The organism is Actinomycetospora lemnae, assembly GCF_028737315.1.
GTDB lineage: Bacteria > Actinomycetota > Actinomycetes > Mycobacteriales > Pseudonocardiaceae > Actinomycetospora > Actinomycetospora lemnae.
Window position 1 is genome coordinate 227,476 of sequence record NZ_JAQZAO010000004.1, and the last position, 56,948, is coordinate 284,423.

General features: G+C 75.1%; 54 protein-coding genes (1 of these 54 running past the window's edge). 31 read left to right on the plus strand and 23 right to left on the minus strand.

The features are described 5' to 3' along the window. Positions 1-52, minus strand: the 5' portion of a protein-coding gene (gene glsA / locus PGB27_RS10595; protein ID WP_274200332.1) for a glutaminase A. It extends 959 nt beyond the left edge of the window; only the first 52 of its 1,011 coding nucleotides appear in the window; its start codon is at positions 50-52; its stop codon lies beyond the left edge, outside the window. A gap of 91 nt (positions 53-143) precedes the next feature. Here glsA and PGB27_RS10600 point away from each other — a divergent pair, with 91 nt between their 5' ends. Beyond that, complete coding sequence (locus PGB27_RS10600; RefSeq protein WP_274200333.1) at positions 144-452, plus strand: DUF3040 domain-containing protein; 309 nt, start codon at positions 144-146, stop codon at positions 450-452. Positions 453-484: 32 nt separating this feature from the next. Here PGB27_RS10600 and hrpA read toward each other — a convergent pair whose 3' ends face one another. Continuing rightward, the gene (gene hrpA, locus PGB27_RS10605) at positions 485-4,552 is read right to left on the minus strand and encodes an ATP-dependent RNA helicase HrpA (protein WP_274200334.1); all 4,068 of its coding nucleotides are present in this window, start codon (positions 4,550-4,552) and stop codon (positions 485-487) included. 296 nt (positions 4,553-4,848) lie between these two features. Between hrpA and PGB27_RS10610 the strand changes: the two genes are divergently transcribed. The 9 genes from PGB27_RS10610 (at position 4,849) to PGB27_RS10650 (ending at position 12,927) form a co-directional block, all read left to right on the plus strand. Beyond that, on the plus strand, positions 4,849-5,412 hold the full coding sequence (locus tag PGB27_RS10610; RefSeq protein WP_274200335.1) for an RNA polymerase sigma factor: 564 nt from the start codon (positions 4,849-4,851) through the stop codon (positions 5,410-5,412). Then, the gene (locus tag PGB27_RS10615; RefSeq protein ID WP_274200336.1) at positions 5,409-6,920 is read left to right on the plus strand and encodes a dynamin family protein; all 1,512 of its coding nucleotides are present in this window, start codon (positions 5,409-5,411) and stop codon (positions 6,918-6,920) included. The genes PGB27_RS10610 and PGB27_RS10615 overlap by 4 nt, the downstream gene beginning before the upstream one ends. Before the next feature lies 1 nt (position 6,921). Next, positions 6,922-7,770 (plus strand): serine/threonine-protein kinase, encoded by an 849-nt coding sequence (locus tag PGB27_RS10620; RefSeq protein WP_274200337.1) that lies wholly within the window; start codon positions 6,922-6,924, stop codon positions 7,768-7,770. A 107-nt stretch (positions 7,771-7,877) separates the two neighbouring features. After that, positions 7,878-8,219, plus strand: coding sequence for a hypothetical protein (locus PGB27_RS10625; protein ID WP_274200338.1), 342 nt, complete (start codon positions 7,878-7,880; stop codon positions 8,217-8,219). Between the two features lie 2 nt (positions 8,220-8,221). Next, positions 8,222-8,581: a nucleotide exchange factor GrpE gene (gene grpE, locus PGB27_RS10630; protein ID WP_274200339.1), complete on the plus strand. Its 360-nt coding sequence runs from the start codon at positions 8,222-8,224 to the stop codon at positions 8,579-8,581. Beyond that, positions 8,578-10,437 (plus strand): dynamin family protein, encoded by a 1,860-nt coding sequence (locus PGB27_RS10635; RefSeq protein WP_274200340.1) that lies wholly within the window; start codon positions 8,578-8,580, stop codon positions 10,435-10,437. Before grpE ends, PGB27_RS10635 begins: the two co-directional genes overlap by 4 nt. Beyond that, positions 10,434-10,841, plus strand: a complete 408-nt coding sequence (locus tag PGB27_RS10640; protein ID WP_274200341.1) for a hypothetical protein — start codon at positions 10,434-10,436, stop codon at positions 10,839-10,841. Before PGB27_RS10635 ends, PGB27_RS10640 begins: the two co-directional genes overlap by 4 nt. Next, complete coding sequence (locus tag PGB27_RS10645; RefSeq protein ID WP_274200342.1) at positions 10,838-12,445, plus strand: Hsp70 family protein; 1,608 nt, start codon at positions 10,838-10,840, stop codon at positions 12,443-12,445. Before PGB27_RS10640 ends, PGB27_RS10645 begins: the two co-directional genes overlap by 4 nt. 71 nt (positions 12,446-12,516) lie before the next feature. After that, complete coding sequence (locus PGB27_RS10650; protein WP_274200343.1) at positions 12,517-12,927, plus strand: hypothetical protein; 411 nt, start codon at positions 12,517-12,519, stop codon at positions 12,925-12,927. Positions 12,928-12,930: 3 nt separating this feature from the next. Here the strand turns inward: PGB27_RS10650 and PGB27_RS10655 are convergent, their stop codons facing one another. Together PGB27_RS10655 and PGB27_RS10660 are read right to left on the minus strand one after the other, a co-directional pair. Next, positions 12,931-13,401 carry a CoA-binding protein gene (locus PGB27_RS10655; protein ID WP_274200344.1) on the minus strand — a complete coding sequence of 157 codons (471 nt, stop codon included), beginning with the start codon at positions 13,399-13,401 and terminating at the stop codon, positions 12,931-12,933. Continuing rightward, positions 13,398-14,762, minus strand: coding sequence for an O-acetylhomoserine aminocarboxypropyltransferase/cysteine synthase family protein (locus tag PGB27_RS10660; protein WP_274200345.1), 1,365 nt, complete (start codon positions 14,760-14,762; stop codon positions 13,398-13,400). Before PGB27_RS10660 ends, PGB27_RS10655 begins: the two co-directional genes overlap by 4 nt. Before the next feature lie 123 nt (positions 14,763-14,885). On the opposite strand from PGB27_RS10660, the gene PGB27_RS10665 reads away from it, so the two are divergent. After that, positions 14,886-15,119: a hypothetical protein gene (locus tag PGB27_RS10665; RefSeq protein ID WP_274200608.1), complete on the plus strand. Its 234-nt coding sequence runs from the start codon at positions 14,886-14,888 to the stop codon at positions 15,117-15,119. Positions 15,120-15,127: 8 nt separating this feature from the next. On the opposite strand, the gene PGB27_RS10670 is transcribed toward PGB27_RS10665, so the two are convergent. The 10 genes from PGB27_RS10670 to PGB27_RS10715 form a co-directional block, all read right to left on the minus strand. After that, complete coding sequence (locus tag PGB27_RS10670) at positions 15,128-15,529, minus strand: hypothetical protein (protein ID WP_274200346.1); 402 nt, start codon at positions 15,527-15,529, stop codon at positions 15,128-15,130. Positions 15,530-15,538: 9 nt separating this feature from the next. After that, positions 15,539-16,042: a GNAT family N-acetyltransferase gene (locus PGB27_RS10675; protein WP_274200347.1), complete on the minus strand. Its 504-nt coding sequence runs from the start codon at positions 16,040-16,042 to the stop codon at positions 15,539-15,541. A gap of 70 nt (positions 16,043-16,112) precedes the next feature. After that, on the minus strand, positions 16,113-17,255 hold the full coding sequence (locus PGB27_RS10680) for an acyl-CoA dehydrogenase family protein (RefSeq protein ID WP_274200348.1): 1,143 nt from the start codon (positions 17,253-17,255) through the stop codon (positions 16,113-16,115). After that, entirely contained in the window at positions 17,255-18,271 is a 1,017-nt protein-coding gene (locus PGB27_RS10685) for a TIGR03617 family F420-dependent LLM class oxidoreductase (protein WP_274200349.1), read from the minus strand. Before PGB27_RS10685 ends, PGB27_RS10680 begins: the two co-directional genes overlap by 1 nt. Continuing rightward, a complete protein-coding gene (locus PGB27_RS10690; protein WP_274200350.1) occupies positions 18,271-20,010 on the minus strand; it encodes an acyclic terpene utilization AtuA family protein in 1,740 nt (579 codons plus the stop codon). Before PGB27_RS10690 ends, PGB27_RS10685 begins: the two co-directional genes overlap by 1 nt. Then, positions 20,007-22,046 carry an acetyl/propionyl/methylcrotonyl-CoA carboxylase subunit alpha gene (locus PGB27_RS10695; RefSeq protein WP_274200351.1) on the minus strand — a complete coding sequence of 680 codons (2,040 nt, stop codon included), beginning with the start codon at positions 22,044-22,046 and terminating at the stop codon, positions 20,007-20,009. The genes PGB27_RS10690 and PGB27_RS10695 overlap by 4 nt, the downstream gene beginning before the upstream one ends. Before the next feature lie 82 nt (positions 22,047-22,128). After that, a complete protein-coding gene (locus PGB27_RS10700) occupies positions 22,129-23,754 on the minus strand; it encodes an acyl-CoA carboxylase subunit beta (protein WP_274200352.1) in 1,626 nt (541 codons plus the stop codon). Continuing rightward, positions 23,751-24,536 (minus strand): TIGR03084 family metal-binding protein, encoded by a 786-nt coding sequence (locus PGB27_RS10705; RefSeq protein WP_274200353.1) that lies wholly within the window; start codon positions 24,534-24,536, stop codon positions 23,751-23,753. Before PGB27_RS10705 ends, PGB27_RS10700 begins: the two co-directional genes overlap by 4 nt. Continuing rightward, on the minus strand, positions 24,533-25,786 hold the full coding sequence (locus tag PGB27_RS10710; protein ID WP_408630050.1) for an acyl-CoA dehydrogenase family protein: 1,254 nt from the start codon (positions 25,784-25,786) through the stop codon (positions 24,533-24,535). The genes PGB27_RS10705 and PGB27_RS10710 overlap by 4 nt, the downstream gene beginning before the upstream one ends. Positions 25,787-25,797: 11 nt before the next feature. Then, entirely contained in the window at positions 25,798-27,300 is a 1,503-nt protein-coding gene (locus PGB27_RS10715; RefSeq protein WP_274200355.1) for an acyl-CoA synthetase, read from the minus strand. Between the two features lie 72 nt (positions 27,301-27,372). On the opposite strand from PGB27_RS10715, the gene PGB27_RS10720 reads away from it, so the two are divergent. Further along, positions 27,373-28,056, plus strand: a complete 684-nt coding sequence (locus tag PGB27_RS10720; RefSeq protein WP_274200356.1) for a TetR/AcrR family transcriptional regulator — start codon at positions 27,373-27,375, stop codon at positions 28,054-28,056. Positions 28,057-28,099: 43 nt separating this feature from the next. Here PGB27_RS10720 and PGB27_RS10725 read toward each other — a convergent pair whose 3' ends face one another. From PGB27_RS10725 to PGB27_RS10735, 3 genes are all read right to left on the minus strand, one after another. Continuing rightward, a complete protein-coding gene (locus tag PGB27_RS10725) occupies positions 28,100-28,687 on the minus strand; it encodes a dihydrofolate reductase family protein (protein WP_274200357.1) in 588 nt (195 codons plus the stop codon). A 31-nt stretch (positions 28,688-28,718) separates the two neighbouring features. Continuing rightward, on the minus strand, positions 28,719-29,144 hold the full coding sequence (locus tag PGB27_RS10730) for a DUF6069 family protein (protein WP_274200358.1): 426 nt from the start codon (positions 29,142-29,144) through the stop codon (positions 28,719-28,721). 84 nt (positions 29,145-29,228) lie between these two features. Then, positions 29,229-29,660 carry a nucleoside deaminase gene (locus tag PGB27_RS10735; protein ID WP_274200609.1) on the minus strand — a complete coding sequence of 144 codons (432 nt, stop codon included), beginning with the start codon at positions 29,658-29,660 and terminating at the stop codon, positions 29,229-29,231. A gap of 66 nt (positions 29,661-29,726) precedes the next feature. Here PGB27_RS10735 and PGB27_RS10740 point away from each other — a divergent pair, with 66 nt between their 5' ends. From PGB27_RS10740 to PGB27_RS10775, 8 genes are all read left to right on the plus strand, one after another. Continuing rightward, on the plus strand, positions 29,727-30,566 hold the full coding sequence (locus PGB27_RS10740) for an Fpg/Nei family DNA glycosylase (RefSeq protein WP_274200359.1): 840 nt from the start codon (positions 29,727-29,729) through the stop codon (positions 30,564-30,566). A 46-nt stretch (positions 30,567-30,612) separates the two neighbouring features. Continuing rightward, on the plus strand, positions 30,613-31,395 hold the full coding sequence (locus PGB27_RS10745) for a hypothetical protein (RefSeq protein ID WP_274200360.1): 783 nt from the start codon (positions 30,613-30,615) through the stop codon (positions 31,393-31,395). Beyond that, entirely contained in the window at positions 31,392-32,882 is a 1,491-nt protein-coding gene (locus PGB27_RS10750) for a glycosyltransferase (protein WP_274200361.1), read from the plus strand. The genes PGB27_RS10745 and PGB27_RS10750 overlap by 4 nt, the downstream gene beginning before the upstream one ends. Next, a complete protein-coding gene (locus PGB27_RS10755) occupies positions 32,879-34,585 on the plus strand; it encodes a hypothetical protein (protein ID WP_274200362.1) in 1,707 nt (568 codons plus the stop codon). Before PGB27_RS10750 ends, PGB27_RS10755 begins: the two co-directional genes overlap by 4 nt. An 83-nt stretch (positions 34,586-34,668) precedes the next feature. Beyond that, positions 34,669-36,027 carry an NADP-specific glutamate dehydrogenase gene (gdhA, locus tag PGB27_RS10760; RefSeq protein ID WP_408630041.1) on the plus strand — a complete coding sequence of 453 codons (1,359 nt, stop codon included), beginning with the start codon at positions 34,669-34,671 and terminating at the stop codon, positions 36,025-36,027. Between the two features lie 22 nt (positions 36,028-36,049). Beyond that, positions 36,050-37,618, plus strand: coding sequence for an acyl--CoA ligase family protein (locus tag PGB27_RS10765; RefSeq protein WP_274200363.1), 1,569 nt, complete (start codon positions 36,050-36,052; stop codon positions 37,616-37,618). Positions 37,619-37,639: 21 nt separating this feature from the next. Continuing rightward, positions 37,640-39,655, plus strand: coding sequence for a dipeptidyl-peptidase 5 (locus PGB27_RS10770; RefSeq protein ID WP_274200364.1), 2,016 nt, complete (start codon positions 37,640-37,642; stop codon positions 39,653-39,655). Between the two features lie 69 nt (positions 39,656-39,724). Further along, positions 39,725-40,120 carry a hypothetical protein gene (locus PGB27_RS10775; protein WP_274200365.1) on the plus strand — a complete coding sequence of 132 codons (396 nt, stop codon included), beginning with the start codon at positions 39,725-39,727 and terminating at the stop codon, positions 40,118-40,120. A gap of 1 nt (position 40,121) precedes the next feature. On the opposite strand, the gene PGB27_RS10780 is transcribed toward PGB27_RS10775, so the two are convergent. Next, complete coding sequence (locus PGB27_RS10780) at positions 40,122-40,556, minus strand: YbjQ family protein (RefSeq protein WP_274200366.1); 435 nt, start codon at positions 40,554-40,556, stop codon at positions 40,122-40,124. Between the two features lie 60 nt (positions 40,557-40,616). Beyond that, on the minus strand, positions 40,617-41,186 hold the full coding sequence (locus tag PGB27_RS10785; protein WP_274200367.1) for an SACE_7040 family transcriptional regulator: 570 nt from the start codon (positions 41,184-41,186) through the stop codon (positions 40,617-40,619). Between the two features lie 96 nt (positions 41,187-41,282). On the opposite strand from PGB27_RS10785, the gene PGB27_RS10790 reads away from it, so the two are divergent. The 3 genes from PGB27_RS10790 to PGB27_RS10800 are packed head-to-tail and all read left to right on the plus strand — an operon-like array spanning position 41,283 to position 46,062. Continuing rightward, positions 41,283-42,869 (plus strand): acyl-CoA carboxylase subunit beta, encoded by a 1,587-nt coding sequence (locus PGB27_RS10790; RefSeq protein WP_408630042.1) that lies wholly within the window; start codon positions 41,283-41,285, stop codon positions 42,867-42,869. 8 nt (positions 42,870-42,877) lie between these two features. Next, positions 42,878-44,917 carry an ATP-binding protein gene (locus PGB27_RS10795; RefSeq protein ID WP_274200368.1) on the plus strand — a complete coding sequence of 680 codons (2,040 nt, stop codon included), beginning with the start codon at positions 42,878-42,880 and terminating at the stop codon, positions 44,915-44,917. Continuing rightward, the gene (locus PGB27_RS10800; RefSeq protein ID WP_274200369.1) at positions 44,914-46,062 is read left to right on the plus strand and encodes an acyl-CoA dehydrogenase family protein; all 1,149 of its coding nucleotides are present in this window, start codon (positions 44,914-44,916) and stop codon (positions 46,060-46,062) included. Before PGB27_RS10795 ends, PGB27_RS10800 begins: the two co-directional genes overlap by 4 nt. On the opposite strand, the gene PGB27_RS10805 is transcribed toward PGB27_RS10800, so the two are convergent. Then, positions 46,037-46,402, minus strand: a complete 366-nt coding sequence (locus tag PGB27_RS10805; protein WP_274200370.1) for a DUF2834 domain-containing protein — start codon at positions 46,400-46,402, stop codon at positions 46,037-46,039. The genes PGB27_RS10800 and PGB27_RS10805 overlap by 26 nt on opposite strands. Further along, on the minus strand, positions 46,399-47,361 hold the full coding sequence (locus PGB27_RS10810) for a hypothetical protein (RefSeq protein WP_274200371.1): 963 nt from the start codon (positions 47,359-47,361) through the stop codon (positions 46,399-46,401). Before PGB27_RS10810 ends, PGB27_RS10805 begins: the two co-directional genes overlap by 4 nt. A 71-nt stretch (positions 47,362-47,432) precedes the next feature. Here PGB27_RS10810 and PGB27_RS10815 point away from each other — a divergent pair, with 71 nt between their 5' ends. After that, positions 47,433-48,086: a MerR family transcriptional regulator gene (locus tag PGB27_RS10815; RefSeq protein ID WP_274200372.1), complete on the plus strand. Its 654-nt coding sequence runs from the start codon at positions 47,433-47,435 to the stop codon at positions 48,084-48,086. Positions 48,087-48,097: 11 nt separating this feature from the next. Then, the gene (locus PGB27_RS10820; RefSeq protein WP_274200373.1) at positions 48,098-49,003 is read left to right on the plus strand and encodes an LLM class F420-dependent oxidoreductase; all 906 of its coding nucleotides are present in this window, start codon (positions 48,098-48,100) and stop codon (positions 49,001-49,003) included. Positions 49,004-49,031: 28 nt separating this feature from the next. On the opposite strand, the gene PGB27_RS10825 is transcribed toward PGB27_RS10820, so the two are convergent. Continuing rightward, a complete protein-coding gene (locus tag PGB27_RS10825; protein ID WP_274200374.1) occupies positions 49,032-49,442 on the minus strand; it encodes a VOC family protein in 411 nt (136 codons plus the stop codon). Between the two features lie 58 nt (positions 49,443-49,500). Here PGB27_RS10825 and PGB27_RS10830 point away from each other — a divergent pair, with 58 nt between their 5' ends. Beyond that, positions 49,501-51,291 carry an MFS transporter gene (locus PGB27_RS10830; RefSeq protein WP_274200375.1) on the plus strand — a complete coding sequence of 597 codons (1,791 nt, stop codon included), beginning with the start codon at positions 49,501-49,503 and terminating at the stop codon, positions 51,289-51,291. A gap of 69 nt (positions 51,292-51,360) precedes the next feature. Then, positions 51,361-51,534 (plus strand): CsbD family protein, encoded by a 174-nt coding sequence (locus PGB27_RS10835; RefSeq protein ID WP_274200376.1) that lies wholly within the window; start codon positions 51,361-51,363, stop codon positions 51,532-51,534. Between the two features lie 60 nt (positions 51,535-51,594). Here PGB27_RS10835 and PGB27_RS10840 read toward each other — a convergent pair whose 3' ends face one another. Next, the gene (locus PGB27_RS10840; protein WP_274200377.1) at positions 51,595-52,455 is read right to left on the minus strand and encodes a hypothetical protein; all 861 of its coding nucleotides are present in this window, start codon (positions 52,453-52,455) and stop codon (positions 51,595-51,597) included. A 75-nt stretch (positions 52,456-52,530) separates the two neighbouring features. On the opposite strand from PGB27_RS10840, the gene PGB27_RS10845 reads away from it, so the two are divergent. From PGB27_RS10845 to PGB27_RS10860, 4 genes are all read left to right on the plus strand, one after another. Continuing rightward, entirely contained in the window at positions 52,531-53,322 is a 792-nt protein-coding gene (locus PGB27_RS10845; protein WP_274200378.1) for a phosphatase PAP2 family protein, read from the plus strand. 110 nt (positions 53,323-53,432) lie between these two features. Then, positions 53,433-54,722: an FAD-dependent monooxygenase gene (locus tag PGB27_RS10850; protein WP_274200379.1), complete on the plus strand. Its 1,290-nt coding sequence runs from the start codon at positions 53,433-53,435 to the stop codon at positions 54,720-54,722. A gap of 53 nt (positions 54,723-54,775) precedes the next feature. Next, positions 54,776-55,654, plus strand: coding sequence for an alpha/beta fold hydrolase (locus PGB27_RS10855; RefSeq protein WP_274200380.1), 879 nt, complete (start codon positions 54,776-54,778; stop codon positions 55,652-55,654). Further along, entirely contained in the window at positions 55,642-56,895 is a 1,254-nt protein-coding gene (locus PGB27_RS10860; protein ID WP_274200381.1) for a serine hydrolase domain-containing protein, read from the plus strand. The genes PGB27_RS10855 and PGB27_RS10860 overlap by 13 nt, the downstream gene beginning before the upstream one ends. Positions 56,896-56,948: the final 53 nt, after the last annotated feature.

A 56,948-nucleotide genomic window follows, 5' to 3' on the forward strand; every position in this document is an offset into this window, starting at 1 on the left:
CGAGCTGCTCCTGGACCAGTGCCTCCTCGGCGTCGCTCACCACGGGGCGCATCCTGCCTCCCACCTGGTGGGTGCGCCCGAGGGGGGATCCGGGGCATGCTTCCCCAGGTCGACACCGCCGTCGTCCAGTCATCGAGGTCGCCGTGGAACGCCTGCCCGAGCCCCCGCACGGACCCCTGACCGAGCGCGAGCGGGCGGCGCTCGCCCGGCTCGCGGAGCACGAGGCGGCGGCCGACCCCCGCTTCGCGCGGCGGCTGGGTGGCCGCCCGACGCGGCGCGGCGGGGGCGTGCCGTGGCTCGTGGTCGGCGTCCTCGCCGTGGTCGGGATGGCGCTGCTCGTGGTGCCCGGGGTGTGGGTGCTCGCCGGCGTCGCGACGGCGATCATCGTCGTCGTCCCCGTGGCCCTCATCGCCTGGGCGCTGGAGCAGGGGGACCCGCCACCCCGTCCGTGAGCGGACTTTCCAGCCATGGCTCGAAGGTCTGCTCACGAGAGCTTGGCGAGCGCCTTCGTGATCCGCTGCTCCGACACCGGGCCCGGGGTGCCGATCTCCTGGGCGAACAGGCTCACGCGCAGCTCCTGGAGCATCCAGGCCACGGCGTCGAAGGCGTCGCGGTCGAAGCTGCGCGGCTCGGACGCGGCCCGCGCGCGCCGGGCGCGGTACTCGCCCTCGACGCGGTGCGCGGTCGCCATCGCCTCGGCGTCGCGGGCCGGCGCGGTCGGGAGCTTGTCGAGGCGGCGGCGCGCGGCCCGGAGGTAGCGCGCCACGTCGGGCAGGCGCGCCACCGGCGTGCGCGCGACGAACCGGTCGCCGACGAGCACGCGGACCTGCTCCCGGACGTCGTCGAGCGCGTCGGTGAGCAGGCCGCCGGGGCGGGCGGCGAGCTCGTCGAGCGCGAGCGCCACCTGCCCGGCCTCGCCGAGCACCGTCTCGGCGCGGGAGAGCACCTCGGCCGCCGCGGCCGGCAGGCGCGCGGCGACGTGGGCGCGCAGGGTCTCGAACGCCGCCGGGTCCCACGCCGGGCCGCCGCCCGTGGCCACCAGCGCGTCGATCGCCGCGTCCACGCAGTCCTCGGCCAGTTCGTCGACGTCGCGGTACTGCATCGACGGTCCGGCTCCGCTGCGCTTCGTGCCCACCGCGGTCATCGCGCCCCGCAACCGCAGCACCGCCCGGTTGTCCAGCGAGCGCACGAGCGAGCGCGCCGGGGACGCGATCGCGAGCCGCAGCAGGCGCCGGGTCCCGCCGCGCATGGCGTCGCGGGCCTCGAAGGCGGAGTCGAAGACGCGCACGTCCACGGCCCGGCCGGTGTCGACGAGCGCCAGGTGGGCGGTCACCGTGCCGCCGGACCGCTGCTGCTCGCGGGTGCGCGGCAGCTCGCCGACCTCGGCGAACGAGGTCAGCCCGCGGCGCTCGGCCCCGTCGGCGACCGCGGCCACGGCGCGGCGGGTCGCCTCGGCGTGCCGGCGGCGCAGCGCGCCCAGGTCCGGCCCCTCGGCCACCGTCGCGCCCTCGTCGTCGACCACCCGGAACGTCAGGCGCAGGTGCGCGGGGAGGCTCGCGACGTTCCACGCGTCGACGGGCACGTCGAGCCCCGACAGGCGCTTGACCGCCTCGGACAGCGCCGGCAGCAGCGGCTCGTCACCGCGCGGCCGGCCGTCGCGCGCGAGGCGCGCCAGCAGCGCCCGCGCGCTGTCGGGGGCGGGCACGAGCGAGCGGCGCAGGTTCTTGGGCAGCGAGCGCACGAGCGCGGTGAGCATCTCCTCGCGCAACCCCGGCACCTGCCACGCGAGGTCCTCGGCGCGCACCTGCCCGAGCACCGCCAGCGGCACCGTCACCGTGACGCCGTCGGTCTCGGCGCCCGGCTCGTAGGAGTAGGACAGCGGCAGTGTCAGGCCGCCCGAGGTCCAGGTGTCGGGGTACTGCTCGGCCGTCGGTGCCTCGCCCGCGAGCAGGGCCTGCGGGTCGAGGTCGAGCAGGTGCGGGTCCCGGCGCTGCGCCTTCTGCCACCAGCGGTCGAAGTGGCGCACGGACACGACGTCGTCGGGGATCCGCGCGTCGTAGAACCTGAAAGTCGTCTCGTCGTCGACGGCGAGCTCGCGGCGGGCGCGGCGCTCCATCTCCTCGACCTGCTCGAGCCGCTCGCGGTTGCGCGCGACGAAGGCGTGGCGGGTGTTCCACTCGCCCTGCACCAGCGCGTGACGCACGAAGATCTCGCGGGCCACCTCGGCGTCGATGCGGTGGTAGTCGACGGTGCGGTCGAGGGCGAGCGGGACGCCGAACAGCGACACCCGCTCGGTGGCGACCGCCGTCCCGCGCCGCTTCGACCAGTGCGGCTCGGAGTACGTCCGGGTGACGAGGTCCCCGGCGGCGGCCTCCACCCACGCGGGCTCGACGCCGGCCACCGTGCGCGCCCAGAGCCGGGAGGTCTCCACCAGCTCGGCGGCCATGACCATCGTCGGCGGGCGTTTCGCCAGCGTCGAGCCGGGCCAGATCGCGAACCGGGCGCCGCGGGAGCCCTCGTACTCGGTGATCGGCCGTCGCTTCGGCTTCGGCGCCCCCTGCTTGGGCCGGGGCGGCTCCTGCGCGAGCCCGATCTGCGAGAGCAGCCCGGTGAGCAGCGCCTGGTGGACGCGGTTGCCGAGATCCTTGGTGAGCTCCGCCGACGGCTCGTTGCGGGTGAGCCCGAGCTCGTCGCCGAGCTGGCGCAGCTGCGCCGCGAGGTCCTGCCACTCGCGGATGCGCAGGCCGTTGAGGAACTCCGCCTGGCAGCGCTTGCGGAACTGGTTCGACGACAGCTCCCGGCGCCCGGTGCGCACGTGCTCCCACAGGTGCACCCAGGACAGGAAGTCCGAGCGCGGGTCGGTGAAGCGGGCGTGCGCGGCGTCGGCCTCGTCGGCCTTGTCCGCCGGCCGCTCCCGCGGGTCCTGGGCGGACAGGCCCGCGGCGATGACCGTGACCTCGTGGAGGCAGCCCAGCTCGTCGGCCGCGAGCACCATGCGCGCGATCCGGGGGTCGACGGGCAGGCGTGCGAGCCGGCGGCCCGTGTCCGACAGCCGCGTCGCGTCCCCGTCGACCAGCGCGCCGAGCTCGGTGAGCAGCCGGACGCCGTCGCGGACCGCGAGCCGGTCGGGCGGGTCGACGAACGGGAACTCCTCGACGGGCCCGAGCTTGGCGCCCGCCATCTGCAGGATCACCGAGGCGAGGTTCGTGCGCTGGATCTCCGGGTCGGTGAACTCCGGGCGCGCGTCGAAGTCGTCCTCGGCGTAGAGGCGGATGCAGATGCCGTCCGCGACGCGGCCGCAGCGCCCGGCGCGCTGGGTGGCCGACGCCTGCGAGATGGGCTCGATCGGCAGGCGCTGCACCTTCGTGCGCCGCGAGTAGCGCGAGATGCGCGCGAGACCGGGGTCGATGACGTAGCGGATGCCGGGCACGGTCAGCGAGGTCTCGGCGACGTTGGTCGCCAGCACGATCCGCCGCCGCCCGCCCTGCGCGGGCTCGAAGACGCGGTGCTGTTCCGCGGCGGACAGCCGCGCGTAGAGCGGCAGGACGTCGAGGTCCTCGACGTGCGCCTGCTCGGCGTGCTCGCGCAGGGCGTCGGCCGCGTCGCGGATCTCCCGCTCGCCCGAGAGGAAGACGAGGACGTCCCCGTCCGGCCCCTCGCGGCGCAGCTCGTCGACGGCGTCGACGATGCCCTCGACCTGGTCGCGCTGCTGGGAGGGTGGGTCGGCAGCAGGATCGACCAGCGGCCGGTAGCGGATCTCGACGGGATAGGTCCGGCCGGACACCTCGATGATCGGGGCAGGCTCGCCGGAGGTGCCCCTGAAGTGCTCGGCGAAGCGCTCCGGGTCGATCGTCGCCGAGGTGATGATCACCTTGAGGTCGGGGCGGCGGGGCAGGAGCTGCGCGAGGTAGCCGAGCAGGAAGTCGATGTTGAGGCTGCGCTCGTGCGCCTCGTCGATGATCAGCGTGTCGTAGCGGCGCAGCAGCCGGTCCTGCTGGATCTCCGCGAGCAGGATGCCGTCGGTCATGAGCTTGACCAGCGTGTCCTCGCTCGCGCGGCTGGTGAAGCGGACCTGGTAACCGACGGTGTCGGTGCCCGTCGTGCCCAGCTCCTCGGCGACGCGCTCGGCGACGGTCCGCGCGGCGATGCGCCGCGGCTGGGTGTGGCCGATGGTGCCGAGCACCCCGCGCCCGAGCTCGAGCGCGATCTTCGGCAGCTGCGTCGTCTTGCCCGAGCCGGTCTCGCCCGCGACCACGACGACCTGGTGCGACGCCAGCGCCTCGCGGATCTCCCCGACGCGCTCGGTGATCGGGAGCGTCTCCGGGTAGGTGATCGCCGGGACCGACGCCCGGCGGCGCGCCACGCGCTTCTCGGCGGCGACGACGTCGCCGGCGATCTTCTCCAGCGTGCCCGTCCGCCGCCCGTCGTCGGTGATGCGCTGCGCGCCCGCGATCCGGCGCCGGAGGCGGTGCTCGTCGGCGGGACCGAGCGCGGCGACGCGGGTCGCGAGGTCGGTCCCGACATCGCTGCCGACGTCGATCGCGGCTGACACCGTGCGGACTCCTCCTGGGGCGGGGTGGGGGTCGGTCCGGGACCCGTGTCCCGGACGCGTCGTGACCCCGGCAGGACAGGAGTCACTGGGGCCGGCGGACGGCTCGACCCACCATTGTCAGCGTACGGGCGGCCCGCGCTGTTCCCGACCTGTCTGGTCACGCAGCGAAGCCGTCACTAAGCTGTACGAGTGAGTCACTTGGCCGTGGAGTCGACGGAACGTAACGTCTGGCCCGGCGGCTCGGCGTCGTCGTCACCGCGCGTGACGACGCGATCCAGGAACACGGAGGAGGGGTCGTGAGCGCAGCAGGCGTGACCGGCCAGCGGCCGGACACCGAGCTCGCCGTGCTCGCCGGCGGCGGCGACCAGGCCGCCTTCGCGGAGCTGATGACCCGTCACCGCCCCCGCCTCTACGCGGTCTGCCGGCGCATCACCACGAACGACCAGGACGCCCAGGAGGCGCTCCAGGAGACGATGATCATCGCCTGGAAGCGGCTCGGGGAGTTCGACGGCCGCTCCGCGGTCGGCACGTGGCTCTACCGCGTGGCCACCAACGCCGCGATCGACGAGGTCCGCCGCCGCAAGCGCGCCCCGGAGCCCGCGGAGGAGGTCCCCGAGCCCACGCCGGCCCGGGGCGCCGACGGCGGCGTCATCGCACGCATGGACGTCGACCGCGCGCTGGCCCAGCTGCCTCCGCAGTACCGCGCGGTGGTGGTGCTGCGCGAGATCTGCGACCTGTCCTATACGGAGATCGCCGAGCTGCGCGGCATTCCCGTCCAGACCGTCAAGTCCCAGCTCTCCCGCGGGCGCCAGGCCCTCGTCGAGCTGCTCACCGACCGTCCGGCCGTCCGCTCGGCATGACCGGTCCCGCCGGCCCGGTCGGCCCCGTCACCTCGCGGCTCGTCGCGCTCTGCACCGGCACCCGCGACCGGCTGCGCACCCCGGAGCTGCGCGAGCGCCTCGACGGGCTGGTGACGCGCCTGTCCGAGCCCCGCATCCGCGTGGCGGTCGGCGGGCGCATGAACGCCGGCAAGTCGACGCTCGCCAACGCGCTGCTCCAGGAACGCCTCGCGGCCACCGGGGCGACCGAGACGACGCGGCTGGTGACCTGGTTCCGCCACGGCCACCAGGCCCGCGTCCGCGTGCACCACCGCGACGGACGTGAGCGGGTCCTGCCGCTCGCCGCGACGGGCGGGGTCGGTGCGACCGTGACCGGGGCCGAGGCCGCGGAGGTCGGCCACCTCACCGTCGAGACCCCCAACGACGCGCTGACGCGGTACACGCTGATCGACACCCCGGGCATGGACTCGCTGTCGAAGCTGGACCCGGACTCGCTCGCGGCCCTGGGCGACGCCGACGCCGTCGTCTACCTCATGCCCCACCCCGGCGAGCGCGACGCCGAGGCCATCGAGGCGGTCCGCGGCTGGTCGGGCGGCCTGCGGCTGGGCGCCGCGAACATGATCGGCGTCCTGTCGCGCATCGACACGCTCTCCGACGAGGACGACCCGTGGCCGACGGCGCGGCGCGTCGCCGACCGCTACGCCCGCGAGCTGCGCGCCGTGCTCTCCGACGTCGTCCCGGTGGCCGGGCTGCTGGCCGAGACCGCCCGCGGCCCCGACTTCTCCGAGACCGACGCCCGCGCCCTGCGCACCCTCGCCGAGGCCGACCGGGGCGGCGTCGGCCGCAAGCTGCGCACGGTGCAGCGCTTCCGTGCCTGGGCGGACGCCCCGCTGCCGGCCGACGACCGCGAGCGCCTCCTCGACCTGCTCGGCCTGCACGGCATCCGGGTCGCCCTCGAGCTGCTCGACGAGGGCCGGCGCTCGACGCCCGCCCTGCTCGAGGGCCTCGCGCAGCGCTCGGGGGTCGCAGAGCTCATCGCGCGCATCGACACCGTCTTCGTCGCCGGCGCCGACCGGCTGCGCGCCAGCGCGGGGATCGCCGCGCTCGAGCACCTCGGGTGGGACGCGGCCGACGAGGTCGACCGGCGGGCCCTGCTCGCGCTGCAGTCCGAGCTCGACCGGCTGCGCCTCGAGCCGGCCCTGCGCCAGGTGGACCTCGCGTCGGCGCTGGTCGACCTCGAGGCCGGCCGGATGCGCCTCGGCGACGAGGACACCGCCCGTCTGCGCGACCTCGCCACGGGCCCGGACGACGCCCACCGCCTCGGGCTCCCCGCCGGCGCCGACCCCGCGACCATCGCCGCCGCGGCCGCCGCCCAGATCCCGCAGTGGCGCCGCCTCGAGGCCCGTCCGTCGCGGGTGCTGCAGCGCCACGTGCGCACCGCGCGGGAGCTGTGCGAGCACATGCTCTTCACGGAACGGCCCGCAGCGGACGCCGCCCCGAGCTGGCAGGCTCGGACACCGAGCCGATGACATGACCACGCTGTCGGGCAGCTCGCGCGGAGGGGAGGTCGCGGTGGGGGTGCCGCCCCGCGCCGGCCCGCCGCGGGCCGTCCTCGGGCCGTACGTGGTGCAGGACGTCGTCCACCGCGGGCGGTCCGGCGAGGTGCTGCGCGCGCACGACTCCGCCCACGACCGCGTCGTCGCCCTCAAGCTGCTCGCGCCCGAGGACACCGACCGCGAGTACCGCGCCCGCTTCGAGCGCTCGTGCGGCATCGCCCGCACGCTGGGCGAGCCGCACGTCCTCCCGGTGCTCGACTTCGGCGAGACCGGGGGGCGGCTGTTCGTCGCGACGCCGCTGCTCGGCGGGCCGGACCTCGGCGCGGTGCTGCACCGCGAGGAGGCGCTCGACCCGGCGCGCGCGGTGGCCGTCGTCGAGCAGGTCGCGCGGGCCCTGGCCGCCGCCCACGCCCGCGGGCTGGCGCACCGCAACATCAAGCCCGCCAACGTCATCTTCACCGACCCGGCGGCCGCCGAGGTGCGCGTCGGCGACTTCGGGCTGGTCTCGCGCAACGGGCTCTCGCTCGACCACACCGCGCCCGAGCGCTTCCGCGGCGGCGCGACCGACCACCGCGAGGACGTCTACGCGCTGGGCTGCGTGCTCTACACCTGCCTCACCGGCGCCCGGCCCTATCCCGGGCGCAGCCTGCCCGAGCGGATGCGCGGCCACCTCGAGGGCCCGATCCCGCGGCCGTCGGAGCAGCGCCCGGACGTGCCGGCGGCGTTCGACGCCGTCATCGCCGGGGCGCTCGCGAAGACCCCGGGCGACCGCACACCGACCGTCGGCACGCTCGCCGCGGGCGCCCGCGCGGCCCTCGCGTAGCGCACGCCGGAAAAAGTTCGGCGGACCCCGGAACATCCGGGCCCGCTCGCGCCGTCACAGACGCGAACGGCCCGCGAGCCTGCGGGCCCCGCCCTCCGGGAGCGACCATGAGCGGCACCACCGACACGGCCGGCGAGACCTACTTCAGCGCCGACGGCGGCGTCTACGACGCGAACGGCACCATGATCGGCACGTACGGGACCGACGAGGCCGGCAACGTCGACCTGGTCACCACCGACACCGACGGCGACGGCCGGCTCGACACCTCCGTGGCCGACACCGACCACGACGGGACCTTCGAGACCGGCATCGTCGACACCGACGGCGACGGCTACTACGACACGATGGTGATCGACACCGACGGCGACGGGGACTACGACACCGCCGCGGTCGACGCCGACGGGGACGGCCAGGCCGAGACCACGGCCCACGACCCGAACGGCTTCTGAGCGTGACCGGCCACCTCGGCACCACGGCCGGGATCCCCGCGACCCCCGCGGCCGAGCGGGCGGCGCTCGTCGAGCTCTGCATCGACCTCGCCGACCGCCTGGACACCGCGGGACCCGGCCTCCGGGCCCGGGTGCACCGGGGTCTCGCCGACGTCGGGGTGGTCGCGGTCGAGCCGGACGGCCTGCCGTTCGACGGCGCCCGGCACGACGCCGTCGACCGCGAGCCCACGGACGACCCCGCGCGCGACCGCACGGTCGCGAGCACCGAACGTGCCGGCTACCTCGACCGGGGCCGGCTCCTGCGGCGGCCCGAGGTCGTCGTGTACGCGCTCGAGACCGGAGAGACCGGAGACCCCCGATGAGCACCGACGCCCCCGCCGACGCGCGCCGGCCCCACCCGATGACCGACGAGGTCCTCGCGCTGGTCGCCGCGGTGCGCAAGGTCGCGGTGGAGGACGACGAGGCGGGCGCGGCCGAGGGGCTCGACGTCGACGTCGCCCGGGTCCGGCGCGGCAGTGCCGCCGTCGTGGTCGTCGGGGAGAAGAAGCGCGGCAAGAGCTCGCTGATCAACGCGCTGGTCGGACGCCCGGGCCTGCTGCCCGTCGACGCCGACGTCGCCACCTGCGTGCACGTCGTCGTCTCGTACGGCCCCGACGGCGCCACGGTGGTCGAGGGCGGCGGGCCGACCGGGCGCGAGGTGCCCCTCGACGCGGTCGCCGAGTACGCCGCGCTCGACCCGGGCGCCCGGGTCCCCGAGCACGAGGACGTCAGCCAGGTGCAGGTCCGCGTGCCCGCCCCGCTGCTCGCCGGCGGGCTGGAGCTGATCGACACCCCGGGGGTCGGCGGCCTCGTCGCCGGGCACGCGGCCCTGACGCTCGCGACCCTCGACCGCGCCGACGCCCTGGTCTTCGTCCTCGACGGGTCCAGCGAGATCACCGCCTCGGAGCTCGCGTTCCTCGAGCGCGCCACCGAGCGCATCGCCACCGTCGTGTTCGCGCTGACCAAGATCGACCAGTTCCCGGCGTGGGAGCAGGTGCGGGCGCGCAACGTCGAGCTGATCGCCGCGCACGCCCCGCGCTACGCCGACGCCCCGTGGTTCGGGGTGTCGAGCCGCGCGGCCGCCGACGCGATCGCGGCCGAGGCCGACGGCGAGCCCGAGGAGGCCGCCGAGGAGCGCGCCGCGAGCGGGATCGTGCCGCTGGCCGAGCACCTCGCGGGCCTCGCCGAAGGCGCCGACGGGCTGCGCCTGGCCAACCTGCTGCACCAGGCGGCGGTGCTGGTCAAACGCCTGTCGGCGATGCAGGTGCGGCGCGCGATGTCGCTGTCGCTCTCGCCGGAGTTCGCCGAGCTGGTCAAGCGCGAGAAGGAGGCGCTCACCGCGCTGCAGGGCCAGAACGCGACCTGGCGCCAGACGCTGTCCGAGCGCTCGGTGCGCCTCGAGCAGCGCATGCGCACCGAGCTCGCGCGGCGGATCGAGGACCTGCGCAAGGAGGTCGGCGACAGCATCGCGACGGGCTCCTCGACGATCTTCGACGAGGTCGCCACCGACCTGCCGCCGCGGGCGCAGGCGCTGTGGATCGAGCTCGACACGCTGCTGCGCCGCGAGCTCACCGCGCTCGGCGAGGCGCTGCTCGCCGACCTCGAGGGCGTCGAGGTGGACCTCGCCGGCGTCGTCCCGGACGCGCCGGAACGCCTCGCGCAGCTGCCGGAGGCCGCCCGCGGCCAGGGCAGCACGAGCTTCGCCGAGCAGGGGATCATGGCCGCGGGCCTCGGGATGGGGCTCGGGCACCTCGTGGCCCTGGTCGTCGCGCCGCCCGTGGGCATCCTCGCCGGTCTCGGCGCCGTCGGGTTCTTCTCCTGGCGGCGCTGGAGCAAGGAACGGGGCGCCCGCAGCCGCGAGGACGCCCGCCGCTACCTCGGCGAGGTCACCACCCGCCTCAACAACGAGATCCCACCGGTCGTCGCGCAGGCCGTCCACGGCGCCCGCGACGTGCTCGGCCGCCAGATCACCACCGCGCTGACCGCGGAGAAGGAGCGCCTGACCGCGAGCCTCGCCGAGCACGAGAAGAACCTGGCCAGCGAGAAGAGCGCGCTGGCCCGGCGCAAGGCCGAGGTGGACGCGAAGCTGAAGCGCCGCAACGAGCTGAGGGAGACCGCCGAGCAGCTGGCCCGCCGGCTGCCCGCACACCGATCCGCCACGAAGGAGGAGGCGTCGTGACCGCGCCCCAGGGAGCCGGGGGGCCCGACGGGAGCACCTGGCTCGACATGTCCCGCTACCCCGACACCGACCCGGACACCGTCCTCTCCGGCGACGAGCAGGGCCTGCTGACCTCGGCGCTCGCCGTCGACGACGCCGCGCTGCCCGACGCCGTGTGGGAGCACATGCTCGCCGTGGTGACCGGCGACGCCGGTGACGACCCGGCCGCCGGGGACGGCGCCGACGACCCCGGCGCCGACCCTGCCGACCCTGCCGACCCTGCCGACGACGACCCCGCTGCCTGGGCCGCCGACCCCGCGCTCGACGAGCACGCCCACGACGACCCGGCGGTGCACGACCTCCACGACGGCCCCGACGGCTGGGACGACTCCCCGGACCCGGCCTGGGACGGCGGCGCGGTGTGACCGACTGGCACCTCGCGATCGACTTCGGGACCTCGTTCACGACGACCGCCACGCTCGCCGGCGGGCGCGCCGAGGTCCTGGAGATCGACGGGTCGAAGTACGTGCCCTCGCTGGTCTGTGTGGACGACGACGGCACGATCCTCACCGGCCGCGACGCCGTCAACGAGGCGGCGATGGCGCCCGACCGCACCGAGCGGGTGCCCAAGCGCGCGCTGGTGGCGTCCGAGCAGGTGCTGCTGGGCACGCGCACGGTCGGGACCGTCGAGCTCGTCGCGGCCGTGCTGGCCCGGGTCGCGGGCGAGGCCACGCGACGCTTCGCGGGCAGCCGCCCCACGCGCGTCGTCCTGACCCACCCGGCGCGCTGGCAGGCCGGCGGCACCGAGCTGCGTCGCCTCGCCGAGGCCGCCGAGCGCGCGGGGCTCGGCGAGCCCGACCTCGTCGCCGAGCCCGTCGCCGCCGCCCACCACTACGTCCGCACCGGTGACGCCGTCCCGGACGGCGGCATGATCGGCGTCTACGACTTCGGCGGCGGCACCTTCGACACCGCCGTCCTGCGGCGCCGCCGTGACGGCTTCGAGCTCGCGGGCTCGCCGGGCGGCGACGTCGCGCTGGGCGGCGAGGACCTCGACGCCGCGTTCATGGAGATCCTCGCCGAGCACGCCGAGGCCCTCGACGCCGACACGTGGAACGCGCTGTGGGAGGCCGAGGGCCGCGTCGCCGAGCGCCACCGCACGCTGCTGCGCCGCGACGTCACCCAGGCCAAGGAGGCCCTGTCGCGCCTGCCCGCGGTCAACCTGTGGGTGCCGGGCTACGACGACGAGATCCGGGTGACGCGCCGCGAGTACGAGAAGGCCGTCGAGCCCCTGCTCGCCCGCAGCGTCGCCGAGCTGCAGGACACCGTCGCGCGCGCGGGCACCACGCCCGACGCGCTCGTCGACGTCTACCTCACCGGCAGCACGAGCCGGACCCCGCGGATCAGCACCCTGCTCGCCGACCTCCTCGGGCACGTGCCCGGCATGCGCGACGACCCGAAGGCCGTCGTCGTGCTGGGCGCGCTGTCGACGGTGCCCGGCTCGGTGAGCGCCACCCGGCAGGTCCGCCTGCCCCCGCGCGCCCACCGCGCCGGCCCGCCCGCGACGCCCCCCGCCGAGCCGACGCCGCCGCTGACGCCGTCGGGGTTCGCGGTGCCGGCCGCGCCCGAGGGCGCGACCGAGACCGTGCGCCGCACGCCGCGCCGTCCCGAGCGGATCCCGGCGCCGCGCGGCGGCCGGCACCACGCACCGGAGGACGCCGGCGCCCGGGAGGCGGCCGACCGGCTGGCCCGGGAGATCGCGGCGATCGCGGAGGCCGCCGGGGTGTCGGACCTCGTGGGCGCGATGGCTCCGACCGTGCGCGCGGCCGACGGCGTGGAGGCGCTGCGCCGGCCGCTCGTCGTCGCTCTCGAGGGGGTCGGCACCGCGATCGGGACCCGGCACTCCCCGTTCCCGGGCCTGCCGCCCGGGGTCGCGCTGCAGGTCCTGCGCGAGGGCCGCGCGGAACTGGGGACGCTGGGCCGGTGCCTCACCCGTCTCGACGAGGTCGCCCGACACGTGGAGGCGCTGTGAGGTCCGATCGTCCCCGGGTCGGCGCGTCCGTCGGGGGGTAGACGGGGCACGACCTCCACGAAGGGATCCCCATGACCCACACCGCGACCAGGCGGTCCAGGACCGCGCCGGCCGTGCTCACCGCGCTGCGCGCCGCCGCGGTCCTGACGGTCGTCTCGCTGCTCGTCCAGTTCCTCACCGCCGGCGGCTTCGTCGGGCAGCAGGGCGGCGAGGGCGCGGAGGCGGCGCACTCCGTCGGCGCGATCGTGCTGCACGTGCTGTCGGGGCTCACGGTCGTGGCGGCCGCGCTGACCTGGCGGGCCGGGGCGGCGCTGTGGCCGACGGTCGTCGCGGCGCTGGTGTTCGTGCTGTCGTTCGTGCAGGCCTACGTGGGCAGCAACGGACCGCTCTCGGTGCACATCCCCGGCGCCATGGTCCTCACCGTGGGCGCCGTGCTGGTGGCGGCCTGGTCGTTCACCCCTGGTGCTGCCGGCCGGCGGTGAGCCTCAGCGCTTGCGGGCGCTGATCACCCCGGTGTCGAAGCCCGCGAGGTGCAGCCCGCCGTGGAAACGGGCGTGCTCGACCTTCAGGCAGCGGTCCATGACCACGGCGAGCCCGGCCTCGACCCCGCGCTCGGCCAGCGCCTCGTCGTAGAGACCGAACTGCGTCCAGAACGTCGAGGCCCCGGCCCGGATGGTCGCGTCGAGGACGTCGGGCAGGTCCTCGGGCCGGCGGAAGACGTCGACGAGGTCGGGCGTCACCGGCAGCGCGTCCAGCGACGGGTAGACGGGCCGCCCGAGGATCTCGCTGGCGTTGGGGTTGACGAAGTGGACGTCGAAGTCGGTGGAGCCCAGCAGGTAGGTCGCGACGAAGTTCGACGCGCGCGCCGGGTTGGGCGACGCGCCGACCATCGCGACCGTCTTCGTCTTCCGCAGGATCGCCTGGCGCTCCTGCGCCGACGGCGGGGTCCAGCTCACGGCGCGGCCTCCTTCACGACGGGTCGGGCTCCGCTGCGCTGCGTCTCCCGCGTGGCCTCGGTGAGGGCCTGGTCGAGGTCCCAGAGGATGTCCTCGGGGTCCTCGATGCCGACGCTGATGCGGATGAGGTCGGGGCGCACGCCGCCCTCGCGCAGCTGGTCGGCGGTCAGCTGCTGGTGGGTGGTCGAGGCGGGGTGCAGGACGAGCGTGCGGGCGTCGCCGATGTTGGCGAGGTGGCTGCAGAGCTGTACGGACTCGATGAACCGCCGGCCGGCGGCGCGGGCCGAGCTCTCCGGGTCCTCGTCGTCACCCCGCACCCCGAAGCTGAACACCGCGCCGGGACCCTGCGGCAGGTACTTCTTCGCCCGCTCGTGGTGCGGGTGGCCGGGCAGCCCGGCGTAGCTGACCCACGCGACGCGCTCGTCGGCCTCGAGCCACTCGGCGACGCGCTGCGCGTTCGCGACGTGGGCCTCCATGCGCTGGGGCAGCGTCTCGACGCCCTGGAGCAGCAGGAACGCCGAGTGCGCCGAGAGCGTCGCGCCGACATCGCGCAGCTGCTCGGAGCGGACCTTGGTGAGGAAGCCGTACTCCTGGAAGTTGCCCCACCACGTCAGCCCGCCGTAGGACGGGATCGGGTCGGTCATCTGCGGGAAGTTCCCGTTGCCCCAGTCGAAGCGGCCCGACTCGAGGATCACCCCGCCGAGCGTGGTGCCGTGGCCGCCGAGGAACTTGGTCGCCGAGTGGATGACGATGTCCGCGCCGTGCTCCATCGGCCGGCACAGGTACGGCGTCGCCATCGTCGCGTCGATGATGAGCGGCAGGCCGCGCTCGTGGGCGACCTCGGCGAGCGCCGCAACGTCGGTGACCTCGCCCGACGGGTTCGCGATGATCTCGGCGAAGACGCAGCGGGTCTTCTCGGTGATCGCCCGCCGGAACGCGTCCGGGTCGTCGCCGGCGACGAACGTCGTGTCGACCCCGAAGCGACGCAGGGTGACGTCGAGCTGGGTGACCGTGCCGCCGTAGAGCGCGGACGAGGCGACGATGTGGTCACCGGCGCCGGCGAGGGTGGCGAAGGTCAGGAACTCCGCGGCCTGGCCCGAGCTGGTGGCCACGGCGCCGAGCGCGCCCTCGAGGCTGGCCAGGCGCTCCTCGAGCGCGGCGACCGTCGGGTTCGCGATGCGGCTGTAGATGTTGCCGTACTTCTGCAGCGCGAAGAGGTTCGCGGCGTCGGCGGTGTCGTCGAAGACGAAGCTCGTCGACTGGTAGATCGGCACCGCTCGCGCGCCGGTGGCCGCGTCGGGCACGGCGCCGGCGTGCACCGCGCGGGTGCGGAAGCCCCAGGGGCGGTCGTCTCCTGCCACCCCGCCGTTCTACACCGAACGGACCCGCCGCGAGGGATTGCCCGACGTGCATGGGTGGGAAGGCCTGCGCGGTCCGTCACCGACGTCACCGACGTCACCGACTCCACCGACCCGGAGGCACCCATGGCCGTCTGCGAGACCTGTGGCAACGACTACGAGATGGCGTTCGAGATCCGCGCGCAGGGCGCGACCCACACCTTCGACAGCTTCGAGTGCGCGATCCACAAGCTGGCCCCGCGCTGCGAGCACTGCGGCGTGACGATCATCGGTCACGGCCACCAGGTCGAGGGCAGCTTCTACTGCTGCGCCCACTGCGCGTCGGCGGCCTCGGGCGCGTCGACGGTCGACCACGCCTGAGCCCCTGATCAGCGGAAGTACGCGTTCGCGGTGGCCTGGTAGGAGCAGAGGATCGCCGCGACGATCAGCGCGGCCTGCACCAGGCTCAGCACCGTCGACACCCAGCCGAGGCTCACCCCGAGCCCGGCGGTGAGCAGGACGCCGACGACGGTGAACACCGCGCTGACGCCGCCCAGGACGGCGAGCACCAGCCGTGCCCAGTGGTCGCCCTGGCGCATGCGCAGGGCGAGGTAGACGAGGGCGGCGAGGAAGAGCAGTCCGATGACGGCGCCGGCGATGCCGCTGCCGGCGGCGAAGCCGCTCGGCACCGTCGCCGCCGTCGCCAGGGAGAAGGCGCTCCCGAGCACGCCGACGACGACCGCGGCGACCCAGAGCCGGAAGGACCACTGCACGGGGGGCGGGGGCGTCACGGGGGCAACCTAGTCACCGGTGTCGGCGGTGGGGCGCAGGTCCCGGACCCAGCGCCACACCGTGCCCTCGTCCGGGTCGATCGCCTCGCCGTCGAGGACGAAGCCGTGGCGGCGCAGCACGGTGGTCGAGGCGTTCTCGGCCGGCAGCGTGTGGGCCCGGACGCGCCGGACGCCCCCGCGGGCGGCGCGGTCGAGCCACTGCCCGACGGCCGCCGTCGCGACGCCCCGGCCCTGGCGCGACGGGGCGACCGAGTACCCGATCTCGATCTCGCCGTCGGTCGGCGGCCCGGTGAAGCCGCCGAGGCCGACGACCTCGGCGCCGTCGACGACGAGGTGGGTGAACCAGCTCGGGTCGATCCCGCCCTCGAGCGCGGTCACCGTGGGCTCCAGCGCCTCGGGGAACGCGAGGTAGCCGTCGACGAGCACGAGCCCGAAGCGTTCGGTGAACGCCTCCGGCTCGGTCAGCAACGTGACCGCCTGCTCCGGCTGCAGCGGCACGACCGTGATTCCCATGTGCCCTCCGGGCAGGTGAGCAGAAAGAAGGGCTACAGCTCTCTTTACTGCTCACGAGCGCGGAGCGCACCTACATGCCGTGCATCTTCGCGATGACCTGGAGCATGACCTCGTCCGCGCCGCCGCCGATCGACGTGAGCCGCATGTCGCGCAGGAAGCGCGCGGTCCACGTCTCCTCGATGTAGCCCAGGCCGCCGTGGTACTGCAGGCAGGTGCGGGCGACGTCCTCGCAGAGCCGGCCGATCGCGAGCTTGGCGATCGTCGCGAAGCGGGACGTGTCCTCGCCGCGCATGAAGGCCTCGGCGCACGCGTAGTTGTAGTGCCGGCACATGTCGACGCGGGCGTAGAGCTCGGCGAGCTGGTAGCTCAGGTACTGGTTCTGGATCAGGGGCCCGCCGAACGCCTCGCGTCCCCGCAGGTAGGCCGCGGTGCGGTCCAGCGCCCGCTCGCAGGCGCCGACGCGGCCGTAGCAGGCCACCATCCGCTCGTTCTGGAACTGCGCCATCTGCTGCTGGAACCCGCGGCCGGCCTGCCCGATGGTGTTCGCGACCGGCACCCGCGCCCCGTCGAACGACAGCTCCGCGGTGTCCGAGCAGCGGTTGCCGAGCTTGTCGAGCGTCCGCGACACCGACACCCCGGGCGTGTCCGTCGGCACGACGATCTGCGACATCCCCCGCGCGCCACCCTCGTCGGAGGTGCGCGCGAGCAGGCAGAGCCAGTCGGCCTGGACGCCGTTGGTGATGTAGAGCTTGGACCCGTGGATCACCCAGTGGTCCCCGTCCTGCACCGCCCGGGTCTTCAGCCCGGCGACGTCGGAGCCGGCGTCGGGCTCGGTGACGGCGATGGCCGTGACGTGCTCGCCGCGGATCGCCGGCGCGAGGTAGCGCTCCTTGAGCTCGTGGCTGCCGAAGCGGGCCAGCGACGGCGTCGCCATGTCGGTCTGCACGGCGATCGCCATGCCCACCCCGGCGGCGTCGGCGCGCCCGATCTCCTCGGCGAGGACCACCGAGAACAGGTGGTCGGCGCCCCCGCCGCCGTAGGCCGGGTCGTACTCGAGGCCCAGGAAGCCCAGCTCGCCGAGCTTGCCGAACAGCTCGTGGGTGGGCATGCGCCCGTCGCGCTCCCACCCGTCGACGTACGGGTCGATCTCCCGCTCGACGAACGTCCGCACGGTCTTGCGGAACGCCTGGTGCTCCTCGGTGAACGCGACCATCAGCGGACTCCCTGCAGGTGGGCCAGGGCCGGGCCCCAGCGGTCGGTCTGCGAGCCGGTCGGCGCGTAGAGCGGGATGCGCTGCGCGATGCCGCCGAAGCGCCGCTCGAGCGCCGGGCCCACCTGGTCGGGCTCGGCGACGATCGCGACGGTGTGCAGGACCTCGTCGTCGACGGCCTCGCCCATCGCGTCCCACTCGCCGCGCTTGGAGAGCGTGTTCAGCTCGCGGGCCAGGTCCCCCCAGCCGTGCAGCTCGAGCACGGGGTGGTACGCGGGCGTCGAGCCGTAGAACGCGACCTGCCGGCGCACGTCCTGCACCGACTCGGCGAACTCCTCCTCGGTGTTCCCGGTCGCGATGAGGGCGGTGCCGGAGAACTCGAAGCCGGTCCCGTCCTTGCCGGCCCTCGCGAAGCCCTCGTGCAGCGCGGGCAACGTCACCTCGTGCAGGTAGCGCTCGGTGGAGAAGGCGTGGGCCATGAACCCGTCGGCGACCTCGCCCGCCACCGCCGTCATCCGCGGGCCGACGCCGGCGAGGTGGATCGGCGGGTTGCCGTGCGGGTTCGGCCCCGGCGAGAAGAACGGCGTCATCAGCGTGTGCGTGTAGAACTCGCCGCGGAAGTCGAGGCGCTCGCCGGTCGCCCACGCGTCCCAGATGGCGCGGACGGCCCGGATGTACTCGTGCATGCGGTCGGCGGGCCGCGACCACGGCATCGAGAAGCGCTTGGTGACGTGCGGCTTGATCTGCGTCCCGAGGCCCAGGACGTAGCGCCCGCCGGTCATCTCCTGGAGGTCGTTCGCCGTCATCGCCGTCGTCATCGGGGTGCGGGCGAACGCGACGGTGATGGCGGTGCCGAGGGTGACGCGCTCGGTGCGGGTGGCCGCCAGCGTGATCATCACGGCCGGGTCGTGCTGGGTCTCCGACGCCCACACGGCGTCGTACCCGGCCTTCTCCGCGGTGACCGCGTCGTCGGCGAACGCGGTGAGCCCCCCGGTGACGACGGTGGCGTCGACCTTCATCACAGCAGCTCCTCGGGGATGTCCACGTGACGGGCCCGGACGAACTCGCCGAGCCCCTTGGCCTGCGGGTCGAGCGCGAGGTTGTCGGCCACCCCGCGCCCGAGGAGCCCCACGACGGTGACGCCCACCGCGCGCAGGTGCGGGAACGTCCAGAGCCGCCGCGGGCACCCGGCGGCGTCCTCGCCGAGCAGCCACGCGACGTGCTCGTCGCCCCACCAGCTCGAGAGCCACGCGTAGGCGGCGTCGTCGCGGGCCCAGAGCCCGAGCGTGGCGTTGCCGCCCTTGTCACCCGAGCGCGCGCCGACCAGTCGCCCGAGGGGGACGCGGGTGGTGGGCGCGCCGGGGTCGTCGCGAACGGGTATCTCGCTGCTTCTAGGCGTCGGAACTCCCCGTTCGCTCGCGGCCGGGGTGGGCGGGGCCACCGTCCACGTCCTGTCGTCGAGGCCGACGAGCTGGGGCAGGTCGGCGGCGGGCAGCAGGAGTGGCCAGAACACGCTCGCGGCGCTGCCCGGGCCGGGCGGGGTGGTGGCGAAGAAGCCGGCGTAGCCGCTCAGGGCCGTCTCCACGGCCGCCCGCGAGAGCCGCGCGCAGGCCTCCTTGCCCCCGGCGACGGCCACGGTGAGCAGCGAGACGGCGTCGGTCATGCGCTGGGGGTCGGGTCGGTCGGCCCGGAGCAACCGGGTCTCGACGCGCTCGAACGCCTTCCGGCCGCCCGGCACGCCCGCCCAGAGCGCCGCGAGCGCGTGCTCGGCCTTGGCCTCGACGTCGAGGCCCGTGAGCACGAACGTCATCTCGTTGTGCCAGCCCGCGGGCACGATCGCGCCCACCTTGACCGTCGCCGGCGGCGGCTCCCCGACCGTGCCGGCGAGGCGGACGCGGTCGGGCCCCTCCGGCGTGAGCACGGTGGTGTCGAGGCGGGCGACGACGTCCGGGGTGAGGTAGCGCGGCCCGTCGACCTCGTAGAGCAGCTGCGCGGTGACCGTCTCGACGGTGACCGCCCCGCCCGTCCCGGCCGCCTTCGTGATCACCGCGGAGCCGTCGGCCTCGATCTCCGCGATCGGCATGCCGACGTGCTCGATGCCCGGGAGCTCGCCGGCGAACGAGTAGTTGCCGCCGGTGGCCTGCGCACCGCACTCGATGACGTGCCCGGCGGCGACGGCGCCGGCGAGGGCGTCGAGGTCGTCGGGACCCCAGCCGTGATGCCAGGCGGCCGGCCCGACGACCACCGCCGCGTCGGTGACCCGCCCGGTGACGACGACGTTCGCCCCGGCCGCCAGCGCCTCGACGATCCCGCGGCAGCCCAGGTAGGCGTTGGCGACGACCGGCTCGGCGGGGAGGGGCTCGCCGGTCTCGAGGTGGGCCGCCTGCTCGGGCGGGAGGGTGCGCACCTGCTCGGTGACGTCGTCCCCGCCGACCCACGCGACCCGCGCGCGCTCGTCGATGGCCGCGATCTCGGCCGCGCAGCCCGCCGGGTCGAGGCCGCCGGCGTTGGCGACGACGAGGATGCCGGCGTCGAGGCAGTCGACGAGGACGTCGCGCATCTGGTGGACGAACGTCGTCGCCCAGCCGCCCTTGCCGCGGTCGCGCTGCTTGGCGAGCAGGCCCATCGTCAGCTCGGCGAGCCAGTCGCCGGTGAGGACGTCGACGTGCGCGCGGCCCTCGAGGTGCGCGTCGACGACCTCGCGGGCGGCGGCGAGGCGGTCGCCGTAGAAGCCCGAGACGTTCGCGATCGCGATCACTCGGCTGCCCCCAAGGTGACCAGCGTGGCGTGCGCCTCGACGTACTGGCCCACCGCGACGTGCACGGTCTCGACGACGCCGTCGGTGGCCGCGAGCGCCGGGTGCTCCATCTTCATGGCCTCGAGGACGACGAGCTTCTGGCCGGCGACGACGTGCTCGCCCTCGCGGACCAGCACCTCCACGACCGTGCCCGGGACCTCGCTGACCGGCCCCGCCCCGCCCGCGGCGGCGTCCGCGGCCGGCAGGCGCGGCACCTCCCGCCAGGCGCTGTGGCCCTCGCCGTCGTCGACGTACGCGGTGCCGTCGTGGTGGGCGACGCGGCAGCGGTAGGCCACGCCGTCGTGGGTGACGCGCACGCCGTGCGGGGTGAGGTCGCGCAGGCCGAGGGTGTGGTCGGCGAGCTCGAGGGCGTCGGCCGTCAACCGGTGGGCGACGTCGACCGGGCCGTCGGGACCCTCCCAGGTGAGGCGTGGCCGCGGGGCGCCGCGCAGCGTGCGCCAGCCGGGTGGGGCGAGGGTGGCGAGGGGGTCGTGGGCTCGACGTGCGGCGGAGGTGGTGGCGATGGCGGCGGCGAGGTGCACGACGCGTGGGGTGGCCGGCGCCGGGGTGCGCAGGTCGGCGTGGCGGTCGAGGAAGTCGGTGCGGGTGGCGCCGGCGAGGAAGCCGGGGTCGCGCAGGACGGCGACGAGCAGGTCGCGGTTGGTGGCCGGGCCGTGGATCTCGGCGTGCGCGAGGCCGGCGGCGAGCCTGCGGGCGGCCGCCGTACGGGTCGGCGCGTGGGCGACGACCTTGGCGATCATCGGGTCGTAGAAGGCGCTGACCTCGCCGGACGCGCCGAGGGCGTCCTCCCAACGGAGCGCGTCGTCGTGGCGGTAGCGGTGCAGGGTGCCGGGGCTGGGGCGGTCGCCGGCGGCCGGGTCCTCGGCGTAAAGGCGCACCTCGATGGCGTGGCCGCGGGGTACGAGCTCGTCCTGGGCGAACGGCAGGGGCTCGCCGTCGGCGATCGCGAGCTGCAGCGCGACCAGGTCGACGCCGTAGACCTCCTCGGTGACCGGGTGCTCGACCTGCAGCCGCGTGTTCATCTCGAGGAAGAAGAAGCTCGCCTGTGTCGGCGTGGCGGCGGGCGGCACGGAGCGCAGCGGAGCTGCCGCGCCGGAGGCGTCGACGCTGCCGGCGTCAGACGCCGGGAGATCCGCATCCTCGAGCAGGAACTCCACCGTCCCGGCGCCGACGTACCCGAGCTTCTCCGCCAGCGCGACGGCCGTGGCACCCATCCGCTCGCGCAGCTCCGGCGTCACGACGGGCGACGGCGCTTCCTCGACGACCTTCTGGTGCCGCCGCTGGATCGAGCACTCGCGCTCACCGAGGTGCACGACGTGCCCGTGCGCGTCGCCGAGCACCTGGATCTCGACGTGCCGGGGCGCGTCCAGCAGGCGCTCGAGGAAGACGGTGTCGTCGCCGAAGCTGCGCGCGGCCTCGGCACGGGCGGAGCGGACGGCGTCGGCGAGCGCATCGGGCGACCGCACCTCCCGCATCCCGCTGCCCCCGCCGCCGGCACTGGCCTTGACCAGCAGCGGGAACCCGACGCCCTCGGCCGCGCGAGCCCAGTCGTCGGGGTCGTCGGTCGCGAGCAGCGCGTCCGGCAGCGTCGGCACGCCCGCCTCGCGGGCCAGGGCCTTGGCGGTGTGCTTGACGCCCATCGCCTCGATCGACGCCGGGTCCGGGCCGACCCACGTCAGTCCGGCGTCGATGCACCGACGAGCGAACGCCGCGTTCTCGGACAGGAAGCCGTAGCCGGGGTGCACGGCGTCGGCGCCCGTCGCGCGGGCGGCGGCGAGGACCTGCTCGGCGTCGAGGTAGGTCTCGGTGCTCGTCGACCCGCGCAGCGCCACGGCCCGGTCGGCCTCGACGACGTGCGGGGCGTCGGCGTCGGGCTCGGAGAACACCGCCACCGTGCGGACGCCGAGCGAGCGCGCCGCGCGGATCACCCGGCGCGCGATCTCCCCGCGGTTGGCCACGAGCAGCGTGCTGATCACCGTCGTCCCTCCGTGATCGAAGTACCGATACGGACACTCAACGTCTGCAACGGCACTTCGCTGACAACGCCGCGCACGCTCCTCACATCCGGAACGGCGCGAAGCGGGTCGCGCCGGTGATCGAGGCCGAGTGGACGGCCGAGAGGGCGAGGCCGAGGACCGTGCGGGTGTCGCGGGGGTCGATGACCCCGTCGTCCCACATCCGCCCCGACGCGTAGACGGCGTTCGACTGCGCCTCGACGGCGTCCTCGACGGCCTTGCGCGTCGCGCGGTCAGTGTCCTCGTCGTAGGGACGCCCCGCGCGCTCCGCCGACCGCCGCTGCACCATCGACATGACCCCGGCCAGCTGCGTCCCGCCCATGACGGCGATGCGGTGGTTGGGCCAGGTGAAGACGAAGCGCGGGTCGTAGGCGCGCCCGGACATGCCGTAGTTCCCGGCGCCGTAGGACGCACCGACCATGAGCGTCAGGTGCGGGACCTCGGAGTTCGACACCGCGTTGATCAGCTTCGCGCCGTCCTTGATGATCCCGCCGCGCTCGTAGGCCGAGCCGACCATGAACCCCGTGATGTTCTGGACGAACAGCAGCGGGATCGACCGCGCGTTGGCGAGCTGGACGAACTGCGCGCCCTTCTGCGACTCCTCACTGAACAGGATCCCGTTGTTCGCCAGCACCCCGACCGGGAAGCCGCCGATCGAGCCCCAGCCGCACACGAGCGTCGTGCCGTAGAGCGGCTTGTGCTCGTCGAAGCGCGAGCCGTCCAGCACGCGGGCCAGGACGTCGCGGACCTCGACGCTCCTCTTCGGGTCCGACGCCGCGCACGCGAGCAGCTCCTCGGCGTCGAACCGGGGCGGCTCCGCCGGCAGCGACGGCCCCGGGCCCGCCTTGCGCCAGCCCAGGTCGGCGACGATCCGCCGCCCGATCCGCAGGGCGTCGCGCTCGTCGGCCGCGAGGTGGTCGGCGAGCCCGGACTCGCGGGCGTGCATCTCCGCGCCGCCGAGGGTCTCGTCGTCGACGTCCTCGTTGATCGCCATCTTCACCAGCGGCGGTCCGCCCAGGTAGACGGTCGCCTGGCCGCGGACGAACACCGTGTACTCGCTCATCCCCGGCATGTACGCCCCGCCGGCGGTCGAGGAGCCGAAGACCAGCGCGATCGTCGGGATGCCCTGGGCCGAGAGCCGGGTCATCTCGCGGAACGTGCGCCCGCCGGGGACGAAGAGGTCGGCCTGGCGGGGGAGGTCGGCGCCGCCGGACTCGACGAGTGCGATCACCGGCAGGCGGTTGCGCTCGGCGATCTCGAGGGCCCGCAGCTGCTTGGTGACCCCGATCGGGGTGATCGACCCGCCCTTGACCGTCGGCTCGTTGGCCACGACCAGGCACTCGACGCCGCTGACGGCGCCGATGCCCACGACGAGGCCCGCACCCGGCGTCGTCAGGTCCGGCTCGTGCGCTCCGGCCAGCGCGCCGATCTCGAGGAACGCGGCGTCGGGGTCGAGCAGCAGGTCGACGCGCTCGCGGGCGGTCAGCCGGCCGCGGTCGTGGTGGCGGTCGACGTACTTCGCGCCGCCCGCGGCCAGCACCGTCGCGGCGACCTCGTCGACGCCGGCGAGCGCGTCGAGCATCGCGGCGCGGTCGGCGGCGTACTCCGGCGACGCGGGGTCCAGGCGCGAGCCGAGGACGGCGGCGGGGGAGATGTCGCTGACCGTCATGCCCGCACCGGGTCCTTCCCCGGCGTCCCCGCGAACGCCTGGCCGAGCACCATCCATTCGCGCGCGGCGTCGCCGGTGACCACCAGCGACGTGTCGTCGACGTGCCGCCGGCGCACGAGCACCAGGCAGAACTCCTCGGCGTCGCCGACGACCGCGTCCCCGTCGTCACGGCCCTCGTCCCACGTCCACACGTCGCCCGACGGGCCGGTGAGCTCGACGCGGACGGGCACCTCGGGGACGTCCATCCCCCGCACCCGGTAGCCCTGCGCGCGGGCGCGGACGGCGATGTCGGCCACGTGGCGCAGGCGGTCGGTCGGCGCGAGGCGCGCGCCGACGGCGTCGGCGATGTCGGTGCCGTGCGCCCAGGTCTCCATGATCCGGCTCGTGATCGCCGACCGCAGCGACATCGGCGGGCCGTACCAGGGCAGACGGGCCGTCGGGTCGCAGGCGCGCGCGGCCCGGTCGAAGGCCCGGGCCGCGTCCTGCCAGTAGGCCAGCGCGGCCGGGCCGACCTCGGGCACGTCGGAGAGCGTGCGCCCGACGAAGCCGTCGAGGTCGGTGATCGCGTCGCGCTCGGCGGTGAAGTCCTCGGGCGTCGAGATCGCCCGGGCGAACGCGCCGTCGAACCAGCCGAGGTGGGCGACCTGGTCGCGGACCGTCCACGGCTCGGCGCGCGTCGGCAGCGTCCAGGACGCGCGCGGGAGCGGGCGCACGATCGCCATCACCGCGGCGCGTTCGGCGTCGAGGTCGTCCAGCAACGACTCCACGGTCGGGGCGCTCACCCGTCCAGCCCCAACCGCCCCGCCACGACCTCGTCCATGATCTCGGTCGCGCCGCCGCCGATCCCGAGGATCCGCGCGTCGCGGTAGTGGCGCTCGACCTCCACGCCGTGCATGTAGCCCATCCCTCCGTGCAGCTGGACGGCGCGGTCGACGACGGCGTCGCACGCCGCGACCGCGGTGTTCTTGGCCATCGCCAGCTCGGTGACGACGTCGTGCCCCGCCTGCCAGCGGGCGAGGACGTCGCGCACGTAGGTGCGGGCGACGGTGGTCGTGCGCGCCATCTCGGCGATCTGGTGCCGGACCACCTGGCGCTGCGCGAGCGGCGCCCCGAACGTCTGCCGGGTGCGCGCCCAGTCGATGGTCAGGTCGACGCAGCGCTGGGCGGTCGCGTAGGCCTGGACGGCCATCGACAGCCGCTCGGCCGCGAAGTTGACCATGATCTGGCGGAAGCCGGTGCCCTCGGCGCCGACGAGGTTCGCCGCCGGCACGCGCACACCGTCGAAGTGCAGCTCGGCGGTGTCGCTGCAGTGCCAGCCCATCTTGCGCAGCCGCGAGCGCGACACCCCGGGGCGGTCGGTCTCGATCACCAGCAGGGAGAGGCCGCGGTGCCCGGCGCCGCCGGTGCGCACGGCGGTGGTGACGACGTCCGCCCGGGTGCCCGAGGTGATGAACGTCTTGGCGCCGTCGACGACGTACTCGTCCCCCTCGCGCCGGGCGCGCGTGGTGATCGCTGCGACGTCGGACCCGGCCCCGGGCTCGGTGATGCCGAGCGCGGCGATCATCCGCCCGGCCAGGGTCGGGGCCACGAAGCGTGCGATCTGGTCGGGGTCGCCGGCGGCGGCGATGTGCGGGACGCCGATGCCGTGGGTGAACAGGCCCGCGCAGACCCCGCTCGACCCGCCGGAGAGGATCAGCTGCTCGGCGACCAGGCAGGCGTCGAGGTGCTCGCCGACCCCGCCCGCGGCCTCGGGGAACCCCAGCTCGAGCAGGCCGAGCGCCCCGGCGCGCTCGTGCAGCGCGCGGGGCAGCGCGCCCTCGTCCTCCCAGCGCGCGAGGTGGGGCACGACCTCGCGGGTGGTGAAGTCGGCGACGAGCTCGCGCAGCGCCCGGCGCTCCGGGGTCGCCCAGGCGTCGTGGGCGCTGACCGGTGTCGAGCGAAGGGCCCCTTCGCTCGATACAGCGGCCGAAGGGCGCCCGTCGCCAGAACCCGCTCCGCCCGGAGCCGAGCGAACGGACCCTTCGCTCGACACACCCGACGCCGTCACCGGGCGACCGCCTCGGCGTGCCCGGCGAAGCGCTCGCGCAGGACCCGCTTGAGGAGCTTGCCGGTGGCGTTGCGCGGCAGCTCGTCGACGACCTCGACGCGCCGGGGCGCCTTGAAGTGCGCGATGCGCTCGCGCGTCCAGGCGATCACCTCGTCGCGGTCCAGCTCGCCGTCGGCGACGACGACCGCCAGCACCGTCTCGCCCCACGTCGCGTCCCCGATCCCGACGACGGCGACGTCGGCGATCGCGGGGTGGCGGTGGAGGACCTGCTCGACCTCGACCGGGTAGACGTTCTCCCCGCCCGTGATGATCATGTCCTTCTTGCGGTCGACCAGCGTGACGAAGCCCTCGGCGTCCCGGACGCCCAGGTCACCGGAGTGGAACCAGCCGTCGCGCAGCACCTCGGCGGTCGCCTCCGGGCGGTTCCAGTAGCCGGCGAACACCGTCGGTCCGCGCAGCACCAGCTCGCCGACCTCGCCCACCCCGACCTCGTCCCCGGTCTCGGACACCAGCCGCGCGTCCACGTGCATGAACGGCCGGCCCACCGAGCCCGCGTGGGCGAGCACGTCGGCGGCGTCGAGGAAGAGCGCGGCGGGCGAGAGCTCGGTCATCCCGAAGCCCTCGGTGAACGTCCAGCCCCGGGCCGTGAAGTGCTCGATCACCGTGACCGGGCAGGGCGCGCCGCCGGAGATCGCCCACCGCAGCGACGGCTGGGGCGGCAGCGACGGCAGCCGGGTCAGCGCCGCCCACATCGCGGGCACGAGGAACTGGGTCGTGACGCCCTCGTCGGCCATGAGCGCGGCGAACGCCGCCGGGTCGAACGACGGCACGACGACGACCGTTCCGCCCGCGTAGAGCAGGGGGAGCGCGGAGAGTCCGAGCGCGCCGATGTGGAACAGCGGGGCCGCGGCGATCGTGACGTCGGTGCTCCCGATGCCCGGGCCGGCGGTGACCATGTTGACCGCGTTCCAGAGCATGTTGTCGTGCGTGAGCACCGCGCCCTTGGGGACGCCGGTGGTCCCCGAGGTGTACATGATCACGCAGGGGTCGTCGCCCGCGGCCGGGTAGGCGTCGACGGTGCCGTCACCGGGCTCGTCGGCCAGCTCCACGATCGCCGGCGCCGGCCCGTCGAGTGCGGCGATCGCGCCCTCGGCCAGGGCGGCGAACGTCGTCGAGCGCACGAGCACCGTCGCGCCGGAGTCGCCGAGCACGTGTGCGACCTCGGCGGGGGCGAGGCGGTGGTTGACCGGCACGGCCACCGCGCCGATCCGCGCCGCGCCGAAGAGCCACTCGAGGTAGGCGCCGGAGTTCTCGCCGAGCAGGGCGACGCGGTCGCCGACGTCGACGCCGCGGGCGGCGAGCGCCGCGGCGCGGGCGGAGACGCGGGCGTCGAGCGCGGCGTAGGTGTGGCGGGCGCCGGTGGCGACATCGACGAGCGCGGTGGCCCCGGGCCGGCGCAGCGCGCGCCGGGCGACCCAGTCGGCGATCCCACCGTCCACGGCTGTTCCTCCCACGTCGGCGTGACCTCGGCTACTCTGCCCGTACGTGCGGTCAGTCCACAAGGGGGCACGATGACGGAGCCGGTGGTGGCCCCGGGTCGCGCCCGCGGCGGGCGGCGCGACGAGATCCTCACGACCTTCACCCGCCACGTCGCCGAGCGCGGCTACGACCGGGCCAACTTCGGCGACGTCGCCGCCGAGCTGGGCATGAGCAAGGGCACGATCGTCCACCACTTCGGCACCAAGGACCGCATGCTCGCCGAGGTGCAGGAGCGCTACATGCGCCGCCGCCTCGACGAGGCGCACGCGTTCCTCGGCCGGCTGGGCGCTCCCGACGAACGAGTGGCGGCGTTCGTCCACGCCGGCGTCCGGTACTCCACCCACGAGCCGGCGACCACGGTGGCGTTCCAGCGCGAGGTCGTGCGGCTCACCGACGAGCCGGGGATGGAGACCGCCCGCGCCCAGCGCGACGCCTACCGCGACCTCGTCGTGGCGGTGCTGCAGGACGGCGTCGAGGCCGGGGTGTTCGTGCCCGGCGACGCCCGGCTGCGCAGCCTGCAGATGTTCGGCTCGCTGCACTGGATGTGGACGTGGTTCGACCCGGCCGGGCGGCTGCGCCCCGAGGACGTCGCCGCCGAGTTCTGCCGGACGCTGCTGCGCGGGCTCGGGGTCGGCGAGGAGCGCGTGTCCGCGGCTGCCGACCCCGCCGGCTCGGTCGCCCGCTGCGTGGCCGAGGTGTGCGCTCCGCGCTCGTGAGCACGTTCGCAGGCCATAGCCCGCGAGAGTGCTCACGAGCGCGTCAGCGCACCCGGCGGTAGGTGCCGACCACCACGCCGGTCGCCGCCTGCTCGACCGACACGAGCTCGAGCGGGCGCGCGTTCCCGGACGTCGGGAAGACGCCCTTGCCGCCGCCGAGCAGGATCGGCTCGATCATCAGGCGGTACTCGTCGACGAGGTCGGCGTCGGCGAGCTGGGTGGCCAGCGGCGCGCTGCCCTGCACCAACAGGTCGCCGCCCTCTCGAGCGCGCAGGTCACGCACGGCGCCGACGGCGTCCTCAGCGGGCAGCAGGTGCGAGTTCTCCCACGTCAGGTCGGCCGCGGTGAGCGTGCGCGAGGCGACGTACTTGGTGATCCCGTTGATCCGCTCGGCGAACGGGTCGTCGGTCTGGTGCGGCCACACCGCCGCCGAGGCCTCCCAGGTCCGCCGGCCGAACAGCATGGCCTCGGCATCGCGCAGCGAGCGGTCCCACGTGGCGCCCAGGGTCTCGTCGAAGTAGGGCACGGACCAGCCGCCGTGGGCGAACCCGCCGTCGGTGTCCTCGTCGGCCCCGCCGGGGGCCTGGGTGACGCCGTCCAGGCTGGTGAACTGGGTGACGACGATGCGCACGGTGCTCTCCTCGGGTCGCGGGACGCGTGGGTCAGCGGCGGGTGAAGGCGGGGATGAGGACGGCGGCGACGGCGAGGTGGGCGATCATCAGCCCGATGCGGGTGGACGCCGTGGCCTCGACCAGGCCGATCGGGGTCATCGAGACGGCCAGCACGCCGACGGCGATGAAGGTCCAGGCCGTCCGGCCCCACGAGGCAACCCGCTCGAGCACGGCCAGCAGCGCCCAGCCGAGCAGGGCGACGACGATCGTGGAGCCGACCGTGGCCGGGATGTCGACGCGGGCGGTGCCCTGGACGTCGGTGATCCAGTAGTCGGCGCCCAGCAGCGCGCCGATCCCCCAGCCGCCGAGGGCCGCGAGGCCGGCGCCGGCGACGGCGATCCCGCGGGTCCGGGCCCGCGAGGAGGTGCGGGTGACGGTGACGTCGGTGCCGGTGGCGGGGGCGCTGGTGACGGACATGGTGACCTCCGAGGGGCGGTGGGGCGGTTCTCGCCCCCAGGTCGAACGGGCGTCACCGCTTTCGACACGCCTCCCGGAAAATCTTCACTCCGGTCCGCCGATGTCCTCCAGCCACGCCTCGGGGTGGTCGGCGGCGAAGCGCTGCATGAGCGCCGCGCAGTCCGGGTCGTCGAGCACGGTGACCTCGACGCCCTGCTCGGCGAGCCAGGCGTGCTGGCCCCCGAAGTTCTCGGCCTCGCCGACCACCAGGCGCGGGATGCGGAACTGGCGGATGAGCCCCGCGCAGAACCAGCACGGCGAGAGCGTCGTGACCATCGTCGTGCCGCGGTAGTGCGGCCGGCGCCCGGCGGCGCGGAAGGCGGCCGTCTCGCCGTGGGTGGCGGGGTCGCCGTCCTGGATGCGCCGGTTGTGGCCGCGCCCCAGCAGCTCGCCGTCGGGACCGAAGAGGGCGGCGCCGACGGGGACACCGCCCGCCGCGGCCCCGGCGCGGGCCTCGTCGAGGGCGACGGCGAGCATGGCGGAGGGACTGATCGGAGCGGGGCTCGGCACGCCGCCCACGCTCCCACGCCGCAGAATGGCCCGGTGCCCGAGCTGCCCGAGGTCGAGAACGCGCGCCAGGTCGTCGAGAAGGCGCTGGACCGGGTGATCGCGGGCGTCGACGACTCCGACGAGTACGTCTGCCGCCCCCACCACCCCGGCGAGATCGACCAGGCGCTCAAGGGTGGACGCCTCGTCGCGGCGCACCGGCGCGGCAAGACCATGTGGTGCGACACCGTGACCGCCGACGGCGAGGAGGGCCCGCACCTCGGCATCCACCTCGGCATGGGCGGGCGCATCTTCGTCACCGGCCCGACCGGTGACGAGGACTCCAGCCTCTACGCCGGCGGGGACCCGCACGTCGGGGGCATGCCGAAGAAGCCCGGCGAGCGGCCCGACAAGCCGGAGTGGGACCGGGTCCGGATCACGTTCGACGACGGCGGCGAGCTGCGGCTGTTCGACAAGCGCCGCCTGGGCCGCGTGCACCTCGAGCCCGACGTCGACGCCCTCGGACCCGACGCCGCCGAGATCTCCCGCGACGACTTCCGTGCCCGCGTCGGCAAGGGCACCGCCCCGATCAAGGCGCGCCTGCTCGACCAGTCGGTGCTCGCGGGCGTCGGCAACCTCCTCGCGGACCAGACCCTGTGGCAGGCGCGCCTGAGCCCGGCCCGACCCGCGGGCGACCTCTCGACCGAGGAGCTCGACGCCCTGCGCCGCGAGCTGCGCCGGGCGACCCGCAGCGCGATCGAGAAGGGCGGCGTGCACACCGGCGAGGTCATCGCCCACCGCGGCAAGGACGAGACGTGTCCGCGGTGCGGCGCCCCGATGGAGCGAGGCACGATCGGGGGACGCACCACCTGGTGGTGCAGCGCTGAGCAAGAGTGACGCCACGCTGAGCGACCATGCTCCGCGTCACATATAGGCCGAACGAGTGATCTCACGCGAAAGTGGCGTCACCGAGCGCTACTTCGGGCTTCTTTCGATCGTGCACAACCCAGCGCCCCGGCATCGCCGTCGCCGATCCTCGCCGCTCGCCGTCCTCCAGGACACCGTGCGGGCCTCGCGGGTGGACCTCGCCCTCGCCGCAGCGTTCGCCCTCGGGACACTCCCGGGTGCCGTGCTGCTCCTCGTGACCTGGCTGCCCGGCAGCTCCCTCCTCGGGCTCGCGCTGCTCCTGCCCGGAGCGGTCGCCGTCGGCGGCGAGCGCCTCAGCCGCCGGCCCGCGGGCCCCGACATCCACGACCGCCAGCTCGACCACATCGTCGCGGCCCTCGTGGCCGTCGCCGCGCTGACGCTCGTCGCCGCCGGGCTCGCGGCCGGCGGGACCACGCAGCGCTCCGCCCTCGTCCTCGCGACGCCGCTCTTCGCCGTCGGGCTCATCGCCGTCCTGCACGGCTCCCGACGGCTCTGGCAGCTGCGCGCCGCCCCGCTCCTGCTGCTCCTCGCGTGGCCCGCGCCGTGGGAGGTCGCCCTGTCCCGGATGGCCGCGCGGGTGGGGCGGGAGGACCTGGCGGTCGCGGTGACCGCCCTGGTCGTGGCCCTGCTCGTCGTGCTGCTCGTCGTGCCGCGCCGCCGCGCGGCGGCCGGGCGGGTCGCGCCGCCGGCCCCCGCCCGCGAGGCCCTCGCCCTCGTGGTGGCCCAGGGTGAGCCCGCCACGGTCACGCTGCCCCTGCCGGCCGCTGAGCCCGCCGCCGACGCGAGGGCCGCGGCGTGACCGGCCCGACCATTGCCGCCCGCTACGCCGTCGCGCGGCACACGAGCCCCGCCGACCAGCTCGCGCTCGCCGCGGACGGGTTCGCCGACGCCCACCCCGAGCTCTCCGCCCGTCCCCGGCCGGCGCGCCACCGCGGACGCGCGGTGACCCTCGCCGTGCTGGCCGTGGCCGGGGTGTGCCTCGTCGTGTGGCCGGCGACGGTCGCCGCGACCTTCGTCGGGGTCTTCGTGCTGCTGCACTGCGCGACGACGCTGCACCGCCTCGAGCTCATCCGCCGCGCCGTGGCCGACGACCCGACGGTCACGGTCAGCGACGAGGACGCCCGGGCCGTCCCGGACGCGGCGCTGCCGCACTACACGGTGCTGGTGCCGGCCTACCGCGAGCCCGAGGTCATCGCCCGGGTCGTCGCGGGGATGACCGCGCTGGAGTACCCCGCGGACCGGCTGGAGGTCATGCTGCTGCTCGAGGCCGACGACACCGAGACCCTCGCCGCCGCCCGGGCCGCGCTCGGCGGCGAGCGGCGGGGACCGATCGCGGTCGTCGAGGTCCCGCCCGGCGAGCCGCGCACGAAGCCGAAGGCCTGCAACATCGGCCTGCTGCGCTCGCGCGGTCAGCTGGTGACGATCTTCGACGCGGAGGACCGGCCGGAGCCGCTGCAGCTGCGCCGCGCGGTGGTCGCGTTCGCGCGTCTCGGCCCGCGCGTGGCGTGCCTCCAGGCCCGGCTGAGCTACCACAACGCCGAGCAGAACCTGCTGACCCGCTGGTTCACCGTCGAGTACGACACGTGGTTCCGCTGGCTGCTCCCCGGGCTCATGGCCACCGGCGCGCCCATCCCGCTGGGCGGCACGTCCAACCACATCCGGCGCGAGGCCCTCGTGGCGGTCGGCGGCTGGGACCCGTGGAACGTCACCGAGGACGCCGACCTCGGCCTGCGCCTGGCCCGCTGCGGCTACGAGGTCGCGATGCTCGGCAGCACCACCGAGGAGGAGGCCAACTCCGACGCCATCAACTGGGTCAAGCAGCGGTCCCGCTGGTACAAGGGCTACCTCCAGAGCTTCGCGGTGCACGTGCGGCACCCCGTGGCGCTGACCCGCGAGATCGGGGTCCGCGGCCTCGTCGGCCTCGTGCTCTTCGTCGCCGCGACGCCCGTGCTCGCCATGGTCAACCCGCTGTTCTGGGGCCTGACCGCCCTGTGGATCCTCGCCCGCCCCCCGGCCGTCGCGGCGGCGTTCCCGCCGCTCGTCTACTACCCGGGGCTCGCGGTGTGGATGGTGGGCGGCCTCGCCGCGATCGTCGCCGGCGTCGCCAACGCCCGCGCGGCCGGCAAGCCCCACCTCGCCGCCGCGGCGCTCGTCTCGCCCCTGTACTGGGTCCTCATGTCGCTCGCCGCGATCAAGGCGGGGGTGCAGCTGGTCGCCGCGCCCTCGTACTGGGAGAAGACCACCCACGGCCTCGACGTCACGCCCGAGAAGGAGGTGGCGGCGTGACCGACGTCGCGACCCGCCCGTTCCTGCCCGGCGCCCTGCCCCCGGCGCCCCGCACACGCCGGCCCCGGCGTCGCCCCACCGCCGCCGTCGGGTGGTTCGTCGGCGCCCTCGTGCTCTACGTCGCCGCCGGCGCCGTGCTCGTCCTGGTCCACGACGGGGTCATGGAGGACGCCCTCGCGCGGGTGTCCGCGGCCTCGTCGGTGTGGTCGTCGAGCGACCCCAAGCTCGCCGCGATCGGCTACGTGTGGACCCCGCTGCCCGCCCTGCTCATGGTGCCGTTCGCGCCGCTGCGCGTGCTGTGGCCGGCGCTGGTGTCCCAGGGCTGGCTCGCGGCGCTGCTGTCCGCCGTCGCGAGCGCCGCCGCGGTGGCCACGACCTGGGGGCTCCTGGGCGACCTGCGGGTCCGTCCGCTCCCGCGCGTGCTCACGACGCTGCTGTTCGCCCTGTCGCCGATGGTGCTGCTCTACGCCGGCAACGGGATGACCGAGGCGCTGCTCGTCGCGTTCCTGCTCGCCGCGGCCCGCCGCCTGCTCGCGTGGGTGCGCGATGGCGAGACCACGGCGCTGGTGGCCGCGGGGCTCTACCTCGCCCTGGGCTACCTCGCCCGCTACGAGGCGCTGGTGGCCACCCTGGGCGCCGCCGTGCTGGTCGCCGTGGTCAGCGCGCGCCGCACCGGCACCCTGCGCCGCCCGGCGCGTCGCCGGGACGCGGTCCTCGTCGACGTCGGGCTCGTGGCCGGGCCGCCGGCGGCCGCGTTCGTGCTCTGGGCCGTCGTGAGCTGGCTGGTGGTGGGCTCGCCGTTCGAGCAGTTCACGTCCGCCTACGGCAACGCGGCCCTGCTCGCGGGTGCCGACGCGGCCGCGGTGTCGATCGCCGTCCCCGCCCGTCAGCTGACGTGGCTCGCGCCCGCGCTCCTGCCCCTGCTGGCCCTGGTCCTCGCCCGGGCGCTGGGGCGGGCGCCCCGGGGCCGCGCCCTCGCCCGGCTCGCCGTGCCCGTCGCCCTGTTCGGCTCCGTGCTGGCGTTCGAGTGGGCGACCTACCTGTCCGGGAACCTCTTCGGCTTCCTGCGCTACCAGATCACCGCCATCCCGCTGGTGGTCGTGCTGCTCGGCCTGCTGCTGGCCCGCGAGAGCAGCGAGGGCGGCGAGGGCAGCACGGGCGACGCCGTGCCGGGCCGGGCGTCCGCCGTCCTGCGGGCCGCCACGGGCGCGCTGGTCGTCGTGGCGGTGCTCGGTGCGGGCATCGCCACCTCGGCGCGGGCGATGGTCGCCGAGCCGGTGGACGCGACGCAGGAGTACCACCGCGTCGCCCCGCTGGTCGGCGCGCCGAGCGCGGAGTCCGCCCTGGGCATGTGGGCCTCCGACCGGGAGGTCGCCGAGCGCGTCGACGCGATGGACCTCCCGCCCGCCAGCGTGCTCGTCGACGCCGGCAGCGGCTTCGCCGTCGTCGCGGCGAGCCGGCACCCCGAGCGGTTCCTCATCACCTCCGACGACGGCTTCGCGGCGGCGCTCGCCGATCCGCCGTCGCACGGCATCCGCGTGGTGCTGCGCTCGGAGGGCGGCGGCGTCGACGCGGTCCGGGAGCGCTGGGCCTCCCTCGGCACGCCCGGGGGACCGGCGTGGGCCCGGTCGCTCGGACCGGTGGCCCCGGCCACCCCGTTCTCGCCCACGTGGACGCTGTGGGAGGTGATCGGGCGCCCGTGAGCGGCGGCACCCGACTACGGCGCTCTACCCACGGGTAGAACCGCACCGCACCGCACGGGACGACGACGTACCGGAGGACCTCGATGGCGCACGGGCAGGATGCCGAGCCGGACATGCCGGAGGCGGTGCGCGATGTGTGGCGCGACGTGCTGCGCCGCGACCCGCACCAGGAGTTCTTCCACTCCGACGTCCGCGGGGTTCTGCGCAGCATCGCGCCGGCGCTCGTCGAGCACCCGGAGTACACCGACGTCGTCGGGCGGCTCTGCGAGCCCGAGCGGGTCGTCGTGTTCCGGGTCCCGTGGACCGACGACGCCGGCCGGGTGCGGGTCAACCGCGGGTTCCGCGTCCAGTTCAACTCCGCGCTCGGGCCCTACAAGGGCGGGCTGCGCTTCGCGCCGTCGGTCGACCTCGACGTGATCAAGTTCCTCGGTTTCGAGCAGGTGTTCAAGAACGCCCTGACCGGCCAGGACATCGGCGGGGGCAAGGGCGGGGCGGACGTCGACCCGAAGACGCTCTCGACGGGCGAGCTCATGCGGTTCTGCCAGTCGTTCGCCACGGAGCTGGTGTGCCACGTCGGCGCCGCGGTGGACGTCCCGGCCGGCGACATGGGCGTCGGGTCCCGCGAGATCGGCTGGATCTACGGGCAGTACCAGCGCCTCATCGGCTACCACGAGCCCGGCGCGTTCACCGGCAAGCCGGCGGTGCTCGGTGGCTCGGCGCTGCGGCCGGAGGCCACCGGGTTCGGCACCGTCTACTTCACCCAGCGCATGCTCGCCGAGCAGGGCAAGGACCTCGACGGCGCCCGGGTCGTCGTCTCGGGCAGCGGCAACGTCGCGCTCTTCGCGATGGAGAAGGTGATCGCCGCGGGCGGCACCGTCGTCGGCTGCTCGGACTCGCGCGGCTCGGTGTCCGAGCCCGACGGCGTCGACGTCGACGCGCTGCGCGAGGTCAAGGGCCAGGGCGGCTCGGTCGCCGACTACGCCGAGAAGCGCTCCGGGGCGACCTCGGGGTCGGGCTCGGCGTTCCTGCTCGAGTGCGACGTCGCGCTGCCCTGCGCCACGCAGAACGAGATCGGCGAGGACGAGGCCCGCGCGCTGGTCGACCACGGCTGCTGGGTGGTGGCCGAGGGCGCCAACGGCCCGGTGCGTCCGGAGGCGCGCGAGGTCCTGCGCGCGGCCGGCGTCGGCTTCGGGCCCGGCAAGGCCGCCAACGCGGGCGGCGTCGCGGTGTCGGCGCTGGAGATGCAGCAGAACGCGGGCCGCGAGCGGTGGACCGCCGAGGACGTCGACGCGCGCCTGTCGGCGATCATGTCCGACGCCTACGACCGGGTGCGCGACGCCGGCGAGCGCTACCACGGCGACCCCACCGACCTGGAGAACGGCGCGAACGCGGCGGGGTTCCTGCGGGTCGCGGAGGCGATGACGAGCCTGGGCGTCGTGTAGGTCGATCGGGTAGACCAGGCGCATGCACAGCGCCGGCCACAGTGTCGAGGCCTCGGTCACCCCCGCCCCGTTCAGCTTCACCGAGCTGACCCCGACGGCGTTCCTCGACCGGTCCGCGCACGCGTTCGCCACCCGGGACGCGATCGTCGACGGCGGGCAGCGCTTCACCTACGCCGAGTTCGGCGCGCGGTCGCGGCGGCTGGCGGGCGCGCTGCACCAGCTGGGCGTCGAGCCGGGCGACCGCGTCGCCGCCCTCGCCACCAACAGCCACGTCATGCTCGAGTGCCACCACGGCGTGCCCTACGCCGGCGCGGTGCTCGTGCCGCTGAACACCCGGCTCTCGGTCGACGAGATGGTCCACATCGTCGAGCACTCCGGGGCGCGGCTGCTCATCGCGACCCGCGAGCTCGTCGCGAACGCCCGCGCGGTGGCCGAGCGGACCGGCATCGACCTCGTCGAGGAGGGCGAGCGCTACGAGTCCCTGGTCGCGGACGCCCCCGAGCGCGTCGTGCCCGTCGCCGACGAGCGCGGCCTGCTCGCGATCAACTACACGTCGGGCACCACCGGGCGCCCCAAGGGCGTCATGTACCACCACCGCGGCGCGAACCTCCAGGCGCTCGCGATGGCCTTCCACATGCGCCTGCAGCCGGCGTCGCGCTACCTGTGGACGCTGCCGATGTTCCACTGCGACGGCTGGTGCTTCCCCTGGGCGGTCACCGCCGCGGGCGGGCTGCACGTGTGCCTGCGCGTGATCGACGCCGAGGAGATCTGGCGCCTGATCCGCAGCGAGGGCGTCACCCACTACTGCGCCGCGCCGACGGTGCTGACGATGATCGCCCACGCCGAGGCGGCGAAGGAGGGCCCGGCGCCGGAGCGGGTCACGGTCGCGACCGGCGGCGCCCCGCCGTCGCCGACGCTGCTGGCGCGCATGGACGAGCTCGGGATGTCGATCACGCACCTCTACGGCCTGACCGAGACGTACGGGCCCGCCAGCGTCAACGACTGGCACCCGGAGTGGGACGACCTCGACGCGAGCGAGCAGGCGCGGCTCAAGGCGCGCCAGGGCGTCGGGAACGTCGTTGCTCAGCGCCTGCGGGTGATCGACGAGCAGACCTGGCAGGAGGTCCCGTCCGACGGCGAGACGCTCGGCGAGCTCGTGCTGCGCGGCAACGACGTCATGCTCGGCTACTACCGCGACCCCGAGGCCACCGCGGAGGTCGACGCGGACGGCTGGTTCCGCACCGGCGACCTGGGCGTCGTCCACCCCGACGGCTACGTCGAGATCCGCGACCGGAGCAAGGACGTCATCATCTCCGGCGGGGAGAACATCGCGTCGGTCGAGGTCGAGCGCGTCCTCGACAGCCACCCGGCCGTGATCGAGTCGGCCGTCGTCGGCGCGCCCGACGAGCGGTGGGGCGAGGTGCCGGTCGCGTACGTGACGGTCTCGCAGGAGGTCGACCCCGAGGAGCTGGTCGAGCACGTCCGGGTCCACCTGGCCCGGTTCAAGGCGCCGAAGCGGATCGTGTTCGGCGAGCTGCCGAAGACCTCGACCGGGAAGATCCAGAAGAACGTGCTCCGCGACCAGGAGTGATCGACGCCTACGGTGACGGGCGTGAGCGCGCACCCCTACGGCTCCTGGCCCACCCCGATCACCTCGGAGCTCGTCGTGGCCGCCGCGGTGCGCCTCGACGACGTGCGCCCCGACGGGCGCGGGGGCGTCGTGTGGGGCGAGGGACGGGCGGCCGAGGGCGGGCGCACCCAGCTCGTCCACCGCTCCGCCGACGGGAGGATGACGGAGCTGCTCGGCGAGGGCGCCAACGCCCGCACGGCGGTCCACGAGTACGGCGGCGGCGCGTGGTGGGTGCACGAGGGTGTCGTCTGGTACGTCGACTGGGCCGACCAGCGCCTGCGCCGCCTCGACCCCGCCGGCGAGCCCGTCGTCCTCACCCCCGAGCCCGAGGCCCCGCGCGGCGACCGCTACGCCGACGGCGACGTCGCCCCCGACGGCACGTGGCTGGTGTGCGTGCGCGAGCACCACCCGCGCGAGGGCGCCCCGGCGACGGAGGTGGTCAACGAGGTCGTCCGCCTCGACGCCCGGGCGCCGAGCGTGCCGGAGTTGCTCGTCACGGGCCCGGACTTCGTCGCCGCGCCCCGGCTGTCGCCGGACGCGACCCGCCTCGCCTGGGTGTCCTGGGACCACCCGTCGATGCCGTGGGACGACACGGTGCTCACCGTGCGCGACCTGGCGACCGGCGCCGACACCGTGGTCGCGGGCGGGCCCGGCGAGTCGGTGGGCGAGCCCGTCTGGCAGGCAGGAGGGTCGTTGCACTTCCTCTCGGACCGCACCGGCTGGTGGAACCTCTACCGCTGGGACGGCAGCGCGGTGACCCCGCTGGTCGTCATGGACGCCGAGATCGGGCTGCCGGCCTGGCAGCTGGCCGGCGCGCGGCACGCGACGGTCGGGGACCGGGTGGTGGTCGCACGCTCATCGCAGGGGTTCGACGCGCTGGCCGTCCGGGACGCCGACGGGACGGTGACCGAGCTCGACACCCCGTTCACGGCCATCCGGTCGGTGCGCGCGGACGGCCCGGACGCCGTGGTCTGCATCGCCGGCTCGCCGACGGCCGAGCCCGGGGTCCACCGCGTCACCCTCGACGGGACCGTCACCACCCTGCGCCCGCCCCGCGACCTCGGCCTCGACCCCGCGACGATCTCGGTGCCGGAGCCGCTGACGTTCGGATCGACCGACCCGGCCGGCGCGCCGCGGGAGGCGCACGCGCTGTACTACCCGCCGGCGGGAGTCGGAGCGCAGCGGAGCTCGACCCGGGAGGCCGGCGAGGGCCCGGCGGGCGAGCGCCCGCCGCTGCTCGTCGTCATCCACGGTGGTCCGACCGGGTCGGCGACGCCGGTGCTGAGCCTCGGCCTGCAGTACTGGACCAGCCGCGGGTTCGGGGTCGTCGACGTCGACCACGGCGGCTCCACCGGCTACGGCCGCGCCTACCGCGAGCAGCTCAAGGGCGCCTGGGGGATCGTCGACGTCGCCGACTGCCTCGCCGCGGCCCGCGCGCTCGCCGACGCGGGGCGGGTCGACCCCGCCCGCCTGGCCATCCGCGGGGGCTCCGCGGGCGGCTTCACGACGCTGGCGGCGCTGGCGCGGGAGGACACCCCGTTCTCCGCGGGCGCCGACCACTTCGGGGTGGCCGACCTCGAGGCCCTCGCGCAGGAGACGCACAAGTTCGAGTCGCGCTACCTCGACGGCCTCGTCGGGCCGTACCCGCAGGCGCGCGACGTCTACGTCGAGCGCTCGCCGATCACGCACGTCGACCGGCTCGCCACGCCGCTGATCGTGCTCCAGGGCGACGAGGACACGATCGTCCCGCCGAACCAGTCGGAGATGATCGTCGACGCCCTGCGCCGTCGGGGTGTGCCGGTGGCCTACCTGCTGTTCCCCGGCGAGCAGCACGGCTTCCGCCGGGCCGAGAACGTCCGCCGGGCGCTCGACGCGGAGCTGGCGTTCTACGCGCGGATGTTCGGTTTCGCGCTGCCGCCCGGCGAGGACATCGCGCCGGTGGAGGTCGCGGTCGGCGGATCCGGGCAGGCGAGGAGTCCGTCCGGCGGATGCGCCTGATGCCTGCTTCCGTCCGGGGTCGGCCGGGTGCACTCTGGAACGCGTCACAGCGCGTGAGGAGGGATCGCGGTGGCTTCACGACTGGCCCGGCTCTTCGGGCGAGGACAGGACGACCGAGCGGCCGAGACCGCGCCGCCCGCGTACTCGGGGGTGGGCGCGCCACGGGAGTACGCCCCACCGTCCGGGGCGCCGGGTCACGGCACCGCGCCCTACGGCCCGACGCCGATGCGCACGCCGTACGAGGAGGCGGTGCGCCGGCGGCGCGCGGCCGACCACCAGGTCGCCGAGTTCGAGCGCTTCGACGCCAAGCTCTCGGCGCAGATCCACGAGGCCACCGAGGCCGAGCGCACCGACTACGTGCGCGAGCTGCTCTCCCGCCAGCAGGCCGTCCGCGCCCGCCTCGAGGAGGCCACGCTGCGGCGCAACCGCCTGCTCGCCGCCGAGCAGGAGCAGCAGCGCCGCTGACTCACCGCTGGGTGTGCGGCACCACGTAGACCGCGGTGCCGTACGCGGCGATCTCGCTCGCGGTGTTCGCGATCTCGTTGCAGTCGAAGCGCAGCGCGAGCACCGCGTTGGCGCCGTGCGCCATCGCCTCCTCCGAGAGCCGGCCGAGCGCCTCGTGGCGGGAGTCGGAGAGCAGCTTCGACAGGCCCTTGAGCTCGCCGCCGGCCATCGCCTTGAAGCCTGCGCCCATGGTCGAGAACATGTTCCGGCTGCGGACCGTCAGCCCGAAGACCTCGCCGAACACGCGCACGACCTCGTAGCCGGGCAGGTCGTTCATCGTCGAGAGCAGGATCGGGTACCGCTGGCCCTGGAACTGGCCCTGGAACTGGCCCTGGAACTGGCCCTGGACCTGGCCCTGGACCTGCCCCGGCTGCTGGCCCTGCTGCTGCGGCTGCACGGCGCGGACTGTAGCGGCCCGCGCCCGGTGGACCTGGCGTGGTCCAGGCGGCGCCGGAGCTCAGACGGGTGACGCCCGCAGCGCCGCCCGGGTCATGGCGACGAGCACCGGCGCGGCGACGTCACCGCGGGTGTGGCCGGCGCTGCGCGGCGTCGAGTTCATCAGCCCGAACGCGCCGTGCGCGGCGACGCGCGCGGCCTCCTCGCCCGCCGCGAGGTCGGCGCGCCGCAGGGCGTCCACCCAGATCTCCACGTAGGCCCGCTGCAGGCCGCGCACCCGGCGGCGCGAGGGGTCGGGGAGGTTCGCGAGGTCGCGGTCCTGGACGGTGATCAGCTCCGGCTGGCGCAGCGCGAAGTCGGTGTGGAAGGCGACGAGCGCGTCGAGCAGGGCCACCGGGTCGGCGTGCTCGGCCGCGAGCTCCTGCCCACCCGCGAGGAGGTGCTCGCTGATGCCGACGAGCATCTCGGCGAGCAGGCCCTCCTTCGACGGGAAGTGCCGGTACAGCGCCGGCCCGCTGACCCCGACGGCCGCACCGATCCCGTCGATGGACACGCCGTGGAAGCCGTGGCGCGCGAAGAGCCGGGCGGCCTCGGTGAGGATCTGCTCGCGGCGGGACGTGGTGACGGGCACCCTCGGCACCCTAACGCCCCTTGCCAGGGCGTGTGAACGGTCGCTAACGTGAACGCTCACTAACACCACCCTGGCACGACGACGAGGAGGTCGAGCGTGGCCGCGCCGAGCACCGACCACGTGAGCGACATCGCCGAGGTCCGCCCACCAGAGGGCCACCGCGCGCTCGTCGCCGACCTGCGCGAGCGGCTCGCCCTCGCGCGGCTCGGGGGGCCGGAGCGCTCGCGGGCGCGCCACGTCGAGCGCGGCAAGATGCTGCCGCGCGACCGGGTCGACGCCCTGCTCGACCCGTCGAGCCCGTTCCTCGAGCTCTCCCCGCTGGCCGCCACCGGGATGTACGGCGACGCCGCCCCGGGCGCCGGGATCATCACCGGCATCGGGCGCATCGCCGGGCGCGAGTGCGTCGTCGTCGCCAACGACGCCACCGTCAAGGGCGGCACCTACTACCCGATGACGGTGAAGAAGCACCTGCGCGCGCAGGAGGTGGCGCTGCACAACCGCCTGCCGTGCGTCTACCTCGTCGACTCCGGCGGCGCGTTCCTCCCCGAGCAGGACCAGGTCTTCCCCGACCGGGAGCACTTCGGCCGCATCTTCTACAACCAGGCGACGATGTCCGGGCTCGGCATCCCGCAGATCGCCGCGGTGATGGGCAGCTGCACCGCGGGCGGCGCGTACGTGCCGGCGATGAGCGACGAGGCGATCATCGTCCGCGACCAGGGCACGATCTTCCTCGGCGGCCCGCCACTGGTGAAGGCGGCGACGGGCGAGGAGGTCACCGCCGAGGAGCTCGGCGGCGGCGTCCTGCACGCGCGCACCTCCGGCGTCGTCGACCACCTCGCCGACGACGACGCCCACGCGCTGTCGATGGTGCGCGACATCGTCGACACGCTGGGCCCGCGCGTCCCGCCGCCGTGGGAGCGCCGCCCCACCGTCGAGCCGGAGCACGACCCGGCCGAGCTCTACGACGTCGTCCCCGTCGACGGGCGCACCGCCTACGACGTGCACGAGGTGATCACGCGCCTGGTCGATGGCGGTGTCGGATCCTCTGGGCGATTCACCCCGTTCAAGCCCGACTACGGCACCACGCTCGTCACCGGGTTCGCGCGCCTGCACGGGCACCCGGTCGGCATCGTCGCCAACAACGGCGTGCTCTTCCGCGAGTCGGCGCTCAAGGGCGCGCACTTCGTCGAGCTCTGCGACCAGCGCGGCATCCCGCTGGTCTTCCTGCAGAACATCACCGGCTTCATGGTCGGCCGCGAGTACGAGGCGGGCGGCATCGCCAAGGACGGCGCCAAGATGGTCACCGCCGTCGCCACCACCCGCGTGCCCAAGCTGACCGTCGTCATCGGCGGCTCCTACGGCGCCGGCAACTACGCGATGAGCGGGCGGGCCTACTCGCCGCGCTTCCTGTGGATGTGGCCCAACGCGCGGATCAGCGTCATGGGCGCCGAGCAGGCCGCGACGGTGCTCGGTTCCGTGGGCTCGTCGGACGCCGAGGGCGGCCAGGGGGAGCGCATCAGAGAGCAGTACGAGCGCCAGGGCCACCCGTACTACTCCACCGCGCGCCTGTGGGACGACGGCGTCATCGACCCGGCCGACACCCGCACCGTGCTCGGCCTCGCGCTCTCGGCCTGCGCCAACGCCCCCCTCGACCCGCCGCGCTTCGGCGTCTTCCGGATGTGAGCCCTGCGATGACTGCTCCGGTGTTCTCGAGTGTGCTGATCGCCAACCGCGGCGAGATCGCCGTGCGCATCACCCGCACACTGCACGCGCGGGGCCTGCGCGCCGTCGCGGTGTACACCGACCCCGACGCGGGCGCCCCGCACGTCGCGGCCGCCGACGTCGCCGTGCGCGTGCCCGACTACCTCGACGGCGCCGCGATCGTCGAGGCCGGCCGCGCGGCCGGCGCGCAGGCCGTGCACCCCGGCTACGGCTTCCTCGCCGAGAACGCGGCCTTCGCCCGCCGGGTCGCCGACGCCGGCCTGACCTGGATCGGCCCGCCGCCCGCGGCCATCGAGGCGATGGGCGACAAGATCCGCGCCAAGGCGACGGTCGGGCCGGCCGGGGTGCCGCTGGTGCCCGGATCCGACGGCTCGGGGCTGGACGACGCCCAGGTCGCGGCCGCCGCGCGGGAGATCGGCTTCCCGGTGCTGCTCAAGCCCAGCGCGGGCGGGGGCGGCAAGGGCATGCACGTGGTCACCCGCGACGCCGACCTCGAGGACGCGATCGCCGCGGCCCGGCGCGAGGCCCGCGGCAGCTTCGGCGACGACACGCTGCTCGTCGAGCGCTACGTCACCGACCCCCGCCACGTCGAGATCCAGGTGCTCGCCGACGCCCACGGCACCGTCGTGCACCTCGGCGAGCGGGAGTGCTCGCTGCAGCGCCGGCACCAGAAGGTCGTCGAGGAGGCGCCCTCGGCGGTGCTCGACGGGCGGCAGCGCCACGCGATGGGCGAGGCCGCGGTCGAGGCCGCCAAGGCCTGCGGCTACGTCGGCGCGGGCACGGTCGAGTTCGTCACGAACGCCGACGCGAGCGAGTTCTTCTTCCTCGAGATGAACACCCGGCTGCAGGTCGAGCACCCGGTCACCGAGGAGGTCGTGCGCATCCGGGGGCGGCGCCTCGACCTCGTCGCCGAGCAGCTGCGCATCGCCGCCGGCGAGCCGCTGGACTACGACCAGGGCGACATCCGCATCGAGGGCCACGCCGTCGAGGTGCGGCTCTACGCCGAGGACCCGGCCCGCGGCTTCCTGCCCACCGGCGGGACGGTCCTCGACCTGGTGTGGCCCGGCGGAGACGCAGCGCAGCGGAGCTCGACCATCGACGGGGGCGCGCGGGTCGACGCGGGCGTCGCGGTCGGCACCGAGGTCGGGTCCCGCTACGACCCGATGCTCGCCAAGATCATCACCAGCGGCCCGACGCGCGCCGCGGCGCTCGACCGCCTCGACGCCGCGCTCGCCGCCACCACCGTGCTCGGCGTGCGCACCAACCTCGCCTGGCTGCGCACGCTCCTCGCCGACGACGACGTGCGCGCCGGGCGGCTCGACACGGGGCTGATCGGCCGGCTGCCGACGCCGGCGGAGGACCTCCCCGACGACGTCCTCGCCGCCGCGGCGCTGGCCGGGCTGCTCGACCTCGCGGATCGATCAGGCGGGGACGCCCCGTTCGACCGCATCGGCGGCTGGCGCCTCGGCGCCGACCCCGCGCCGGCGCGCTGGCGCCTCGTCCCGGCCGCCGGGGCGAGCGGCGACCCCGTCGACGTCGCCGTCGCGGGGCCGCCCACCGGCGCCACGGTCACCGTCGGAACCGAGGGCACCCCACGCCCGGTCGCCGCCCGCCGCGACGGCGCCGAGCTGGTCCTCGTCCTCGACGGCACCACGCGCCGCTTCCGCACCGCGATGTCCGCGGGCGCCGACGGGGTCCGCTGGCTCGGCCGCGAGGGCGGCGTCTGGGCGCTGCGCGAGCAGGAGCGCCTGCGCGCCGCCCGCACCGCCACCGGCGGCGCGGACGGGCCCCTCACCGCGCCGATGCCCGGCACGGTCACCGCCGTCGAGGTCGCCGAGGGCGACCACGTCACCGCCGGCCAGCGACTCGTCGTCGTCGAGGCCATGAAGATGGAGCACGTCGTGTCGGCGCCGACCGACGGCGTCGTCAAGGACCTGGCCGCGAAGGCCGGCGCCGCCGTCGCCCTCGACGCACCCCTCGTCACCGTCGTGCCCGACCCGGGAGAATGATCATGCAGCTGTCCGACGAGCACGAGGCCCTCCGCGCCACCGTCGAGGACTTCGCGCAGAAGGAGGTCGCGCCGGTCATCGGCGACCTCTACATCCAGGAGAGGTTCCCGTACGACCTGGTCGCGTCGATGGGCGAGATGGGCCTGTTCGGCCTGCCGGTGCCCGAGGAGTACGACGGCATGGGCGGCGACTACGTCGCGCTGTGCGTCGCCCTCGAGGAGCTCGGGCGGGTCGACCAGTCGGTCGCGATCACCCTCGAGGCGGGCGTCTCGCTCGGCATCATGCCGCTGCTGCGGTTCGGGTCCGACGAGCAGAAGCAGCGCTACCTGCCCGACCTCGCCACCGGCCGCCGGCTCGGCGCGTTCGGCCTCACCGAGGCCGGCGGCGGGTCCGACGCGGGCGCCACGCGGACCACCGCGAAGCTCGACGGCGACGGCTGGGTGATCAACGGGTCGAAGTCGTTCATCACCAACTCCGGCACCGACATCACCTCGCTGGTCACCGTCACGGCCGTGACCGACCGCGGGGAGGACGGGAAGAAGGAGATCTCGGCGATCCTCGTCCCGTCCGGGACCGTCGGCTTCACGGTCGCCCCGAGCTACTCGAAGGTCGGCTGGAACGCCTCCGACACCCACGAGCTCGCCTTCGACGACTGCCGGGTGCCCGAGGAGAACCTCGTCGGGCAGCGGGGCCGCGGCTACGCCCAGTTCCTCTCGATCCTCGACGAGGGCCGGGTCGCGATCGCCGCGCTCTCCACCGGCGCCGCGCAGGGCTGCGTCGACGAGTCGGTGCGCTACGCCCGCGAGCGCGAGGCGTTCGGCGCCGCGATCGGGACCTACCAGGGCATCCAGTTCAAGATCGCCGAGATGGAGGCGCGCACCGTCTGCGCCCGCCTGGCGTGGCACGACGCGGCCGCGAAGATGGCGGCCGGGCTGCCGTTCAAGAAGGAGGCGGCGGTCGCGAAGCTCGTGGGCTCCAACGCCGCGATGGACAACGCCCGCGACGCCACCCAGATCTTCGGCGGCTACGGCTTCATGAACGAGTACCCGGTGGCCCGCCACTACCGCGACTCGAAGATCCTGGAGATCGGCGAGGGCACCAGCGAGGTCCAGAAGATCCTCATCGCCCGGCACCTGGGGCTCTGAGCAGTGCACGTTCCCGCAGGGCCAGGAACAGCGGGAACGTGAACGCCACGGCGACCACGAAGCTCAGGACGACGAGGAGCCCGACGACCAGGGGCCGGAAGCCGAGGCGACGGCCCTCGACGACCATCACCACGCAGGCCGCGACGGCCATGACGATGATGTCGACGGCGGCCGAGCTGCTCGCCGGGTTGGCGAACCAGCCGCCGAGGTAGTCGGTGCCACCGGCGGCGACGAACGCCAGGTTGAAGTACCAGGTCCCGACCAGGCCGACCACCGAGAGGACGGCGTAGACGGCGACGAGGACGGGGCTGCCCGTGCGGCGGGACGCGAGCGTGGTCATGACTGGGGCTCCAGGATCCGGTCGGGCGTGACGCGGGGGCGGGTGCCGCCGCGCAGGACGAGCAGGGTGGCCACGCCCGTCGCGGCCGCGAGGGCTGCGCCGGCGACGAGGGTGGTCGCGTCGGGGGCGATGATCGACTGACCGCGCAGCGCCTGCCAGGCCAGCAGCGCGGTCAGGGCGGCCCAGGCGGCCCCGGCGACGCCGACGAGCCGGGCGCGCACGGCGACGTCGCGCAGCACGGGGCGGCGGGCGGCGAGGACGAGCAGGGCCAGGGCGAGCAGCGGCAGGCCCTGCAGCGCGTGCAGTCCGACGAAGTGGGCGATGCGCAGGTCGCCGCCGGTGGTGCTCCAGCCGACCAGCGGCAGGCCCGGCCCGCCGTCGGGCACCCCGATCGCGTGGGCGCCGGCCGTCGTCAACCGGCCGGTCTCCTGCGCCGCCGCGATCTGCGCCCCCGTCGGGCTGGTCATGAGGAAGGCGACGGCCATCCCCAGCAGCGTCACGGCGAGACCGAGGCGCACGGCCCACGCGGTGTCGGGCGCCAGGGTCCGCTCGCGCAGCAGCAGGACGCCGATCCCGGCCGTCGCCACCCAGAGCACGACGATCGTGGTGCCCATGACCGACCACACCGCGGTGTCCAGCGGCGTCGCGACGTTGAAGTGGCTGGCACGGCCGCGCAGCACCTGGCCGACGATGGCGACCATCTCGATCGTGCCCGCCGTCGCGACGACGACGCCGCCGCGGCGGGCCCACCGCCGGGTGCGGGGCGTGCTGACCAGCGAGACCATCCACACGAGGGTGGCGGCGTAGAGGACGAAACTGACGGAGAACTTGAGCGGCTTGGCCCAGATCGGCTGGCCGCCCAGCAGGCGGGGGTCGAGCACGAGCCCCGCCAGGCACACGACCGCGAGCGCGGCCATGGCCACGCCGAACACGGCGAGGGCCCGGGACTGCCGGACCATCGATCGGATAGTGACGCTGTCCATGTATGGAGAGTAGAGCTATCCGAGTTGGTCGTCCAGAGGGGAGAGCGATGCGGATCGGGGAGCTGAGCCGCCGGACCGACGTGAGCGTCGCGTCGATCAAGTACTACCTGCGGGAGGGCCTCCTGGCGCCCGGCGAGCTGACCAGCCCGAACCAGGCGCACTACGACGAGGCCCACGTCCGCCGGCTGCGCCTGATCCGCGCGCTCGTCGACGTCGGGGGCCTCTCGATCGCCGGCGCGCGCGACGTGCTGGCCGCCGTCGACGACGACCAGGTGTCGCTGTACGACGCGCTCGGGCGCGCCCAGGCCGCGGTGATGGCCCGGACCGAGCCCGTCGACGACGACGCCACCGAGCGGGCCGGGAAGGCCGTCGCCGAGATGGTCGAGCGCCGGGGCTGGATCACCTCGGAGAAGAACCCGGGGTGGCGGGCCGCCGTCGACGTGCTCGCCGCGCTCGACCGCCTCGGGGGCGAGCGGGTCGCCGGCCTGCTCGACGTCTACGCCGAGGCCATGGAGGGCGTGGCCGGGCACGAGGTCGAGGCCGTCGTCGACCGGGACGAGCGCGAGCGGTCGGTCGAGCGCGTGGTCACGGGCATCGTGCTCGGCGGCGCCCTCATCACGGCCCTGCGGGGGATGGCCGAGCAGTCGGCGTCCGCGCGGCGGTACGGAGCCGGGGCGGCGCCGGACGCCGGGGCGGTCTAGCGTCGCAGATCATGGCTGCCCGGATCGACTTCCCGTCCCGCATCGGCGTCTGGTGGACCAGCGACACGTGGTCGATCCGGGACGCGCAGCAGGTCGCCCGCGACATCGAGGCGATGGGCTACGGCTCGCTGTTCTACGGCGAGGCCTACGGCAAGGAGACGCTGACCCAGGCGGGCGCGTTCCTCGCCGCCACCGAGCGCCTCGTCGTCGGCACCGGCATCGCCAACATCCACGCCCGCGACCCGATCGCCGCGGAGAGCGGCGGGCGCACCCTGACCGCCCTGCACCCCGGCCGCTTCGTCCTGGGGCTCGGCGTGAGCCACGCGCCGCTCGTCGAGCGCGGGCGGGGCGGCACGTACCAGAAGCCGCTGGCCACGATGCGCGACTACCTGCAGCGCATGGCCGCCGTGCCCGAGCAGGTCGAGCCCGGTGCCGGGCGGCCCGCCCGCCTCGTCGCGGCGCTCGGCCCGAAGATGATCGAGCTCGCCGGCGCCGAGACCGACGGCGTGCACCCCTACCTCGTCACGCCGGAGCAGACGCGCGTCACCCGCGAGGCGCTCGGGCCCGACAAGTGGGTCGTCTCGGAGCAGGCGGTGGCCGTCGGGGGCGACGAGGAGGACGCCATGCGCCGCGCCCACACCCACCTCGAGATCTACTCGGGGCTGCCGAACTACCGGAACTCCTGGCTGCGCCAGGGCTTCGAGGAGTCCGACATGCCGCGCGGGGGCTCGGACCGGCTCAAGAAGGCGCTGGTCGGGATGGGCGACCTGGACACCATCGCCGCCTCGGTGACCGCCCACCTCGACGCGGGCGCGGACCACGTGCTGGTCCAGGCGCTGGGAGGCGGGGCGGGCGGGGGTGTCGCCGCCGACCCCCGTCCGGCGCTGCGGGAGCTGGCGGGCGCCCTCGGCTTGTGAGCAGTTGCCACGCCTATGGGCGTGGCAACTACTCACGGAGGTCGGTGCGGATCGGGTGGCCCGGGGGCACCTCGACGAGCACGATCGCGCGGCCGTCGGGGTCGGCGATCCAGCACTCGTCGAGGCCCCACGGCTCGCGGCGGGGCTCGCGGATCGGCGTGACGCCGCGCTCGCCGAGCTCGGCCACCGCGTCCGGCAGCGAGCGCACCTGCAGCCACAGCGCGTCTCCCTCGGGTCGAGCTCCGCTGCGCTGCGTCTCCCCGTCGCCCGTGGTCACCGCGCCGGCCCGGGAGAGCTCGAGGTAGCCGGTGCCGAGGAAGAACACCACGCCGCCGGGGAACTCCCGTGCCACCGCGAGACCGAGCGTCTCGGCGTAGAAGCGCCGCGAGACCTCCCAGTCGCGCGGGCGTACGAGGATGCGGCTCGACAGGATCTCCACGCTCGTCCCTCCGTCGGGGGTCACGATTGGCCGGTCGGGCACCGGGAAACTCGCAGGGGTGAGTTCTCCCGAGCCCGACCCCCGGCGCTGGCGTGCCCTCGCGGTCTGCCTCATCGCCGGGTTCATGACGCTGCTCGACGTCAGCATCGTCAACGTCGCCCTCCCGTCCATGCAGCGGGGGATCGGCGCGTCGGCGGCGGAGCTCTCCTGGGTCGTCTCGGGCTACGCGCTGACGTTCGGACTGGTGCTCGTCGCGTCCGGGCGCCTCGGCGACGACCGCGGCCGCAAGAAGATGTTCCTCATCTCGCTGGCGCTGTTCACGCTGACCAGCGCCGCGGCCGGGCTGGCGCCGGACGCGACCTGGCTCGTGGTGTTCCGGCTGCTGCAGGGCGCGGCGGGCGGGATGCTGAACCCGCAGGTCATCGGCTTCATCCAGCAGCTCTTCCAGGGCCGCGAGCGGGGCCGCGCGTTCGGGCTGTTCGGCGCCGCGATCGGCATCTCGACGGCCATCGGCCCGTTGCTCGGCGGGCTGCTGCTCGAGTGGGGCGGCGAGACCGACGGCTGGCGCTGGGTCTTCTACGTCAACGTGCCGATCGGCATCGCCGCCCTCGTCCTCGGCGCGCGGCTGCTGCCGCGCGACACCGCGGCGGCGGAGGAGAAGCGGCCGCTCGACACGGTCGGGGCGGTGCTGCTCGGCGGGGCGGTGGTCTCGCTCATGGTCCCGCTGGTGCTCTCCGAGCGGGACCCGGCGAGCGCGCCGTGGTGGCTCGTGGGCGTCGCCGCGGTCCTGCTCGTGGTGTTCGTGCTCTGGGAGCGCCGGGCCCGCCGGACGCACGGCCACCCGCTGGTGAACTTCGCGCTGCTGCGCACCCGCAGCTACGCCCTGGGCACCTCGCTCGGCCTGCTCTACTTCGCGGGCTTCACCGCGATCTTCTTCGTCGTCACGCTCTTCCTGCAGAACGGGCGCGGCTACACCCCGCTCGAGGCCGGCCTCGCGCTGACGCCGTTCGCGCTCGGCTCGGCGGTGTCGTCGGCCATCGGCGGGCGGCTGGTGTCGCGCCTGGGCAAGCCGCTGGTCGTCGGCGGGCTCGTCGCGGTCGCGGTCGGGCTGCTCGCCGTCGACGTCGTCCTGCGCCTCGACCCGCAGCAGCTCGGCTGGGCCATCGCCGGGCCGCTGCTGCTCGCCGGCGTCGGCAGCGGCCTCGTCATCGCGCCGAACCAGACGCTCGCGCTCGAGGAGGTCCCGGCCCGCGAGGGCGGCACCGCGGCCGGCGTCCTGCAGACGGGCCAGCGCGTGGGCTCGGCGATCGGCATCTCCGCGGTCGGCGCGGTGTTCTTCGGCCAGCTCTCGGCGACGGGCGGGGACTGGGCCCTGGCCATCAGTCGCGGGCTCGTCGGCGCGGTCGCGTTCGTGGTGCTCGCGCTTCTGCTGGGGATCGTCGACCTGCTGCTGGGGCGGCGGCGGGACAGGGCGGACGCCGAGCAGCAGGAGGCCGCACCGGTCGCGCACGTCCCGCACGTCGACGGCGACGGCCACGGCTCCGGGGACGCGGACGGCCACCCCGGGGGCGACCGCGCTCCCGCCCTGCGCGGGCGGGTCACCGACGGCGAGGGCGGTGCGCTGCCGGGCGCCACGGTCACGCTCGTCGGCGACGGCCGGGAGGCCGCGGTCGCCACCACCGACGACGAGGGTGCCTTCCGCCTCGACCCCGGGGCCGCGGGCACGTTCCAGCTGGTCGCGCGCGCCGACGGCCACCGTCCCGAGGTCGAGTGGGTCGCGGTGCCGGCGTCCGGCGAGGTCGTGCGGGACGTCGTGCTGGGCGCCCCGGAGCGCTCCACGGCGGGTTGAGAACCCGGTACCGCGGGTATCTGACTCCGTGCGAGGCGCCCAGCAGCGGCGCGCCCGGGAGGAGGCCTCATGTCGACGGAGAAGAAGACCGACAACAAGATCCAGGAGTACAAGGGCAAGGTCAAGGAGTCGGTGGGCAAGGCCGTCGGCAACGAGAGCCTCGAGGCCGAGGGCAAGAAGGACCAGACCGCGGGCAGCCTCAAGAACGCCGGCGAGAAGGTCAAGGACGCCTTCCGCGACTGACGCCAGTGGCGCCGCCGCCGTCCCCCGGAGTGCTCGGAGTGCTCGGAGTGCTCGGAGTGCTCAGAGCCTCTTGAGGGGCGGCGGCGCGACGCCGTCGTCGCCCGACAGCGACGCCTGCGCCGGCGAGCGGGCCAGCACGACCACCCCGCCGAGCGCGAGCACCAGCCCCAGCACGAACCACGGGACCCCGCCCGGCCGCACGGCGTCGCCCAGCGCGACGAGCCCGAGCAGGCCGGGCGCGAGGGTCTCCGTCACGGCGAGCACCGCCACCACCGGGCCGACCGCCCCGCGCCCCAGCGCCACCGTGTACAGCGCGAGCCCCAGGGCGGCGAACCCGAGCAGCGTCCAGACCACCGGGTCGGTCACCGCAGTCCGCGCCATCTCCTCGAGCGGGCCCTGCAGGTCGACCATCCGCACGGCCACCGCCGTCCCGCCGAAGGCGAGCCCGGCGAGGAACGACAGGAGCATCGCGCGCCGGCTGCGGATCGCCACCGGCACCGACACGACCAGCAGCACCCCGAACGTCGCCACCAGCGCGACGACGCCCGCGGTCGACGTCGTCACCCGGTCGTCGGTGATGCTCGCGCTGGCCACCAGCAGCGCCAGCCCGACGAGGTTCGCGAGGGCGGCGGCGAGGTCGATCCGGCGCAGCGGGGTGTCGAAGACCCAGTGCGAGGCCACGACCGTGATCGCGACCTGGCCGGTCACGATCGCCTGTACCGCCACGATCGGCATGAACCGCAGCGCGAGGACGGTGAGCACCCAGCCGCCGATGTCGAGCGCCAGGCCGCCGAGGTACATGGGGTGCAGCACCACGGTCGCCGGGCGGCTGGCACGTCGGGCCGCGCTCGCCTCGAGCAGCGCGGCGCCGGCGTTGGCGCCCGCCGCGGCCAGGGCGGCGAGCAGCCCCAGGAGGAGCACGCACCCAGTCTGCCTTGGGATGATCGGGCCGGGCAGCGTCGCCGTCGGCGCGTCGCGTCCGCCGGAGGAGGTCACGTGGCCCTCGACGCCACCGCCGTGTCGCTGATCGTGCTCGGCCTGCTGCTCGGTGGAGCGGTGCTCGCCGACCGCCTCGCGGGCGGCGCGCTGGCCGCCGTCCCGGGCGCGCTGCGCGACCTCGCCGTCGTCGCCGTGCTCGTCGTGGCCGCGGGCCTGGTGTTCACCCTGGTCGCGACGGACGAGGCGCTCGCGGCCGCCGACGGCCCGGTGCTCGGGTGGGTCCTCGGCGTCCGCACGTCCGGCCTGACCACGGCCGCCGAGGTGGTGTCGCTGGTCGGCGGCACGGTCGGCACCGGGGGGCTCGCGGTGGTGTCGGCCGTCGTGCTCTTCGCGCGGGGGATGCGCCGCACCGCGGTGATCTGGGTGGTCGGCGTCGCCGTCGGGGCCCTGACGATCCGGCTGGTGAAGCTCGCCGTCGAGCGCCCGCGCCCGCCGGAGGTGTCCCGGCTCGCCGAGGAGACGACGGCGTCGCTGCCGTCCGGGCACGCCCTGATGTCGGCGCTCGGGCTGGGGCTCGCGGCCGCCGCGGTGATCGCGCTGGCCGTCGGGACGCCGCACGAGCGCCTCGTGCGTGGGCTCGCGCTCGCGCTGGCGGTCCTCGGCGCGCTGGTGATCGGCGCGAGCCGGGTGTACCTGGGGGTGCACTGGACCACCGACGTCCTCGCCGGCTGGCTGCTCGGCTCCGCCCTGGCCCTGACGTGCGTCACCCTCGCCCGCGTCCTCGACGCCCGCGACCGGCTCGGCGACGGCCGAGACACGTCGGCGACGTTGTCTCAGCCTGCCGAGTGACGCCCGCGGACGCGTCGGACGGACGGGCGGACACGTACCGACGCCCGATTGCTCCGTCCGAGATGATCTGCCTAGGCTTGCCTCGTCTGCGCGGGTGAACGAGGTGAGCCGTGGTTGCCGTACCGCTGCTCGTGCTGGGCTCCCGGTTCGCCGGGCTGACCACGGCCCTCTTCCTCGCCCACCAGGGCTTCCCCGTCCACGTCCTCGAGCGCGACCGCCCGGAGGACGTCGACCGCGGCCTGGCGGTCCTGACGCCCGCGGCGCTCCGCGAGCTCGCGGCGCTCGGGCTCGCCGACCGGCTCGCCGTGCAGGCCTGGGAACCGCGCCGCCTCGTGCACGCCGACGCCGACTCCGGCGCGGTGCTGCGGGTGACCGAGCTCGGCCCGGTGGTGCGTGCCCGCTTCGGGCGGCCGTACCTCCTGGCGCCTCACGCCGCCCTGCGCGCGCTGCTGGTGGCGGCCTGCCGGGCCGACGAGATGGTCACGGTGACCTACGGGCGCAGCGCGGTGTCCGTCGAGGACCTCGGCGACGCCGTCCTCGTCACCGACGACACGGGCGCGCACTACCGCGCCGAGGCCGTCGTCGGGGCCGACGGGCCGGGCAGCCCGGTGCGGCCGCACCTCGGCGGCGGGCACGTGCTGTCCAGCCCGTACCTCGTGCACCGCGGGTCGGGGCCCGCCCCGCCGGACGACGTGCTGCGGCTGTGGTCCTCGCCGACGCTGCACGTCACGCAGTCGGCGGTGGGCTCGGGGGGCGAGGTCTCGGTGACCGTGCGGGTCGACGCCCTCGAGGACATGCACCGCGACGGGGTCGCCGCCGTGGTCCGCCGGCTGCTGGCACGCGCGGCGCCGGAGGTCCGCGAGGCCGTGGGCGACGCCGTCGTCACCGGGCCGTCGCGGGTGCACCGCCACCACGCCCCGCTCGAGCGCGGCGCCCGGCACCGGCTCACCGCCGTCGGCGGGGCGGCGCAGCCGATGCTGCCGCACACGGCGCAGTCGGTGGCGCTGGAGATCGCCGACGCCGCGACGCTCGGGCGCGCCTTCGACCACGCCGACGGGCGGATCGTGCCCGCGCTGGAGGAGTACGCCGCCGTCCGGGCCGCGCCCCGCGCCGCGGTCGCCCGCCGCGCCGCCGACTTCGCGACCCTCTGCCACGCCGACGGCCTCGTCCGCCGGATGCGCGACCGGCTGTGGCGCACGGCGGGCATCGACGCGACCGCCGCCGTCGTCGACGCCGCCGGCGGCCCGGTCGGCGGCGGCCCGGTCGGCGGCGGGCCGCCCGGCTCCGACGGCGACGGGCACCGGCCGGGCCTCGTCGTGAGCCCGGCGACGGAGCCGGACACCCTCGGCCCGCCGACCGGCCCCGGTCCGCGGGGCCCCGCGGGGCCCATCGCCGGCTGAGGCCATGGCGGCTGAGGCCCACCGCCGGGTGGGGCCGGGCAGGATGCCTGCTCGTGACCTCTGCCGCGCTGACCCCCGACACCGTCGTCGTCAACGGGATCCGGCTGCACCACCGCGTCGGCGGCTCGGGCCCGCCGGTCGTGCTGCTGCACGGGTGGCCGCAGACGGGGCACTGCTGGCGCCACGTCGCCGGCCCGCTCGCGGCGGACCACACCGTGATCGTCCCGGACCTGCGCGGCTACGGCGCCAGCGACAAGCCCACCACCGGCATGGACAAGCGCACGATGGCGTCGGACATCTCGGCGCTGGTGCGGGCGCTCGGCCACGAGCGGGTCGCGGTCGTCGGGCACGACCGCGGCGGACGCGTCGCGCACCGCTGGGCGCTGGACCGGCCCGAGGAGGTCACGCGGCTCGCCGTCCTCGACATCGCGCCGACGCGGGCGACGTGGCAGCGCATGGACGCCGCGCTCGGCGCGAAGTACTGGCACTGGCTCTTCCACCTCCAGCCCGACCTGCCCGAGCGCCTCGCCGGCGCCGACGTCGAGGGCTACCTGCGGTACTTCCTCGAGAAGTGGACCTACGCCCGCGAAGGCCTCGAGCCCGCGGCGATCGCGGAGTACGTGCGCGCGTTCTCGCAGCCCGGGGCGCTGCGGTGCGGGTTCGACGACTACCGCGCCGACGCCGTCGACTCGGGCCACGACGAGGAGGACCACGCCGCGGGGCGGCGGGTGACCCAGCCGCTGCTCGCGCTCTGGGGCGCCGAGGGCGTCATGGGGCAGACGCTGCCGATGCTCGACCTGTGGCGCGAGTACGCCGACGACGTCCGCGGTCGGGCGATCGAGCGGTGCGCGCACTTCGTGCCCGAGGAGCGCCCCGACGAGGTCGTCGAGGAGTTGCGGACCTTCCTCGCGGAGGCAGGATGGCGGGAGTGAGCAGCCCCCTGAAGGTCGAGGCCGATCCCGAGGAGCTGGGCTTCGACCCGGCCCGTCTGACCCGCATCGACGACCACTTCTCCCGCTACGTGGACGACGGCAAGCTGCCCGGGTGGCACATCGTCGTGGCCCGTGACGGGAAGGTCGTGCACTCGTCGACGGCCGGGCAGCGCGACGCCGAGGCCGGCCTGCCGGTCACCGACGACACGCGCTGGCGGATCTACTCGATGACCAAGCCGATCACCTCGGTGGCGGCGCTCATGCTGTGGGAGCGGGGGGCGTTCGAGCTCACCGACCCGATCAGCCGGTGGCTGCCCGAGTTCGCGGCACCGAAGGTCTACGTCAAGGGGTCGTCGGGCAAGCCGCTGCTCGAGACGGCCACCGAGCCCATCCGTGTCTGGCACCTGCTGACCCACACCGCCGGCCTGACGTACGGCTTCCACCACGCGCACCCCGTCGACGAGCTCTACCGGGCGGCGGGCTTCGAGTGGTCCGCCCCGCGAGATCGCGACCTCGCCGGCATGGTCGAGACCTGGGCGGGCCTGCCGCTGGTGCACCAGCCGGGCGCGGAGTGGAACTACAGCCACGCCACCGACGTGCTGGGCCGGCTGATCGAGGTCGTGTCGGGACGGTCGCTGGACACGTTCCTCGCCGAGGAGATCCTCGATCCCCTCGGCATGACGGGCACCGGGTTCGCCGTCGACGACGCCGAGCGCCTGGCCCAGCTCTACGTCCAGAACCCCGCCACGGGTCGCTTCCTGACCGCCGAGGCCGCCGGTCTGGGTGCGCTGGCCCGCGAGGTCCTGGAGCCCACGTGGCTCGGCGGCGGGGGCGGGCTCGTCTCCACGGCGGCGGACTACCACCGCTTCACGCAGATGCTGCTCGGCCGCGGCGAGGTGGACGGTGTCCGCCTGCTCGGCAGCCGCACCGTCGACTACATGGGCCGCAACCACCTGCCCGGCGGCCTGGACCTCGAGCAGGTCGGGCGGCCGCTGTTCGCCGAGATGCCGTTCGACGGGGTGGGCTTCGGCCTCGGCGTCGCCGTGGTGACCGACCCGGTGCGCTACCGCACGCCGACCAGCGTCGGCGAGATGTCGTGGGGCGGCGCGGCGAGCACCGCGTTCTGGGTGGACCCCGTCGAGCGGGTCACCGCGATGTTCTTCACCCAGCTGCTGCCCTCGAGCGCCCACCCGATCCGGACACAGCTGCGGGGGCTCGTCTACCAGGCCCTCGTCGACTGATCGCTGAGAGCCTCTCAGCCACCCCCCGTACGGCGGCGTGCGCGGTCGGGAGT

Coding starts and splice junctions, on each gene's coding strand:
- PGB27_RS10615 (WP_274200336.1), top strand. CDS start 5,409: ATGACCGGTCCCGCCGGCCCGGTCGGCCCCGTCACCTCGCGGCTCGTC.
- PGB27_RS10620 (WP_274200337.1), top strand. CDS start 6,922: ATGACCACGCTGTCGGGCAGCTCGCGCGGAGGGGAGGTCGCGGTGGGG.
- PGB27_RS10625 (WP_274200338.1), top strand. CDS start 7,878: ATGAGCGGCACCACCGACACGGCCGGCGAGACCTACTTCAGCGCCGAC.
- PGB27_RS10635 (WP_274200340.1), top strand. CDS start 8,578: ATGAGCACCGACGCCCCCGCCGACGCGCGCCGGCCCCACCCGATGACC.
- PGB27_RS10650 (WP_274200343.1), top strand. CDS start 12,517: ATGACCCACACCGCGACCAGGCGGTCCAGGACCGCGCCGGCCGTGCTC.
- PGB27_RS10665 (WP_274200608.1), top strand. CDS start 14,886: ATGGCCGTCTGCGAGACCTGTGGCAACGACTACGAGATGGCGTTCGAG.
- PGB27_RS10675 (WP_274200347.1), bottom strand. CDS start 16,042: ATGGGAATCACGGTCGTGCCGCTGCAGCCGGAGCAGGCGGTCACGTTG.
- PGB27_RS10680 (WP_274200348.1), bottom strand. CDS start 17,255: ATGGTCGCGTTCACCGAGGAGCACCAGGCGTTCCGCAAGACCGTGCGG.
- PGB27_RS10685 (WP_274200349.1), bottom strand. CDS start 18,271: ATGAAGGTCGACGCCACCGTCGTCACCGGGGGGCTCACCGCGTTCGCC.
- PGB27_RS10700 (WP_274200352.1), bottom strand. CDS start 23,754: ATGACGGTCAGCGACATCTCCCCCGCCGCCGTCCTCGGCTCGCGCCTG.
- PGB27_RS10720 (WP_274200356.1), top strand. CDS start 27,373: ATGACGGAGCCGGTGGTGGCCCCGGGTCGCGCCCGCGGCGGGCGGCGC.
- PGB27_RS10730 (WP_274200358.1), bottom strand. CDS start 29,144: ATGTCCGTCACCAGCGCCCCCGCCACCGGCACCGACGTCACCGTCACC.
- PGB27_RS10735 (WP_274200609.1), bottom strand. CDS start 29,660: ATGCTCGCCGTCGCCCTCGACGAGGCCCGCGCCGGGGCCGCGGCGGGC.
- gdhA (WP_408630041.1), top strand. CDS start 34,669: ATGGCGCACGGGCAGGATGCCGAGCCGGACATGCCGGAGGCGGTGCGC.
- PGB27_RS10765 (WP_274200363.1), top strand. CDS start 36,050: ATGCACAGCGCCGGCCACAGTGTCGAGGCCTCGGTCACCCCCGCCCCG.
- PGB27_RS10795 (WP_274200368.1), top strand. CDS start 42,878: ATGACTGCTCCGGTGTTCTCGAGTGTGCTGATCGCCAACCGCGGCGAG.
- PGB27_RS10800 (WP_274200369.1), top strand. CDS start 44,914: ATGATCATGCAGCTGTCCGACGAGCACGAGGCCCTCCGCGCCACCGTC.
- PGB27_RS10805 (WP_274200370.1), bottom strand. CDS start 46,402: ATGACCACGCTCGCGTCCCGCCGCACGGGCAGCCCCGTCCTCGTCGCC.
- PGB27_RS10810 (WP_274200371.1), bottom strand. CDS start 47,361: ATGGTCCGGCAGTCCCGGGCCCTCGCCGTGTTCGGCGTGGCCATGGCC.
- PGB27_RS10815 (WP_274200372.1), top strand. CDS start 47,433: ATGCGGATCGGGGAGCTGAGCCGCCGGACCGACGTGAGCGTCGCGTCG.
- PGB27_RS10820 (WP_274200373.1), top strand. CDS start 48,098: ATGGCTGCCCGGATCGACTTCCCGTCCCGCATCGGCGTCTGGTGGACC.
- PGB27_RS10835 (WP_274200376.1), top strand. CDS start 51,361: ATGTCGACGGAGAAGAAGACCGACAACAAGATCCAGGAGTACAAGGGC.
- PGB27_RS10860 (WP_274200381.1), top strand. CDS start 55,642: ATGGCGGGAGTGAGCAGCCCCCTGAAGGTCGAGGCCGATCCCGAGGAG.